Consider the following 57,215-nt stretch of genomic DNA (forward strand, 5'->3'; position numbering starts at 1 on the left):
CCGCGATCAGCGCCACGCAGGTGTGGCTGCCGATGAAGCCTGCGCCGCCTGTCACGAGGATCCTGGGTGCGGGCATGGCGGTGTTCCTTGGGGCGGGCCGGTCGTCGCGTCAGGCGGTGACGCAGCGCTGCAGCTGCTCTTCGAGGCGCTGCAGGATCACGTTGCGGTCGAGCTCGGCCTCGGCGAAGCGCCGGCCGATCGACCCCATCAGCTCGCGCGTGGCGGGCGACATGGAAAGCTGCTCGATGGCGTCGGCCAGCGCGGCGGCGTCGCCGGGCTCGACCACCACGCCGCGGCCCCACACCGCCTCGCTGAGCGCGGTGCCGGCATGCGCGGTCACGATCACCGCGCGGCCGCTCGCCAGCATGCCGCCCAGCTTCGAAGGCATGACCAGGTCGGCGGCATCGGCGCGCTGGGGCAGCACATGGATGTCGGCCATGCCCAGCAGCTCGTTGAAGCGCTCGGTGGGCTGCAGGTCGAGGAAGTGCACGTTGACCAGCCGCACGCAGGCGTTCATCAGCGATGGGCGGCTCGGCCCGTTGCCGCAGAACACGAAGTGGATGTTGTGCGAGCACACCAGCAGCCGCGCCGCCTCGGCCAGCAGCTCGATGCCCTGCTTGCTGCCGAGGCTGCCGGCATAGAGCACCACCACCGCGTCGGCCGGAATGCCAAGTTCGGCCCGGTAGCCCTGCGCGGAAGCACCCGAGACCAGCGCCGGCCGCTCGAGGGGCCGGATGGCCTCCACGTCGACCCAGTTCGGGAACAGCACCAGCCGCGATTCGTCCACGCCCTTTTCCAGCGCCTTGGCGCGCATCGCGGTCGAAATGGTCGAGACCCGGTCGAACCTGCGCATCAGCCAGCGCTCGGCGGCCAGCGCGAAGCGCCGCACCCGCTCGCCGCGCAGCCAGCCCAGGCCGAAGGCGGCGTCCACCTCGTAGTCCTGGATGTGCAGCCACGAGCTTGCGCGCATCAGCTTGGCCAGGCACAGCGCGGCCGGCGCGCAGGACAGGGGCGGCTCGACCACGAACACCACGTCAGGACGCCAGAACAGCTGCGCCAGCAGCAGCGGAACGCTCGACAGCGTGAACGACAGCAGGTGCCCGATGCGCCCCAGCGCGCGCGGCTGCGAGGGCACCCAGGTGGGCGCGCGCCATACCTTCACGCCGTTCCAGTCGGACCTGCGGTACATCCAGGCCGAGTACCCCTCGAACACCGACCACTGCGGAAAGAAGGGCGGCGAGGCGATCACCCGCACCTCGTGCCCGCGCGCCTGCAGCCACTCGGCCATCTCGCCCGAGTACTTGCCGATGCCGGCCAGCTCGGGCGCGAAGTTCATCGAATACAGGAGGATCTTCACGATGCCTGCCTCCGCGCCAGCAGGCGCGCGATGGGAAAGAAGCCGAAGTGCAGGCGCATGCGCGTCTCGTACAGCGCGAAGTCGCTCAGGCAGGCGATGAAGAAAACGTAGTGCGGCTTGCCGGGAAAGAGCGAGGCCACCACCACGTACGACGCCAGCCGCAGCGCCACCTCCAGCAGCGCCCACTGGCCCAGCGAGCCCATCGAGGTCTTCAGCGACAGCACCATCTCGTGGTGGATCGTGTAGGTGCGCAGGAGGAAGTAGGGCGCGATGCAGAGGAAGATGGTGCGCGCCTCGTTGCCCAGCTTGAGCAGCGGCGCGGCCACCGAGATGAGCGCGGCCAGCCCGACGAAGAGCCCGCAGCCCAGCAGGAAGGAGTGCCGCGCGAGCCGCAGCTTCGCGGCCGTGAAGTTGCCGGCCTCGGTCTCCAGCATCGCGGGCGTTTTTGTGACCAGGAAGGCCTGCACGAACTGCGAGGGCGCCTCGGCCAGCAGGAAGGCGAGCTTGAAGGCGCCCACGTAGCTCAGCGGCATGAAAGAGGCCACGATCAGCAGGTCCGACTTGCGCAGAAGGAACATGAGCAGCGAATACACCGTCGCCCCGGCCTGCGAGGCCAGCCCGAGCGCCGCGCGCCCCACCGGCGGCGCCTCGCCGTTGGCCGGCAGGCCCACGGCCAGGCACACCACGACCACCGCGATCAGGTTGATGAGCAGCAGGTGCGCCACGCCCAGGTCGAAATGCACCGCGGCGCAGACGCCCACGCCCGCGACCAGGACGGTCGAGCGGATTCCGGCCTCCAGGTTCAGCAGCCCCGAGTGCCCGAGGCCGCGGCTGAAGGAAAGCCGCAGGCTGTTGAATGCGAACACCGCCAGCGTGACCACCAGGATGGCGAAGGGCGCGTCGCCCACCGGCAGGCGCTGCACCGTGAGGATCACCGTCGCGAGCACGGTAGCCAGCGGCAGGCCGATGGACAGCGTGCGCACCACGTCGCCGCGCGTCACGCCCGGCGGCGCCGAGGCCGCGTTGCGCGAGAACAGCAGCGAGCTGCCCAGCGTGGCCACCACCAGCGCCACCTCCAGGACCGACTGGTAGACCGAGTACTCGCCGAAGCGCGCGGGCGGAACGCTCGCAGCCATCAGGAAGATGGCCAGGAAGCCCGACAGGTACACGTAGAGCCGCGAAGCGAGCGCGCCCAGGCCCGACAGCCATGCCATGCGCGCCCCGGGCAGCGGTAGTGGCAGGCTGAAGTGCTTCATGGCGTCGGCTCGCTGGTGCTCATTTGCCGGCCGGCACGCGGTGCACGCGGCGCGTGTCGAACAGCCGGCGCGCGAAGGCGCCCGCGCGAAAGGCGTTGTTCTTCGCGCGACGGGCGATCTGCAGCCCATAGGTCACGGCCGCCACGGTGAGCATGTGGCCGCGCAGGGCGTAGGGCATGGCCATCTTGGCGCTGCCCTGGAAGTGCAGCGCCACCACGCGCGTGAGCTCGCCCGAGGTGCTGGTCAGCCAGGCCTTGCCCTCGCGGTAGGCGATGCGCTTGGCGCCGCCCAGCACCTTGAACTCCCCGCGATGCAGGTTGTGCATGCCGTTGATGTTGTGGTCGACGACCGTGCCCTCGAGCACCCGGTTGATGGGCTCGTCGTTGCCGGTGGCGTGCGCCCAGAGGTAGAGCAGCGTCATGTCCGACACGCCGCCGCGCACGCCCCGCGCGGCGAAGCGCGCCGAGATCTCGCGCAGCTTCCGGCGCCCCGAGGGCGTGGCATAGGTGTCGAGCACGCAGGCCACGAAGCGGCGCAGTCCGCTCGATGTCCAGTAGCTCACGTGCGGCGAGATCTGGCAGGGGTTCCAGCCGTCGGCCGACTGCATGCTGGAACCCGAGAAATCGGCCCTGCCCACCAGCCGCCTGATGTGCTGCCCCGCGCCCTGGAAAAGCAGCACGTCGCTGTCGATCAGCACGAAATCGCGCACTTCGGGGTTGGATTCCAGAAAGCGCGCAAGCAGGAAGTAACGCCGGAAGCAGATCTTCTCGAACTCCGGCGTGTTGCTCGACAGGTGCACGTAGGAGCGGCAGAAGCGCTCGTAGGCCGGACCCGCGTCGGTGTCCGAGAGCACGAGCAGCGGCTCGCCGGCCAGCTCCGCCGATTCGCGGCACAGCGCGAGGGTCTTGTTCTGGCGGTCTTCCACGACGATGAAGGGCAGGGGCGGGTTCATGGTGATCGGGTTGGGTTGAGGCAGGTGTGACAGCGTTTCTCTGATTCAGGGCTTGCTCGCCGCCGTGACGCTCTTGATGAGCGCGACGTGCGCGGGAACGAAGCGGCCGGCTGCGTCGATGGGCATGTCCAGCGTGAAGAGACCGCGCGCGGCTGATGCGTCGGCGATCCAGGCACGAAGCTGCGCGGTCGTGAATCGCGCCGGCGCGTCGCGGCCCCACGAGGCGGTCAGCGGCGTCAGCACGTGCAGGACGAGTTCCGAGGGCGGGCCGCTCAGGTGCGGCGGCGGCTGCATGTATTCGCCGGCCATCAGGTTCTGGCAGGGGGCCGACTTCGCGCTGAAGCGCTCCGCGCCTTCGCCCGCGTTGAAGGCCAGCCAGCGGTTGGTGGCGCCCGCGCGCGCGGCGCTGCACAGCATGTCCCAGCCGGCGGGCGTGATGCCCTTGGTGTTGTAGGTGCCGTCGAACCACCAGCCGCTGGCCAGCGCGCCATAGCGCTGCGACCAGTCGCGGATCACGCTGGACCACGCCGCTATGAAACGGGCCGGCGGCGGCTCCTGCTCCGACACGTCGCCCAGGCAATCCATGAGCGCGCGGTCGGCCTGCGGCGCACGGAACGGCAGGTACAGGATCAGCGCGATGCCCCGGCTGCGCAGGGCCCGGCCGATCTCCAGCGGCAGGTCGCGCGGCGGGCGGTTTGCGGCGCTGGCCGGGCAGAGCACCTCCAGCGCCGCATTGGGCGCGATGTACTGGCCGCTGTTCTGCCCCAGCGTCAGGATCAGGTGCGAGACGCGCATCTCCGCCAGCGTGGCAGCGAAGGCTTCCACGTCGAAGCGCCTGATCTCGCCGATCGATTGCTTGTCGGGCAGGTAATGAACCATCACGCCGAAGCCCGGCGTCGGCGCCGATGCGGGCTGGGCATGGGCCGCCAGCGGCAGCGCCACCGCCAGCAGCAGCTTCGCGATGAATCGCACGACGTGCGGCAGGCATGCAGTCATGGCACGGCCCCCGCGAGCGAAAGCGTGCCGCGCTTGAGCATCAGGTAACGCCTCGCGACGTTGGCGGGTGCGCAGGTGCCGGCGTGCACCCACGCCGGGCGGGCGTGCTCGTGGTGCGCCAGGTACTGCGCGATCTGCTCCGGATCGTCGCCGTCGCTGCCCGCGAAGAAGGCGTAGTCCGCGAACAGCTCGCGGTGCACCGGAATGTCCGACAGCAGCAGCGGCACTCCCAGCGTCGCCGCCTCCGCCGCCGAGAGGTTGAAACCCTCGAAGGTCGAGAGCGAGATGAAGGCGGTGGCGCCCTGGTACAGCCGCAGCAACTCGTCGCGTGGCACCAGGCCGCGGTGCCGAACGCACTCGCGCACCTCGGGCGGCATCGCCGACACCATGCGCTGCACTTCCGCCGCACCGTTGCCGGTGATGTCGAGGTAGTCGACCAGCCCGGCCGCCTTCATGCGCTCGAAGAGCGCGAGGATGCCGGCGAAGTTCTTGTGCGGGTAGTAGTGGTAGGCCGCGATCAGATAGCGCGCGCCGGGCGCCGCGACGGCGGCCGGGGCGACTCGCGGCGCGTCCACCGGGTTGAAGATGACGCTGGAACGCGCGCCGCGGCCGAAGTGGCGCTCGAAGTCGCGCTGGCTGCTGCGGCTGATGAAGACCACGTCGGCCGCGCTGCGCGCCGCGCGCCAGAGATTCCAGTCGAGGAAGAGCCGCTTGAGGCGCCCGAAATACTGCGGATAGGCCTTGTACTGCAGGTCGTGCACGATCACCACCGAGTCGCGATGTCGCCCCAGCAGCGTGAGCGGCAGGTAGTAGTTGGGGAACATCGAGAACAGCTGCTCGCCGGTGATCAGCGTGCGCAGCCGGTGGAAGTTGTAGAGCAGTGTGTCGAGCACGAAGCGGCTGATCTTCAGACGCTGCGCCAGAGCGAAGAGGCGCGGGTGCCGTTCGCTCACCGGCACAACGCGGTCGTCGGGCGAAAGCCGCATGTGGCGCAGCAGCACCTGCGACACGTTGAGCACGCCGCCGGCCGCCTTGTTGAGGCGCACGGTGTCGTAGTAGAGGTAGGCGGCCATGGGTGCTTCTTTCTTTTCTTTCTTCTTCCTTCATGCGCTCGGCAGGCGGCGCCGCACCACGCGCGTCATCGCGCGGCGGGTGCGGGAGCTCAGAGAGCCCGCGATGAATGCGGCGATCACGCCCGAGGCAGCGAACGGCCCCCAGCCGAGGATCGGGCCGCGCATGAACGGCACGTAGGCGGCCAGCAGCACCAGCGCCGCCAGGTAGGAACCCGACACCGGCCGCCCGGCCTGGACGGCGCGGTCCACCGCCCGGAAGGCGGCCGATACCGCGAAACCGAATAGCGCCGGCCCTGCCAGACCGAAGTCGAAATACGCCGTGGTGAAGGGCGGCAGCGAGAGATTGGCCTGCGAGAAGTTGCCGAGGATGGCCGACCAGCCCAGCGGGTCGAAGTCGGGAAACATCTTCAGGCTGCGCGGCAGGAAGAACGAGAAGGCCGACAGCAGGTAGCGGCCCCAGCCCAGGTCCGGAATTGGCGCGCGCTCCAGGATGCCCGCGACGACGAACATCGCGTCGAAGTCCTGGCTGAAGGGAAAGGTCCGCAGCTCCTCGCCCCAGATGCTGCCGCGCGAGATCAGGTTCAGCACCGGCCCCAGCCCCGCGATGGAGCCGAAGATCAGGCCCGCGAGCAGCCAGCGCCGGCTGCGCGCCAGCGCATGGACGAGCAGCGGCAGCAATCCGATCAGCAGGACTTGCCGGGCCGTGTTCACCGGGTTGGCCGCGATCGCCGCCAGCCCGAAGGCGATGCCCGCCACGCCCCACGACCACAGCGTGCGGCGGCGCAACGCCTGGATGGCCAGCGCCACGAAGCACATCAGCACCACCAGCTTGGGCAGCGTGGAATAGAAGATGAAGTCGATGGCGAGGTTGTTGTCCTCGCTGCCCAGGCCCGCGACCCCACGCGCCACGAAGTTGAGCTCCGGCTTCACCAGCAGCGCGGCGAAGGCGAACACCGCGCAGCCCAGCAGCAGCAACTGGGCGTTGGCGAGCTCGGCCATGCGGCCGTCGCGCCGCGCCATCGCGTCGGCGGGCGCATCGCGCTCCCCCAGCCGCGCGGCCTCCACGCCCGCCATGTAGAGCAGCAAGAGCATCAGCGCCTGCGTGTGCGAATCGGCGCGCATCACGCCCGCGTCCCAGAAGTCGATGTCGTGCGATATCTGCATCGCCGGCGCGATAGAGAAGTAGGTCAGGATGGCCGCGTAATGGATCAGCAGGAACACGCTGCCGCCGGCCGATCCCAGCATCGCGATCTGCACCAGCGACAGCACGAACACCGCCGCGTAGCCCCAAACCGGATCGACCAGGCCGCACAGCGCGGCGCAGACGATGCCGGACCAGAAGGCGAGGGGGCGCATGGCGGGCCTGCTGTGGGATGGGCAGTCGGCGGTTCAGGCGTGGGCCTTGGCCAAGGGCTGCGCCTGGTCCTGGCCTTGACCTGCTGCATCGATCTCTTCGACCGGCCGGATCGCCTTCTGGTAGTCGGCGTAGGTGCGGCGAAGCCCCTCGGCCAGCGGTACGGTCGCGTGCCAGCCGAGGCTGTTGGCACGCGAGACGTCCAGCAGCTTGCGCGGCGCGCCATCGGGCTGCGCGAGGTCGTAGCGGATGGTGCCGGTATAGCCCACCACGTCGCGGATCAGCTCGGTGAGCTCGGCGATGGATACGTCCTCGCCGGTGCCGAGGTTGATGTGGCCGCGCATCGCGTCGGTCTGCCGGTCGTATTCGGCGCGCGAAAGGTTCATCACCGCGAGGCAGCCCTCGACCATGTCGTCGACGTACAGGAACTCGCGACGGGCGCGGCCGCTGCCCCAGATCAGCACGCTGGGCGAATTGCCGATCTTCGCCAGGTGGAAGCGCTGGATCAGCGCGGGTACCACGTGGCTGTTCTCGATGTGGTAGTTGTCGCCCGGGCCGTACAGGTTGGTCGGCATTACGCTGCGGTAGTCGATGCCGTGCGTGGCGCCGTATTGGCGGTTGTAGCTCTCGCACAGCTTGAGCCCGGCGATCTTGGCGATGGCGTAAGGCTCGTTGGTGGGCTCGAGCTTTCCGTTGAGCAGGTATTCCTCGCGGATCGGCTGCTCGGCCATGCGCGGATAGATGCAGCTGGAGCCCAGGAACAGAAGCCGCTTCACGCCAGAGACGAAGGCCTGGTGCGTCACGTTGGTGGCGATGGCCAGGTTCTCGTAGATGAACTGGGCCGGATACGTCATGTTGGCGTGGATGCCGCCGACCCGGGCGGCCGCCAGGTAGACCTCGTCGATGTGTTCCGTGGCGAAGAAGCGGGCCACGGCTGCCTGGTCGAGGAGATCGAGTTCGGAATGGGTTCGCGTCACCACGTCGTGGCCCAGTTCGCGAAGGCGCCGTGCCGTCGCCTGACCCACCATGCCGCGATGACCTGCTACGAAGATTCGCATATGAGCTTTCGTTGAAGTGGTTGAATGGAAAGAGCGGAACCGCCGATGGGTAGTGGCTGTGTCGCTGCGGCCGCTATCGCGACCCGCGCGCCCCCGTCACCACCCCGAAGGTCTTCAGCAGGATCACGAAGTCCCGCCACAGCGACAGGTGCGCGACGTACTCCGCGTCCATCGCGGCACGGCGGCGGTAGCTGATCTCGTTGCGCCCGCTGATCTGCCACAGGCCGGTGATGCCAGGGCGCACGGCGCAGTAGTGGTCCCAGTAGTCGCCGTACAGGTCCTTCTGCGCGAACATGCAGGGGCGGGGGCCGACCATGCTCATGTCGCCCTTGAGCACGTTCCAGAACTGCGGGAACTCGTCGATGCTGTACTTGCGCAGGAAGGCGCCGAAGCGGGTGATGCGCGGGTCGTTCTGCAGCTTCTGGTAGACGGCCCATTCGCGCCGCGCGGCCTCGTTCTGGCGCAGGTGGCGCGCCAGCACCGCGTCGGCGTCGGCCACCATCGAGCGGAACTTGTAGAACTTGAAGACGCGCCCGCCCTTGCCGTAGCGCGGCTGCATGTAGATGGCCGGGCCTCCGGAGGTGTAGAGCACGCCGAGCCAGACGAGCGCATAGGCCCAGCCGAAGAAGAGGAAGAAGGAGCCGGCCATCAGGATGTCGGCCATGCGCTTGGCGCGACGCAGCCAGGGCGCGCCGCCCAGCGGCATGTAGGGCGCCGTGTTGGCGGCCGCGGTGCCGACGCCCGGATTGCCGGGCCCGTGCCCGGTGGAGGAGGTGGATCTGAGCGTGTTCATGATTCGGCGTGCTCCGGTTCGATGCGCCTGGGCATCACGGTGTCGGCCGTGTCCAGCTGGTAGGCGGGATCGCGCCGGGGCGCGGGAGCGGCGGCGGTGGTCGTCGGGGCATAGCCGTAGTAGCCGTAGCTGTAGCTGCGGTTGCGGCGCTGCGTGGTGTCGACCGCGTTGAACACCACCCCGTGGAAGGCCGCGCCCACGTGGGCCAGCCGCTTGCTGCTTTCGAGCAGCTCGCCCATCTCGCTGTTGTCCGCGCGCGCCACCAGCAGCACGGTGCCCATGCTCGGCGCCATGGCGGCGGTCTCGGAGGCCAGCAGGGCCGGGGGGGCGTCGATCACCACCACGTCGTAGCGTGCCGACAGCAGCGCCAGCGCATGCGCGAAGGTGTCGCTGGTCATCAGGCCGGCCGGGTCCGGGTGCGGGGTGCCGGCGGACATCACATCCAGGTAGGGCAGCACCTGGTGGTGGATGGCCTGCTCCAGAGGCACCTCGCCGTTGATGACGTCGGCCAGGCCGTCGCGGCGCTGCAGGCCGAAGTCTTCGGTCAGGGTGCCGCGGCGCAGGTCGCCGTCGATCAGCAGTACGCGCTTGCCCGACACCGCCAGCAGCGTGGCGAAGTTCGACGACACGAAGGTCTTGCCCGCGCCGGCCGTGGCGCTGGAAATCAGGATGCGGTTGTTGGGCGCGCCCACCATCACGAACTTGAGCGCCGTGCGCAGCCTGCGCAGGCCTTCGAGCGCCGGGTCTTCCACGTGCAGCGCCGCCAGCACCTTGACGCCGGGCTTGCCCTTGCGCACCGCGCGGTCGAGCACGCGCTGCTGCGTGCTCAGCGGGATGCTGCTGTACACGTTCAACCCGGTGATGGCCTCGATGTGGTCCGGACTCTCGATGGAGCGCTTCAGGTTCTTGCGCGCCAGCGCCGCCGCGCCACCGGCGAAGAGGCCAGCGGCCAGCGCCAGCGCGACCACGATGACCGGCTTGGGCCGCACCGGCTTCTCGGCCACCAGCGCCTGGTCGAGCACGCGCACGTTGGCCACCTTGCCTTCCTTGGCCAGCCGCATCTGCAGCGAGCTGTTGAGCAGCGTCGCGTAGAGCTCGGTGTTGACCTTGATGTCGCGCTGCATGCGCACCGCGTTCTGCTGCAGCATGGGCATGCGGCGGATGCGGCCGTCCACCGAACCCAGCTCCTTCTTGAGCGAGGCGATCTGCGCGTCGAGCGTCTGCACCATCGGGTGCTGGGCGGTGAAGCGGCCCACCAGGTCCAGGCGCTTCTGCTTGGCGTCGAAGAGCTTGGCCTGCAGGTCGACGTTCTGCGTCAGCGCGTTGCGGGCCTCGTCGTCCAGGCTGATGGTGCCGTTCTGGTTGCGGTACTGGTTGTAGGCGTCCTCGGACTGCTCCAGCTGCTGCTTGAACTTGGGCAGCTCGGTGCCCAGGAAGGCCAGGGCGCGCTCGGCCTGCACCGTCTTCTGCTCGATGTTCTGGCGCACGTACAGGCCCGCGATCTCGTTGAGCACGCCGGCGAGCTGGTTGCGGTTCTCGGCCTGCAGGCTGATGTCCATCACGCCCGACTGCTTGCCTTTCTCGACCACGCGCAGGTCGCGCTGCAGGCCCAGGAGCGTGAGCTGCTTCGAGTAGCGCACCAGCTCGAAGGCCCCGCCGGGGCGGGCCTCGAAGGAGCCCACCAGCAGGTGCAGGTTGCCACCGGGCACGGTGGCGTCCAGCGGCGTGCCGGCGGTGCCGTGCAGCGGCGACTCGAGCTCGGGGCTGGTCAGGGTGTAGTTGCCCTCGGTGCCCGCGACCAGCGTGAACTTCTTGCCCTCCAGGGCGGGCGGCACGTCCATCTGCGCGACGGCGATCTGCTCGGTGCCCGAGACATAGTTGCCCCAGCCGAACACGCCCGGCGTGGAAAGCCGGCTCGAATGCCGCGCCAGGAACTCACCCACCACGGGTATGTAGAGCGGCTTCGCGCCGATGTACAGGCGGGTGTTCTCCATCGCCTGGCCCAGCACCATGCGCGAGCGCAGGATCTCGGTCTCGCCCGCGGTCGGCGTCTTCACGCTGATGCCGCCGCCTCCGTTGGCATCGCCCGGAAAGTTGCCGCCCGAGCGGTCGGGGTCTTCCACCTGGATCAGGATGTTGGCCTCGTACACCCGGGTGCCGAAGAGCGCGTAGCCCACGCCCGCCAGCAGCGCCAGCGCCGTGATGCCGGCGATCAGCCAGCGGTTGTCCACGAGGATGTCGAAGTACTCGTGGAAGCGGGACTCGCGGGGCCAGGCCGTGGTTTCGAGCACCGTCACTGGGGTGCCCGCGGGCGCGGGAAGCGACGGTTGCCAGTGCGCGTTCATGGGGTTCACCTTTTGCGTTGGCGCTGTTGCTGTCCGGACGGGCGAGGCGCCTAGCGGCGGGCCGTGTCGCGGGCGAGGTTGACGACCTGGGCGGCCGGCAGGATCAGGCTGAACACGCGGCTCCAACTCACCAGCGGCACGCGGTCGACGTACACCACGTCGCGCGGCTGCAGCTCGAAGCGGTCGGCCAGCGCGAGCGCCACCGGGTTCTTCGCGTTGAGGTTGAAGACCTGCTGCACGTCCAGGTTGTCGGGCGAGTTGCGCACCACGTAGATCTGGCCGGGGTCGGAGGTCGCGAGGTCGGGCCCGCCTGCATCGCCGAGCGCCTCGTTCAGGCTCAGCCGGCCGTTGTTGCGCATCTGCAGCGCCGACGGCGCGCGCACCTCGCCCATCACGTAGACGCGGCTGTCCTCGCGGGTGCCGACGTTCACGATGTCGCCGTTGCGCAGCGGAATGCTGTTGGGGTCGGCGCCCATCGCCTGGAGCATCGGCAGGTTGATGACCGTCGAGACTCCGCCGCGCGTGAGCGTGACGTTCGCGCGGTCGCCGGCCTGGGTGAAGCTGCCGGCGCGGCTGATGGCCTCCGACAGCGTCATCGGCACGTCGGTGAAGATCTGCAGCCCTGGCGTGCGCACCTCGCCCTGCACGTAGGCGCGCTGGCTGCGGAAGGACTGGATGCGCACCGTCACCTGGGGGTCCTTGATGAAGGACTTGATGCGCTGCGCGATCAGCTCCGACGCACCGCTCTCGGTCAGGCCCTGCACCTTGGTGCGCCCGATGTACGGAAAGAAGATCTCGCCCTTGGCGTCGACGATGAAGCCGGGCGCCACGGTCACCCCCGTCGGGTCCGACTGCTGCGCGATCACCGCGCCGGCGTTCGGCAGCAGCTCGGGGTGGTCGTACACGATGATGCCCACCACGTCGCCCGGCCCGATGGTGTAGACCGGTGCCGCGGTGAACAGGCGCTTGATGTTCTCGGGCACGCCCTTGGGCCGCTGCGCGATCTGCGTGCGGATCAGGTCGGGCGTGATCGGGATGATCTGTCCGGTGCTGCCCGAGGCCGTGCTGTCGCCGTTGGCGCGGGTGAAGCCCAGCGGTGCCACCGAGCCGAATCCCGGAGCGCAGCCCGCGAGCATCACCAGCCAGATCGAGACCAGCATGGCCAGCCCGAACCATCGCAGCCGTGCCTGCGCTGGCGTCCGGGCCAGGACTGCGGACGGTTGCGTTCCGCGTGCTTGTGTCGCTGGATCGTGGCGTTGCATGGTGATCTCCTTGACGGCTGGTTGTGGCGGGTGGTGCAAGGCGTGAATGAATGGTTCGGCGTGGAGCTCTGTCAGAGCGCGGCCCAGGTGGTCATGGCCGGTTCGGGGCTGGCGGGTGCCCGGCTGCTGCCCTGGCTGCGGCGCTCGGTGCCGCCGGCCAGGCAGCGCTCGGCGACCCAGTCGCCCACGCTGCGCAGGAAGAGCTGCTGGCCTCTCGCGGTGCACACGGTGTGATCGACCTCGCCGAGGAACTCGTACTGCAGCCCCTGCGCGAAGGGCTTGCGGGCGAAGGCGCCGAGCTGGTCGCGGCCGCGGTCGCACACGTGCAGCGAGCCCGAATACAGCAGCTGCATCGCCACGTTGCGCTCGGCAAGGCGCTGCAGCGCGGCGCCGAACCAGATCGCGTTGGCCTCGGGCGCGCGCCTTTCAGCGAAGAAGCCCGGCAGGGGCGTGGTCGAGTGGCTGCGCAGAAAGTGCCGCTGCAGCCAGCGCCTGGCCTTGCCCGGAAAGGACGGGTGCGCGGGCGCGGCCAGCGCGCGGCGCAGGTTGCGCTCCAGCCGCGCGCGCAGCTCGGGAAAGGCGAATCCGTCGAAGAGCGACAGCCCCACCACGCGCCGGTCGGCCAGAGCGGCCGACATGGCGTGCTCCACGCCCGAGCACATGCCCACGATCACGAACTGGTTCACGCCCAGCGTGCGCTGCGCGGCGTCCATGGCCGCCTTCAGGCTGTGCACCGCGCGCACATGCAGGTCGGGCGAGGTGGCCAGCGCGTCGCTGTCGCCGATGCCGCCCAGGTCGAAGCGCAGGCTGCCCACGCCGCGCGCGGCCAGCAGGTGCGCCAGCTTCACGTTGATGCGGCGCGGCCCCACCCGATGGTTGGCGCCCATGTTGAACATGAGGCAGGCGGTGCCGCCGCGCGCCGGCCGCGCAGGCAGCGTGAGCATGCCCATCAGCGCGTCGCCGGGCCCGAACTGCAGCGGGGCCTGGGCGATGGCGCCCGGAAGCGTCGTGGTCGGGTCATTCATGAAGAGCACCCTGCAGGCGGTTGAGCGCATCGGCCGGGACCATCGCGCTGTTGGGATAGGGGTCGGAAGTCCAGTCGAGCTGGTGGCTGAAGTACGCGAGGCGCACCGGCATGTGGCGCGACTGCTGGTCGGCCGCCCACTGGGCGGTGCGCTCGTCGTCGGGGCCGGCGAGCACCAGCGTGTCGTGCAGCGCGGTGAGCGGCAGCGACTCGGGCACCAGCGCCGCCAGCTGCGCGCGCAGCGCGGGCGAGAGCAGGGTGCCCAGCGCCTCCTCGGGCATCGCTTCGGGCTCCTGCAGCAGGCTTCGGCGCCATGCCAGGTCGGGAATGCAGAAGGTGGTGTCGATGGCGGCCACGTGCTGCTCGCGCAGCAGCCGTGCATAGCTGCGCCCGTCGATCACCGGCTCCCACAGCACCAGCCGCACGGGGTCGCAGCGCCCGCCGCGCGCCGCCAGCACCGCCACGGTGGCACCGAGCCGCGCGCCGATCCACACGATGGAAGCGCCGGGCGCGCGACGCCGCAGCTCTTCGTGCGCCGAGCAGAGGTCGCGGCGCCAGCCGTCGAGCTCGCCCTCGACTTCCTCGCCCGGAGAATCGCCAGAGCCGTAGAAGTCGAAGCGCAGCGTGGCAATGCCCGAGCGCGAGAGCCGCTCGGCCAGCACCTTGAAGAAGCGGTGGGTGCGCAGGCCCTCCTGCCCGAAGGGCGGGCACAGCAGCACGGCGGTGTTGCCGCCGGCGCTGTCTTCCTCGGCGGGATGGAACAGGCCGAAGAGCTGCCGCGAGGCCGGCCCGAACATGATCGGCTTCAGGTGGCTCATGCGTGCGCCTCCAGCAGGCGGCCCGAGTGGCTGGCATTGCCGGCGCGCGCCTCGGTCTGCCGCCATTCGGCGATGGAACCCACGCAGTCCATCCGCTCGGGCGCCGGGCCCAGCAGCAGCCAGAGGATGCGGCCCGCCACCGCAAGCTCCACGCTGCGGCAGTCGGGCTCCAGGCCCACTTCGAAACTCTGCGACGACACCAGCAGCCCCACGCCGATGGCCTTCAGGCAGGCTTCCTTGCGGGTCCAGCAGGTCAGGAAGGCGCGGTCGCGCTCGTGCACGGGCAGGGCGGCCAGCGCTTCCTGCTCGCGGCGGGTGAAATGCTCGGCCGCGAGCACCGCCGCGTCGGGCACCGGGCGCAGCAGCTCGATGTCGGCGCCCAGCGGGCCGCGCCCGCCGATGGCGATCAGCGCCAGCCCCTGGCTGTGGCTCAGCGAGAACTGCGTGCGCGCATGGCCGGTGAGCGACGGCTTGCCGAAGGAGCCCTTCGACAGGTGCAGCTCGGCGTGCTGCAGGCCGGTGTACTCGCTCAGCGCCTGGCGCAGCGCGAGGTGCGAGGCCACGTAGCGCTGGCGGTCCAGCGGCGAGCGGAAGCTCTCGGCGCGCTCGCGTTCCTCGTCGGAGAGAACCTGCTCCGACGGAAGGCCCGCGAACCTGTCCAGGTCGACGTACAGGCACAGCGGCACGTCGATGGAAAGCGGCTGGGGGGAATGGCCGGCCATGCTCATCACCCCTTGCGCAGCCAGCCGCCGAGGGCGCCGAGCAGTCCGCCGCGCTGCTGCTGATGCTGCTGCGCGTGCGCGGCCGTGCCGGCGGCGAGCTCGGCGAGGTCCGACGGCACGCCCCCGGCCGCGACGCGCGGCGAGGAGGCGATCTGCCCGAGGTTCTCGAACAGGTAGCGGCGCGGCTCCACGCGGTGGCCCAGCGTCAGGGCCGCCTGCTGCACGGCGCGCAGCACCAGAAGCGAGTCGCCGCCGAGGTCGAAGAAGTTGTCGCCGGCGCGGATGTCGGCCACGTCGATGCCGATCACCTCGGCCCAGATGCGGGCGAGCTGCGCCTGCTCGGGCTCGAGCTGGCTCTGCTTCGCCCTGGCCGCGCCGCCGTTGCCGTCGACGGCGCCGTCGACGGTACCGTTAGCGGCGGCGGCCTTGCCCGGATCGGCCGCCGCCATCTTGCGCAGGTAGGCGGCGCTGGTCGACATCTCGGGGTCGGAGATCCGCTCCAGCGTGGCGCCCGGCTCCTCGGCCACGCGGCGCAGCACTTCGAGGTAGCGCTCGCGCAGCTGGGCGCCGGTCTCGCGCAGGTAGACGTCGGCGTTGTAGATCAGCGCGCCTTCCAGGCCGTGCGGCTTGTCCATCAGCCACACGCCGATGTCGTCGGTGGCGCCGTGCTGCATCACGTGCACCTGGCGGGTCTGCAGGCTGCCGACCGAGCGGGCGCGCTCGCGGGCGTCCTGGAACGAGAACATCGACTGGTAGGGCCCGGAGGTCTTGATCTGCCCCGCGTAGCCCGGCTCGGCCATCAGGCGCTCGAAGGGCACCTGCTGGTTGTTCATCATCGACAGCAGCTCCTGCTTCACGTAGCGCATGAAGGCCGGCAGCGCGAGCGAGCGGTCGATGGTGAGCGATACCGGCAGCACGTTGTTGAAGAAGCCCATCACGTCTTCGGTCTCGGCCTGCTGGCGCCCACGCACCGGGTTGGCGATGACGATGGCGTCGTTGCCGGTCACCTGGGCCATGGTCAGCGCGTACACGCCGAAGGTCAGCATGCTCAGCGTCACGTCCATGTCGCGCGCGATCTCGCGCAGCCGCTGCGTGCTCTGCAGGTCGATGTGGATCCAGTGCGCGCCGCCCTGGCCGCTCTTGCCGGCGCGCCGGGGCATGTCGGTCACCGGCGGACGCACGGCCTTGGCGCCTTCGAGGCGGCCGCGCCAGAAGGCGAGCTGCTCCTCGCAGGCAGGCCCGGCCAGCCACTTCTCCAGCCACTCGGCGTAGTCCCCCTGGGTGGTGGAGAGCGCGGGCAGGTTGTGCGGTCGGCCGCGCTCGGCCGCGTCGTACAGGGCCGAAAGCTCGCGCTGCATCAGGTCGAAGGACCAGCCGTCCCAGATCAGATGGTGCGGAACGAAAAGGAAGACGTGCTCGTTGTCGTCGAGCTGGAACAGCGTCGCATGCATCATCGGCGCGCTGCGGATGTCGATGGGCCGGTCCGCCAGCTCCTGCATGCGCTCGGCCAGTTCGGCCTCGCGCTGGTCGGCGGGCAGGCCGCGCAGGTCCACCAGCGGCAGCGTGAATTCCGCTGACTCCGAAATCACCTGCACCGGCCTGCCGCTTCCCGCGTCGATGCCGATGTGGGTGCGCAGCGAGGGCTGGCGGCGGATGATCTCGCGCCACACGTTCTCGAAGCGTGCCGCGTCGAGCTGCCCGGTGAGCCGCTGCGCAGAGGGCGCGTTGTAGACCGAACGGCCGGGGTGCAGCTGCTCCATGAAGCGGATGCGCTCCTGCGCCATGGTCAGCGGCGCGGTGGTGCGCCCGATGCTGCGGCCGATGGGCGCCTGCAGCCCCACGCCCGCGCCCTGCAGCGCCTGGATGGACGCCGCCAGCTTCCCGGCCGTGGGGGACTCGAACAGGGTGCGCAACGGCACCGTCACCTGGAACTCGCGGCTCAGCAGCGTGGTGAGCCGCGCGGCCAGCAGCGAATGGCCGCCCATGGTGAAGAAGTCGTCGTGCATGTCCAGCCCGGGCAGGCTCAGCACCTTCTCCATCAGCGCGAGCACCTTGCGCTCGTGCTCGTTGCACGGGCCGGCGCCGCGGCGCACCTCGTCTCGCGGCACCGCCTGCGGAGCCGGCAGCGAGACGCGGTCGATCTTCCCGTTGGCCAGCTTGGGCAGCACATCCATCGTCACCACGTGCTGCGGCAGCATGAAGGCCGGCAGGTGCTTGCGCAGGTGCACCATCAGCGTCTCGAGGTCGAAGCCCGCACCCTGCTTTAGCGCGAGGTAGGCCACCAGCCGCACGTCACCGGGGTTGTCCTCGCGGGCGATCACCACCGCGCGCGAGACGCCCTCGACCTCGCAGCAGCGCACCTCGATCTCGCCGGGCTCGATGCGGTAGCCGCGCACCTTCACCTGGAAGTCGAGCCGGCCGAGGTGGTCGAGCAGGCCGTCGTTGCGCCAGCGGCCGCGGTCGCCGGAGCGGTACACCTTCTTAGGCGTGCCGAAGATGCGCACCGTGACGAAGCGCTCGGCGGTCAGCTCGGGGCGGTCGAGGTAGCCCAGCGACACGCCTTCGCCCGCGATGCAGATCTCGCCCGGCACGCCGATGGGGCAGGGCTGCAGGTCGGCGTCGAGGATCCAGATCTCGGTGTTGTCCACCGGCCTGCCGATGGAGACGCCGCGCGAGGCGATCTCCTCGGGGCGCACATGCCAGGCGGTGGAATACACGGTGGTCTCGGTCGGCCCGTAGCCGTTCCACAGTCCTTCCATGCGTTCGCACAGCGCCAGCGCCATGCTCGGGCGCAGTGCCTCGCCGCCAGTCCAGCCACGAAAGCCCGGCGCACCGCCGGCCCACTGGGCATCCAGCAGCAGCTGCCACATGCCGGGCGTGGCCTGCAGCAGGGTGATCTGCTCCTCGTCGAGCGTGCGCGACAGGCGCGTGCCGTCCATCGCGACCTCGCGCTTGACCATCACCAGCTCGGCGCCCGCCGCCAGCGGCAGCAGCAGGTCGGGCACGGCCATGTCGAAGGACAGGGTGGTGACCGCCGCGATGCGGTCGTGCGGCCCGACGCTGGATTCGCGCTGCATCCACTGCAGCAGGTGCGCCACGCCGCGGTGATGGGCGATGACGCCCTTGGGCAGCCCGGTCGAGCCCGAGGTGTAGATGATGTACGAGGCGTCTTCGGGGCCGGGGTCGTCCGCGCTCGGCGGCAGCGGCTCGCCGGAGAGCTGGCGCCAGTTGTCGCGGTCGATCTCGAAGATGCGCGCGCCCGCGTCGGCACGCCAGTCGCGCGGCGCGACCGCGATGTCCGACGAGGTCAGCATCAGGCTGAGGCTGGCGTCGGTGGCGTAGTGGTCGAGCCGGGCCTGCGGGAAGGCGGTGTCCAGCGGCACGTAGGAGGCGCCCGCCTTGAGCACGCCCAGCATCGCGACCACCATTTCCAGGCTGCGCTCCAGGCACAGGCCCACGCGCTGGCCGCGGCCCACGCCACGTGCGCGCAGGGCGCGTGCGAGGCGGTTGGACAGCGCGTCGAGCTCGCCGTAGCTGCAGCTCCTGGCGCCGTCGCGCACCGCGGGGCTGTCGGGCTGCATCGGCACGCGCGCCAGGAAGCCCGCATGCGCCAGCGGCGCGCCGACCAGCGGAACGCGCGCCGGCTGCAGTGCGATGAGCTCGCGCGCGGCCTCGGCCGACAGCACCTCCAGCCGGCCGACGGTCTCGTCGGGCCTGTGCGAGGCCGACTGCAGCACGCACTCGAACATGTCGAGCCAGCGCTGCACGCTCACCTCGTCGAAGAGGTCGGTGTTGTATTGGGCCTCGACCATCAGGCCGCCTTCGTGCGGGCGCAGGTTGGCGAAGAGCTCGAAGTTCTCGTAGCGGCGGGCGATGGTGTCCTGCACCACGTCCAGCGTGGTGAACGCCTGCGCGCTGCTGGCCACGTCGGGGTCGACGTTGAAGGCCACGCTCACCAGCGGCAGCCGGCTCGGATCGCGCTCCAGCGAGAGCTGGCCCAGCAGCGCGCCATAGGTGAGCGCCTGGTGGTCGAAGGCGTCGAGCACGGCGGTGCTGCACTCGTCCATCAGCGCGTCGAAGCGCATGCCGGCGTGCGCGGCGATGCGCAGCGGCAGCAGGTTCACGCAATGGCCGACCAGGCCCGGCATGTCGTGCGCGAGCTGACCCGAGGCCGGGATGCCCACCACGATGTCGTCCTGCCCCGTGAGGCGGTGCAGCGTCGCCACGAAACCGCTGAGCAGGCCGGTGAAGAGGCTGATGCCGGCCTTGGTGCTGGCCGAGCGCACGGCGGCGACCAGCCGCCTGTCGAGCAGCCGCTCGGCGCGGCGCGAGTTGAAGGTGCGCGCGGCCGGACGCGGGCGGTCCATCGGAAGGTCGAGCACCGGCAGCGGGCTGCCGGGGAAGCGGCCGAGCCAGTAGTCGATGTGCGCCTGCATGTCGGGGTGCGCGGCGGCGGCGGCTTCCTCGGCGGCGAAGTCGGAGAAGAGCGGCGCGGCCTTCAGCTTCAGTCCGGTGCCGGTTTCCTCGGCGTAGAGATGGCCCAGCTGCTCGGTGATGACGGCCCACGACCAGCCGTCGCACACCACGTGGTGCGCCGACATCACCAGCTCGTGATCGGTCTCGCCGAGCCGGTAGAGCGCGGCGCGGAAGAGCGGACCGTGCTCCAGCGAGAAGGGCGTGCACACGGCCTCGTCGTGCGCATCGCTCAATGCCAGCGCGCGGGCCTCGGGCTCCAGTCCGGCCAGGTCGTGCTCGGTCATCGGGCTGCCGCCCGCGTGGCTCACCAGCATGCAGGTGCCGTCGGGCGAGATCGTGGAGCGCAGGGCCTGGTGGCGTTCCAGCAGCCGGGCCATGGAGCGCGAGAGCGCCGGGCGGTCGAGCTCGCCGCGCAGGCGCAGCACCACCGATTCGTTGTAGGCCATGGAGGCCTCGGAACCCAGCGTCGCGCCGAGCCAGACTTCGCGCTGCGATTCCGTGGTCGGAATGATGCACTCGACGGCACCACCGCTCGCGGCGGGCTTGAGGACGGCGTTCATGCTGCGACCTTTCCGTTGACGTGTTGCTGGCTGGCGGCGGCCGCGTCGGGCACGTACCAGAACGGCTGGCCGTCGATGTCGCGGGCCAGCACGGAGCCTTCCTCGGCCGGCTTGTGCCGGTCGAAGGCGGCGACGGGGACGGCGCGGCGCGGCAGGAAGCCGGATTCCTGCATCTCGGCGACCGATTCCTTGAAGGCGCGCTGGATGAAGGCGATGTCCTCGGCGCTGTGCGCGCTGGTGAGGAAGCACGGGAAGTTGTCCAGGATGTGGACCCCGCGGCTGCGCATCATGGCGAACAGCAGGTCCTGCAGCGGGTGGTCTTCGAGCCAGCTCACGCGCCACAGCGACGCGAAGTGCCGAATCTCCACCGGCGCGCCCACCTCCTTGCACCAGCCCGTGAGCTCCGCGGCCATGGCGGCGGTGCTCGTGTTGAGCCCCGACTGCAGCGCGGGCCCCGCTTCCTTCAGGTGCACGAGCGATGCCTTCGCCGCCGCGAGCGCGAGCGGATGGCGCACGAAAGTGCCCGCGAAGTAGGTCACGCCCACGCCGGGAATGGAGTCGTCGCCGTACTGCCAGGCGCCGCCGTCGAGCGCGTCCATGAACTCGCGCTTGCCGGCGATCACGCCCACCGGAAAGCCTCCGCCGATCACCTTGCCGTAAGTGGCCAGGTCGGCGCGCACGCCGAAGAACTCCTGCGCGCCGCCCAGCGCGGTGCGGAAACCCGTGATGACTTCGTCGAAGATCAGGCAGCAGCCGTTCTTCGCGGTGATCTCGCGCAGCTCGTGCAGGAACTCGCGCGGCTGGAAGTCGGGCCGGCGGCTCTGCACCGGCTCGGCCAGCACCGCGGCGAGGTCGCCCGCGTTCTCGCGGATGAACTCCAGCGCCTCGGGCGTGCCGTAGTCGAGCACGCGGATGTCGCCGAACATGCCGCTCATCACGCCCGGCGCGGCCGAGAGCCCCTTGCCGCCCTTGCCGGCGCGCACCAGCACCTCGTCGAAGGTGCCGTGGTAGGAGCCGGTGAAAACCACCACCGTGCTGCGGCCGGTGACGGTGCGCGCGATGCGCAGCGCCGCCATCACGGCCTCGGAGCCGGTGTTGCACAGGCCCGCGCGATCGTTGCCGGTGAGCTCGCACACCAGCGCCGTCACCTCGGCGGCCAGCGGATGCTGCGGGCCGATCTCGTAGCCCGCGTCGAGCTGGCGGCGCACCGCGTCGAGCACGAAGTCGGGCTGCCAGCCGAACATGTTCATGCCGAAGCCGTTGAGCGCGTCGACGTATTCGTTGCCGTCGAGGTCCCACATCTTCGAGCCCTTGGAGCGCTCGATGACGATCTGGTAGGTGATCTCCTTCGTGATCGGCCGGAAGCCGTTGACCACGCGCGGATCGGCCATGTGCGCCCGGTTGGCCTCGGTGAATTCCTTGCTCTTGCGCGTGCGCTCCACGTAGCGGCGGATGAAGGCCGCCAGCCGCGCCTTCTGCCGGCCGCTGGGCTCGGCGGTGCGCTGGGTGTGGATGCGGGCGATGGCGCCGAAGGCCTTGCTCACGTCGTAGCGCACGGGTTGGGCGGGTTCTTCGGTGGTTGCGACGGGGGCGGCCGGCGTTGCCGGTGCCGCAGCCACGGGTGTCGCCTGTGTCGCCTGCGCCGGCATCACCGGTTGCAGCGTCACCAGCGGCGCAGCGGGAACCGCGCCCGACAGCAGCGCGAGCTGCTGCCGCATCAATTCCATCTGTTGCGAAATCAGCTGCGGCAACTGGGTCTCGCCCATGGCGACGCTGCCTTGCATCGGCATGTAGACCGGCATCGGCACGGGCTGCGGCTGCGGCTGCGGCATTGCCCGCGGTACGGAGACCGCGCTTTCGACTGGCGCGGCCACCGGGGCAACCGCTGCAGCAACCGGCGCGGGCGCCGCTTCGGGCGGCAGGCTTTCGCGCAGGAAGGCGGAAAGCGCGTCGAAGCTGCGGTAGTTCTCCATCAGCTGGCGGAAGCTGACGGCGACCTTGAAGTGCTTCTTGATCTGCGTGGCTGCCTGCGTCAGCGTGAGCGAGTCCAGGCCCAGTTCGCTGAAGGGCGCCTGTCCCTCGGCCTGCGCCATGTCTAGGCCGGAGATGTCCTCGAACAGGGCGCGCAGGCGCGTGTCGATGGGCGACGCGTTTGGTGGAGGAAGAGGCGAGGGCGTAGCAGCGGTCACGATCGGCTCCAGGGCAATGGGTGGGACGACGACGGCGGCGGCGACGGGCGCAGCCGCGACAGATGGGGTCACGGAAGAAGAGGCGGCTGGGGCGATGTCGACCCAGCAGCGCTTGCGCTCGAAAGGCGTGGTGGGCAGGCGCACGCGCTGCGCGCCGGCACGGGCGGTCAGGCGCGAGAGTTCGACCTCGGCGCCGCAGGTCCACAGGCGCGCGAGCGCGAGGCGCAGGGTGCGGGCCTCGCCGGCATCGCCGCCGGGCTCCATGTGCAGCAACGGCACGACGCTGCCCGCGCCGGCGCCGTGCTGGCGAACCAGCGTGGCGAGCGTGTTGCGCGGGCCGGCCTCCACGAAAAGCGGGTTCTGCACCTGCGCCATCGCGCTGCGCACCGCCGGCGAGAAGCGCACGGTGCCGCGCAGGTGGCGGGCCCAGTAGACCGGGCTGGTGGCATCGGCGTCCCCGAGCGGCTGGCCTGTAAGGGTCGAGAAGATCGGAATCTGCGGCGCGCGCAGCGCCACCTTGGCCACCAGCGCCTCGAAGGGCGCGACGGCCGGGTCCATCATGGCCGAGTGGAAGGCGTGCGAGGTCTGCAGCGCGCGGCTGGGAATGCCGTCGGCTTCCAGCGCGGCCTGCAGCGCGGCAATGTCCTCGAAGGGGCCGGCGGTGACGCAGGCGGTGGGGCCGTTCTCGGCGGCGAGTGAAAGATTCGGGCCGAGGCGGCCGGCGAGATCGGCCGCGCCCATGCGCACCGACAGCATCGCACCCGCGGGCTGCGCCTGCATGAGCGCGCCGCGGCGGGCGACCAGCCGCGCGGCGTCCTCGAGCCGCATCACGCCGGCGATCACGGCCGCGACGAACTCGCCGACGCTGTGGCCGATCAGTGCATGCGGCCGTGCGCCCAGTGCCAGGAGCCGGCGGGCCAGCGCGTATTCGAGCGTGAAGATCGCCGGCTGCGTGGCGGCGGTAGGTGCCAGCGCCTGCGGGTCGTCGCAGAACATGCGCTCGCGCAGGTCGAAATCGGTCGCGCCGGCGAAGGCGGCCATGCAGTCGTCGAAGGCCGCGGCGAACACCGGGTCGTTCGCATGGAGGTTGCGGCCCATGCCGGCGTACTGCGCGCCCTGTCCGGGAAACATCAGCACGAGCTGCTGCGCGCGCTGGGCGGCGCGGCCGCTGGTGCCGCCCGGCGCGGCGGCATCGCGCAGCGCTGCCACCGCTTCGGCAGTGCTGCCGGCCACGACCGCGCGGCGAAAGGCGTGGGCCTTGCGGCCTACCGCGAGGGTGTGGGCCACGTCGGCGAGCGACAGCTCGGGCCGGGCTTCGAGATGCGCGGCAAGCTGGCCGGCGGCCACGCCGAGCGCGGCCTCGGAGCGTGCCGAGAGCAGCAGCACCTGGTCGCCCACGGCCGGTGGCGAGGCCGGGCGCGGCGGCGCTTCCTCGACGATGACGTGCGCGTTGGTGCCGCCCACGCCGAAGGAACTGACGCCCGCGCGGCGCGGCTGCCCGTCGCGCGGCCATGCCTGCAGGCTCGCGGTGACGTGGAAGGGCGTGCGCGCGAAGTCGATCGCCGGGTTCGGCGCGCTGAAATGCACCGTCGGCGGAATCTGCTCGTGGTGCAGCGCCAGCGCCGTCTTGATGAGGCCCGCCGCGCCCGCCGCCGTGACCATGTGGCCCACGTTGCTCTTGAGTGAACCGAGCGTGCAGAAGCCCAGTGCGTCGGTGTGCTCGGCATAGGCGCAAGCCAGCGCCTCGACTTCCACCGGGTCGCCCATCGGCGTGGCGGTGCCGTGCGCTTCCACGTAGGAGATGCTGCGCGCGTCCACGTCGGCGGCCGCCAGCGCGGCGCGGATGACGGCCGCCTGCCCGTCGACGCTGGGCGCGGTGAAGCTGGCCTTGGCGCCGCCGTCGTTGTTCACGCAGGCGCTGCGCAGCACGGCGTAGATGGTGTCGCCGTCGGCCTGCGCGTCGGCCAGGCGCTTGAGCAGCACCACGGCCGCGCCGTCGCTGAAGACGGTGCCCCGGGCCTGCGCGTCGAAGCTGCGCGTGTGGCCGTCGGGCGAGAGCATCGAGCCCTCGTTGTAGAGATAGCCGCTGTGCGGCGGGCAGGTGACCGATGCGCCGCCGGCCAGCGCCATGTAGCACTGGCCGGTGCGCAGCGCGTGGAAGGCATGGGCCACCGCCACCAGCGAGGTCGAGCAGGCGGTGTGCACGCTGACGGCCGGCCCCGTGAGGTTGAGCCGGTTCGCCACCCGCGTGGTGATGTAGTCCTTCTCGTTGGCCAGCATCACCTGGAACTCGCCCACCGGCTCCACCAGGTCGGGCCGGGTGCTCACGTGGCGCTGGAAGTAGGTGGCGTTGTACATGCCGGCGTACACGCCCACCGGGCCCGGCGCCGCGTCGGGCACGTAGCCGGCGCGCTCCAGCGCCTCCCAGCAGATCTCGAGGAACACGCGCTGCTGCGGGTCCATGAGCTGCGCTTCCTTCGGGCCGATGCCGAAGAAGGCGGCGTCGAAGTCCTCGATGCCGTCGATCACGCCGCGGGCGCGCACGTAGGCCGGGTCGCTGCGCAGCGCTTCGGAGATGCCGGCGTCGAGCGAGGCGTCGTCGAAGAAGCTGATCGTGTCGCGGCCGGCGACGAGGTTGTCCCAGAACTGCTCCACGTCGGCCGCGCCGGGAAAGCGCCCGGCGGTGGCGATCAGCGCGACGGCGTCTTCAAGATGGGTGGCCGCTGCGTCCGGTCGATCCTTGAAACCGGGCGCAGCGGCCGTGGCGGGCTGTTCGTCCGCCGGCTGCATCCGCGCACCCATCGCTTTTGGCGTGGGATTGCGGAAGAAAAGATTGGCCGACAGCGGCACCACCGAGTCCTGCCGCAGGTCGGCCAGCACCTGCAGCACGAGCAGCGAATCGCCGCCGAGGTCGAAGAAGTTGTCGTTGCGTCCGACCTTCGCGATGCGCAGCGCGCGCGCGAAGGCATCGCACACGCGCTGCTCGACGGCGTCGCGCGCTTCCTCGAAAGGCTGGGCAAGCTCGGGGCGTTCGCCGGCCGGATCGGGCAGCGCCTTGCGGTCGAGCTTGCCGTTGGGGGTGACGGGCAACCGGGCGAGCCACACCTGCGCCGAGGGCACCATCGCCGCCGGCAGGCGCTCGGTGAGGTGGGCGCGCAGGGCGTCCCACGAAAGCTGCTCTTGCGCAGAGCGCGAAACCAGGTAGGCGACAAGGCGCAGCTGCCCGTTTCCGTCGGGCCGGGCGATCACGGCGCACGACTGGATGGCCGGGTGCGCGAGGATCGCTGCCTCGACTTCGCCGGTCTCGATGCGGTGGCCGTGGATCTTCACCTGGCCGTCGCGGCGGCCGATGAATTCGATGGTGCCGTCGGGCAGCCAGCGCGCGAGGTCGCCGGTGCGGTAGAGCCGCTCGCCAGGGGCGCCGAAGGGATCGGGCACGAAGCGCTCGGCGCTGAGCGCGGGCTGCAGAAGGTAGCCGCGCGCCAGCCCGTGGCCGCCGATGCAGAGCTCGCCAACGAAGCCGGTCGGCAGCAGCGCCATCGATGGGCTCAGCACGCGCAGCACGGTGTCCTTGATCGGACGGCCGAGCGGAATGGAGCGCAGGCCCTCGGGCAGGGGCGCGGCGATGCGGTGCGTGGCTGCGAAGGTGGTGCACTCGGTGGGGCCGTAGCCGTTGCTCAGCGCGAGCTGCGGCAGTGCGGCGAGCGCGCGCCGCACGTGCGGCACCGAGAGCGCCTCGCCGCCGGTGAACAGGTGGCGCAGGCCGGCGAGGTGCGCCGGGTCGTCGTCGATCACCGCATTGAAGAGCGCGGCCGTGAGCCAGGCCGTGTGCACGCCGTGGCGCTCGATGGTGCGGGCCAGGCCCGCGCCGGTGGGCACGCGCTCGTCATGGATGACGCAGCAGCCGCCATTGAGCAGCGGTCCCCATATCTCGAGCGTGGCCGCGTCGAAGCCCAGCGGTGCCGCGTGCAGCATCGCGAGGCCCGGGGCGAGGTCGACGTAGTCCACGCCCACCACCAGCCGCAGGATCGAGCGATGGCAGATCTCGATGCCCTTGGGCGTGCCCGTGGAGCCCGAGGTGTACATGACATAGGCCACCGACTCGGCATCGATGGCCGGTGGATTCCATGAACTCCGGTTTTGCTTGTCTTGCTGCTCGTCGACCAGAAAAACGCCGTGATGAGGGGGGACGAGGTGGCGGTGCTCCCGCGTGGCGAGCACGCGGTTCGCACCGGCCTCGGCAAGCATGTAGGCGATGCGCTCGGCCGGGTAGTCCGTGGGCACGGGCACGTAGGCGCCGCCGGCCTTGAGGATGGCGAGCTGGGCGACGATGGCCGGCATCGAGCGGTCGAGCAGCATGCCCACGCTGTCGCCTGCCTGGACGCCGAGGCTTTGCAGATGCAGGGCGAGGTCGCTGGAGCTGCGGTCGAGTTCGCCGTAGCTCATGCGTGCGTCGCCCTGGGCGATGGCGATGGCGTCGGGGGATGTCGCCGCCTGGCGGGCGAACATCGCGGGCACGGTCAGGGCCGGGTCCACGGGTGTGAGGGCGGTGTTCCAGCCTTCGAGCTGATCGGCTCGGTCGGCTTGAGGCTGGGTGCGGATGTCGCTCAGGGCTGCGTCCGGGCGCTCGATCAGGTCATGGGCTGTGTCGGCGAGGGCTGCGAGCAGCTGGTCGATCGCCGCCGGGTCCATCAGGCTCGCGGCCGCGTCCATGTGAAGTGAGACGGTGGTTGCGTCGAGGCGCAGGCGCACGGGGGCGTCGGCGTCTTCCGTTGGGAACGAGCGGCGGATGCCGTCCAGTTCGGCGAGCCAGGCGCCTGCAGCCCTGGCTGCGTCGACCTCGACGGCGACGGGTCCATGCACGGCCCGCGGGCTTCCGAGCCAGCGCGACTGCAGCAGCAGCCATGCGGCCACGAAGGGCGTGTCGGGCAGCTGGCCGCTGGCGGCGAGCCAGCGTGTCCAGTCGCGCGCGAGGATTGGGGAGAGCGTCGCCGATCCAGCGTGGCGGCCGGTGAGGCCGTTCGAATTGGATCGCGGCACGAACAGGTCTTCCAGAGAGAGCTCCGGAGCACCTTGCATCGCCTGCGAAACAGTTTGAATTTCCACGTAAATATCCCAAAAGAAATACGGCGAAAGCAATCAGGCGAATGGAAAATCCATTCGCCTAATTGAAAGAGCAGGAGATGGTCCGCGCTTTTTTCGTGTCTTCATCCTAGGGTGTTTGCAACTGCCGATGTGGGGACTTAAGGCTTAAGTTACAACTGGATGAAGTTATTTCTAAAACGTACTACCCGAATCGTCCCGGACGGGGTAACTGATGCGCCGTTCGCGGTGAAAAGGGTGCCGGACGACGCTCTCCGGGCATCGGGGAAGCCCGGCAGAAGCAAGGTACTCAAGGGGAGATTCAGGGGGAATCAGGGGCGGAGGCGCCGCGGCGGGCGCATCAGGGGTGGTCCGGACGATGCCTCCCGGCGGGCCGGCGAACCATGCGGAAACCGCACCGGAAAATTCGTCGAAAAATGAAACATCCTCCCGGTGCCGACTGTTTTTAATTGGCAGAGGCTGTAACCGTATAAAAGATATTCAAACAAAACCTGAAAATTGAAAAAGGCATTGGAAATTGGGTGAGGCCGGAGAATCCAGCTTGCAGGGAGTGCAATGAATTTCGCGACATCCCATTACCCGGTGTAGTTCCACGGCACCGGAACCGCTTTCCCAAATTGGCTTTTCAGGCAATTCGCCACCGTTGCCACGACCCGCTGTCGAATGAGCGGCCCGCAGCGAAAAAGCCCCGAAGCCACCGGAACGGCTCGCGACTGCTGTTAGCCTTCGCGCATTCTTCGAGCGCGGTTCCGGGGCACCCGGCAGCGCGCAATCCAGGTTGTGCAGGAAGGAATCCGGTGGTGGTTGTGACAGGAAGGAACTGGCGCGCGGGCGCTGTGCTCGCGGCGGCATTGGTGGTGGCGGCATGCTCCACGTCTCCCAAGGCGCCAGTGGCGGGGCCGGGCGAATACGTCGTCCAGCCGGGCGACACGCTCTATCGCATCGCGTCGAGGGCAGGGCGCTCGCCCGGCGACATCGCGCGCTGGAACAATCTCCAGGACCCCGACAAGCTCGAAGCGGGCCAGGTGCTGCGCGTGGTTCCTCCGGGCGGCGCCGGCTCGTCGGAGCCGCCGCCGAGCCGCGAACGGCCCGAGCGCCCCGAGCGTCCTGAACGCGCGGAGCGCCCCCGGCCGCCGCGAGCCTCGGCACCGGAACCGGTCGCGCCGCCCGCATCCCGCCGCAGCGACTGGACCTGGCCCTCGCAGGGCCCGGTGATCGCGGGCTTCAACGGCACCAGCAGCAAGGGCGTGGACATCGGCGGCAGCCTCGGCGACCCGGTGGCGTCCATCGGAGCGGGCAAGGTGGCGGTGACCGAAACGCTGCGCGGCTACGGCAGCGTGGTGATGGTCGACCACGGCGGTTCATATATGTCGATCTACACCAACCTGCGCGCCGTGCAGGTCAAGCAGGGCCAGCAGGTGAAGCAGGGCCAGAAGCTCGCCGAGATCGGCAGCTCCGACGGCACGCGCGCGCGCCTGCACTTCGAGATCCGCTACCGCGGCAACGCTGTCGATCCGCGCCAGTACCTGCCGGCGAAGTGAGCTGAAGTGAGTCGTCCGGCCGGAGGCGGTGAGCGATCTCTGGCGAACGGCATCCCCCGAATTGGCGATATCGCGATGCCTGCGAAGTGATCAGACTCCCGCTGATTCTTGAAAAGGGGCGGCGATGGAACTCGTGCACTGGATGTTCGTCATTCTCGGCATCGCGCTGGCTCTGACCATGCAGTGGCTGCTCCTTGCCCCCTTCAGCCTCGAGTGGCGGCCGCTGCGCGAGCAGATCGCCGAGCAGGTCACCCAGTCGGCCGCGCTGCTGCAGGAGTGCTCGGCCGGGGCCGACTCCCAGGCCTGATCTGATCCGTCCGCCCCGCGCGGTGTCGTCACCGCGGACGGTCGTGCGCGCCCTCTAAGATGCTCGCTGTTCGGGACCGACCCGGACGATGCAGACGCGACAGGCAAAGGGAGGGCTACGACGCATGATTTCTTTGCTACACACCGCGGACTGGCAGATCGGCCGCGTGTTTTCCCAGTTCGAGCCCGACGACGCCTCGGCGCTCTTCGAGGCGCGCTTCAAGGCCGTCGAGCGGCTCGCCGCCATCGCCAGCGAACGCAAGGTCGACGCCGTGCTGGTCGCGGGCGATGTGTTCGACCTGCAGACCGTCTCGGACAAGACCATCCGCCGCATGTTCAACGCCATGCAAGGCTTTGCCGGACCGTGGCTGCTGATTCCGGGCAACCACGATTCGGCGCTGAGCGAATCCGTCTGGAGCCGCGCGCAGCGGCTGGGCGCCATCGCGCCGAACGTCGTCTGCTGCCTGGAACCCAGGCCGCACACCGTGGCCGGCAAGTTCACGCTGCTGCCCGCGCCGCTCACGCAGCGCCACACCTATGGCGACCTCACCGAATGGTTCGCCGCCGCCGAGCCGGAGGATGAAAGCCTCCCCCGCATCGGCCTCGCGCACGGCAGCGTGCAGGGCATCCTCTCGGAAGACATCGACTCGACCAACCCCATCGCCGCCGGCCGCGCCGCGCAGGCCGGGCTCGACTACCTCGCGCTCGGCGACTGGCATGGCACGCGGCAGATCGACGAGCGCACCTGGTACGCCGGCACGCCCGAAACCGACCGATTCAGGGCCAACGACTCCGGCCAGGCGCTGCTGGTCGGCATCGCCGGTGCCGGCGCGCCGCCCGTGGTCGAAACCATCCGCACCGGCCAGTTCGACTGGCAGCAATGGGAACCCCGGCTCGCCGTGCCCTCCGACATCGACGAGCTGGTGCGCAAGCTCGAGCAGATCGGCAGCGGCGACGTGCTGCAACTGCGCGCCCAGGGCAGCTGCGACCTTGCCGGCCACAACCGGCTGAACGCAGCCCTCGATGCCGCGCGCGCCCGCGCCCGTGCGCTGGTTTGGGAAGGTGAAGCGCTGCGGCTGGAGCCGACCGAAGACGACATACAGGCACTGCACGCCGACGGCTTCGTCGGCGAGGCGCTGCAGGCGCTGCGCGAGCAGCAGGGCGGCACCGATGCCGAGCTGGCGCGCGACGCGCTGCTCACGCTCGCGCGCATCCTCGGTACGCAGCCGGGAGCGGCCGCATGAAGCTGCAGCGCCTTCGCATCGAGAACTTCAAGCTCTTCCGCGCGCCGCTCGAAATCGACGGGCTGACGGACGGGCTCAATCTTTTCGCCGCGCCCAACGAATCGGGCAAATCGACCGTCGCCGAGGCCATCCGCGCCGCTTTCTTCGAGCGGCACCGCTCCAGCGCTGTCGAGCATCTGCGGCCCTGGGGCGAAAGCTCGGCGACGCCGATGGTCGAAGTCGATTTCGAGCTCGACAGCAAGCGCTACCGGCTCACCAAGGCCTTCCTGGGCAAGAAGCGCTGCGAACTGGTGATCGACGGCAGAGCCATGGACGGCGCCGTCGCCGAAGACCACCTCGCGGCCCTGCTGGGCTTCCGCTTTCCGGGCAAGGGCGCCAGCACGCCCGAGCACATGGGCATTCCGGGGCTGCTGTGGATCAAGCAGGGCACCTCGCACGACATCGCCAGCGCGGTGGGCTTTGCCAGCGACCATCTGCGCAACGCGCTCGGCGAATCGCTGGGCGAACTGGCCTCCAGCAACGGCGATGCGGTGCTGAAGGCGGTGGAGGCCGAGCGCAACGAACTGCTGACGCCCGCCGCCGGAACACCGCGTGGCGCTTACGCCGACGCGCTCAAGCTGCGCGCGGAACTCGAAGCCGAACTCGAGCGGCTGCATGCCGACATCGAGTCTTACCAGTCGGGCGTCGACCGCCTCTCCAATCTGCGCCGCGACCACCAGCGCGACGAAGCCGCGCGGCCGTGGGCGGCATTGCGGGAGCAACTCGTCGTCGCGCAGCAGCGGCTCGACGAAGCCCGGGGCCTGGACGAGAAGAAGACCGCCCAGGAAGCCGCGCTCAGGCAGATCGCCGCGCAGGTGAATTCATGGCGCACCCAGTTGCAGGCGATGGAGCGCGAGGAAGGCTCTCTCGCCCAGCGGGAGGCGAACCTGCGGAAGACGCAGGAAGTCCTGGCCAAGGCGCTCGGCGAACTGCAGGCATGGGAGCCGCGCCATGCGTCCGCCACGAAGGCCGATGCCGAAGCTCGCGAGAACCTGCGCCTGGCGCGACAAGCTGCCTCACGCATCGCACAGGAGAAAACCATCGAAAGCCTGGCCGAGCAGCTCGCCGCGCTCTCGCAAAGCCACGAGAAGGCAAAGGCCGAACAGGAGAAAGTCACCCGCCTGCAGGCCGAGGCGCAGGCGCTCGCGGTGCCCGAAGGCGAGCTCAAGCGGCTGCGGCAGTGCGCGGACGTGCTTCGCACTGCTCAGGCCAGGCTCGACGCGGTGGCGACGGCCCTGGAGTTCGAACTGCAGCCCGGCGCCAAGGTCCGCGTCGCAGGAACTGAGCTGACGGGCTCGCAGCGCCAGACCGTCATCGCCCGCACCGACATCGAGATCGAAGGCGTGGGCCGCATCAGCGTGCTGCCGGGCGGCGCGGACCTCGAAAGCATCGCCATCGAGCGCGACCGCGCGCGGGACCAGCTTGCGGCGCTGCTTCAGGGCCTGCGCGCCGAAAGCTTGGCGGCGGTCGAAGAGCGTGCGCGGCAGCAGGTTCTACGCAAGGGCGAGGCCGGTGCCGCCGAAGCCGTGCTCGCAGCGCTGGCCCCCAAGGGACTCGGCGCGCTCGCCGCCGACGTTGCGACGCGCGAAGCCCGCCTCGCGGAAGCCCGGCAGGTGCTGCAGGCCATGCCGTCAGCGCCGGCTGCAGGCATGGCCGTGCCATCGGCTGAGTCAGAAGAAGCCGCTGCGCGCGCCGCATTGGAGGCAGCCTCCGCCGCCCTCAACGACGCGAAGGTCGCGGCTGGCAATGCCCGCGAACAGGTGAAGGCTGCTGAAGACGAACTCGCCGCAGTCAAGGCCACCCTCAACGACCCCGCACGCGCCGGCAGAAAGACCGAAGCCGGCGGCGCACTGACCGACGCGCTGGCGCAGCAGTCAGCCATGCAGGACAAGCTCTCAGAACTGGCCCAGCGCCTGCAGACCGTCAACCTGCCCGTGCTCGCGCAGGACGTGGAGCGGCTGGAGCGCAGCGCAAGGCAGGCCGAGGCCGCGCACAGCCAGCGCGCCAACGAGATCACCCGGCTCGAAGTCGAGCTGGAAACCAAGGGCGCCCTCGGCCAGGAAGAAGCCGCCTCGGAAAAGCAGCGAGAACTCGAACACGCCACGCGCCGCTGCGCCGAACTCGAACGCCGGGCGAGGGCGCTCGACCATCTGCTCAAGCTGCTGCGCGAGAAGCGCTCCGCACTGGCGCGGCGCCTGCGCGCGCCGTTGCAGAAGCATCTCGACCACTACCTGCAGATTCTTTTCCCTGGCGCACAGATCGAGGTCGGCGATGATCTCTCGCCCGGCCGCATCACGCGCCAGGGCCTGCGCGGCGCGCAGAGCGGCGAGTTCGAGGAACTCAGCGTGGGCGCGCGCGAGCAAATGGGCGTGGTCGCACGGCTAGCCTACGCGGACCTGCTGAAGGAAGCGAACAAGCCGACGCTGCTCATCCTCGACGACGCGCTGGTCAACACCGACGAGGAGCGCCTGCGGCAGATGAAGCGGGTGCTGTACGACGCGGCGCAGCGGCACCAGATTCTGATCTTCAGCTGCCACCCCGAGGCATGGCGTGACTTGGGCGTGGTGGCGCGAAGCATTCCCTGAGGCTGCTTTCCAGTTTTGGCGGCTCGACGTGCGGGCGCAAGCCCGGCCGGTTTCCAGTGGTTGCCCGGTAGTCCAACTCGTCGAGCCGCCGCCCCGTTTGGGCGTGGCTATACTGCGCCGGTCGCGTCAAAAAAAGCGTGATCGGGATTGGCCTCCCACTGAAACCGCTGCGACGCAAGCCGCAGTTTCCCCGCAGGGTCTGCGGCTTCGTCATTTGAGCTTCCGGTTTTGGCGGCTCGATGGGCGGGCGCGAGCCCGGCCGGTTTCACGCAAGTGGTTTCCCGGTAGGCCAACCCGTCGAGCTGCCGCCCCGATTGGCCTCGGTGCGTCGGTTTCAGAAACACGAAACCCTTGGAGGCCTCTCATGGCTGCATCCGCTCGCGCATCCGCGCGCGTCTCTTCCCCTTCCGAATCTTCCGCTTCACAGAGCGCCGAGCTGCTCGCGCTGCAGCTGTGCGACGACATCGGTGGCCTTCAATCGATGCAGCGCGCGTACGCGTGCCTCGAAAAGCTCATCGTCCAGCAGGGGGTGAGCGATACGCAGGAGGTCTATCCGAGCCGCGCCGAACTCGCGGCGCTGGTGGGCGTGGTCAACGAGGAACTGCAACGTCGGATCGACGCGGCGGATGCCACCGCGCAATCGCTGCGCGCCGGCCTTGGAAAAGGCGGCACGCAGTGAACATGCTCGCCGGCTACTTGCCCGCCGGTACGAAGAAAAGATATTCGCCGCGCCCCAACTCGGGCGTGATCGTGTAGCCCGCGCAGAGGTCTTCCGTGCACTGGATGACGATCACGCGCGGCCAGATCGTCGCGGCCGTGGGGTAGCCCGGCAGGTACTGCGGCACGTGCCACACGCCGAGGGCGCCGACCGGCAGCGCGTTCTCGGTGCCGCGCGCGTTCTGCAGGCCGCTGCCCATGTTCATCCGCTCGACGCGCAGCGGCTGCTGCACGGCCGCTGCCGCCGCCGTGGTGGCAGCGCAGCAGGCCGCCAGCCAGAGCAGGAATACGGTCCTGGTCATTTGGCGCTCCGTGCGGTCATTGCGCGGCGGGGGCCGGGCGCGGTGCGGTTGCGATGTCGTCGGAGCGCTGGTCCAGCATGCGCGACGCGGCCCGGATGGAGGCGACTTCGCCCGGGTCGATCGGCGTCACCGTGGCGCTGACGACGGGCATCGTGACCACGCCCGTGTCTTCGGAGGCTGCCGCGGCCTGCTGCTGCGGGGCAGGCGAGGCTTGCGCGATGTGCTCGGTGTGCGCGGGAGGCGGCGGCAGCGGAGCCGGGGCGGCCGGCGAAGTGGCAGCCACGGGCTGCGGAGCCACCGGGGCAGGGGCCGCTGCAGCCACCGCGCGAGGCGGCGAGGCGGCAGCGCCGCTGGCCGATGCCTGCGGTCCGTAGGCCGTCACGCGCTCTTCCGCCGTCATCGACTGCGGGCACTTGGTGCCGGTCATCTCCAGCGCGGCCATCGCGGCCGGGTCCATGCAGTCCATGGCCAGCGACGCTGCCTTCATGCCCTTGTTCCAGAGCTCGCGGCTCATCTTCAGGCGCTTGCAGTGCTCGTCCGTCCAGGTGGTGCCGAAGCTCAGGCCCACGCCAGGGCCGTTCGCGCTGGCGCTGCTGCTGCCCATGCAGGTGTCATTGCTCGTCGTCAGGTTGGGTCCGTTGACCGACGGCACGTTCTTGATCGTGTAGCTGCCGCGGTAGTCGACGGTGTTCGTCGTCGCGCCGGTGTTGTTGACGTTCTGGTTGCTGGTCATCGTCGACTGGGTGGTCACGCTCGCCGGGCTCGAAAACGTCACCGACTGGCTGTTGCCCTGGGCCGAGGTCGTGGCCGAACTCGACGATCCGTTGTTCGCACCCGTGTTGGTGTTGGTCTGTTGGGCGATAGCCACCACGGAGAAGGTCAGCAGTGAAAGAAAAAGCAGCTTCTTCATTTTTTCGACTCCTTTGAGGACCGGGGAGAGGGCGTTTCCTGCCGCTCTCCCCATTTCCAGGTTCAGCAACCGGTTTGCGCAAGGCAAGGTTCAGGGAGCCGATGCTGTCGAGCTCGCGCCCGCCGTGCCGCCGGTGCCGCCACCGTTGGTGAAGCCGCCGGCGTTGCCCCATGCGAAGTTGGTGACGCCGAAGGAGCCGCCGGTGGAGCCTGCCGTGGCCGAGGTGCTCGTGCCGTTGATGGGCCCGTTGATCGCACCGGACGAGGCGTTGTAGCCGGAGGTCGTGGTCGAGGTACGGGTCACCAGGGCGATGCCGCCGCCGGGGCCGGCGGCCGTCGCCGCCGTGTTGTTGGTGGTGGAAGAGGCTGCGCCGCCAGCGCTGCCGCTGACGTGCGTGGCGCCGCCCGCGGAGTAGTTGGCGTTGCCCGCCGAGGTCGCGTTGGCCGAAGCGTTGGCGCCGCCGGTGGCCAGGCCGTTGCCGGTCGTCACCGCCATGCTGGTCACGCGGCCGGTGGTGGTTGCCGAGCCGCCCGCCGTCGCGCCGCCGATGGCGAAGCCCGGAACCGCGAACGCGCCGCCCGAGGCGTTGGCATTGGCCGCCGAACTCGACGTGGCCGAGTTGTAGCTCAGTGCGCTGCCCGTGCCGGAGCTGGCGGCGGTCGATCCGGCGGAGCTGGAAGAGCCGGTCGTGGTGGACGTCGCGGCGACCGCGGTGCTGCCGACCGTTGCCGAAGCGACGCTGCCGACAAGGACCACGGCGATGGCGATGAGAGTCTTCTTCATGATGCTTCCTCGAGTGATGTGGAACAAACCCGATCGCCGGACCACCCGGCTATCAGCTGACGGTCTGTAACGCGGTGTGGAGTGGCTTGCGTGACGACCGGAGTGCAGTTTCTGCGCCGGGGAAGCAATGAAAAATGCCCTGTGCTGGGTAATGCGAGGCTATGGCGAAAGGCATGGCTGCGAGCCTTTCCGGCAAGACGGAAAAACGCTTGCGCCACACGATGGCGGCAAGCGGAATCGCGGGATTCGAGGAGGCATCAAGGGCGCTAGAAACCAGATGCAACCGAAGTAATCGAATCTGCGGCGGCGCTTCGGGTATCCCCGTGTCCACGCTTGCAAAAGCCTTGCGCAGCGCTTTACCGCGGCCGCGCCGGACGGCGGCGGCCGGGCCTTCAGACCCTCCGTTCGGCCATCTATCCGTTGTCACGCCGCACCCGGGCGCTTTGTCCTGCTTCCTGGCCCGCGCGGGCGGGGTTTTTGACTCCCCCACAAAAGGGCGCCTTGCTCATGTGCGAAAGCGGGCCGATTTCTACATTCATCCCCATGGCCGAACGCCGAAGCTCAAGCCGGGCAACAGGCGCTCCAGGCCGGTCACTACAACCAGGGGATACGCATGGAACTGCTCGCACTGCTGCCGACGACCTTCATGAACCTGCTGCGCGAAGACGCCGGCATGTCGTTCATGGAGTTCGCGCTCATCGGCGCGCTGGTGATGGTCGTGTGCCTGCTCCTGCTGCTCGCCATCCGGCGCACTGCCTGAACCCGTGGAGACCGACATGCAGGAACTCGACGCCGTTCTCGAACTGCTGGCGATGCTGGCCACCGACCTTCGCATGCTCGTGCTGCTGGCGCTGCTGGCCACGGCCGCCGTGAGCGACTGGCGCTCCTACCGCATCCCCAACTGGCTGACCTTCGGCGGCGCGCTCTTCGCGCTGGTCTACGGAACGCTGGCCGCGCGCACCCCCGCCGTGGGGGCCGCAAGCGCATTCGGCGGGCTGGGCGTGGGCTTCGCGGCGATGGTGCCGTTCTACGTGATCGGAGTGATGGGCGCCGGCGACGTGAAGCTGATGGCCATGGCCGGCGCCTTCATCGGGCCTGAGCAGGCGCTGATGGCGGTGCTTTTCACCTTCATTGCCGGCGGCGTGGCGGCCATGGTCTTCGCGATCCACCAGCGCCGCGTGGTGCGCATGCTGACCAACGTCAAGGACGCGGCACAGGGCGTGATGCTGTCGGGCATGGTCGGCATTCGTCCCTCGGGACGCATCGGCGCCAGCCAGTCCATCGGAAGGCTGCCCTACGGCATCTGCATCGCGGCGGGCACGGTCGTCGAAGTGCTCGCGCACCAGCTGGGCTACGTCTAGCCCCTTCACTTTCCCTTTCATCTCATCTCATCTGCGACGGAGGTTCACATGAAGAACATCAAGGCGATCGGGCTGATCCTTCTGGCCCTGCTGACGGGGCTGGCGGCCGCCGTCTATGCGGCGGGGTGGATCTCGAAACAGGGCGGCATCGCGTCCAACAAGGTCGTGGTGGCGGCGGTAGACATCGAGCTGGGCAGCCGCGTCAACCCGCAGATGCTCACGACGATCGACTGGCCCAGCGGCTCGGTGCCGAACGGCGCGTTCAGCGACATCAAGGCGCTGGACGAGCGCGTGGTGAAGGTCGGCGTGCTGCGCGGCGAAGCGGTCATCGAAGGAAAGCTGGCGCCGGTGGGCACGCAGGGCGGGCTCTCGGCGGTGATCGCCAGCGGCAAGCGGGCGATGACGGTGCGCGTCAACGACGTGGTGGGCGTGGCGGGCTTCGCGCTGCCGGGCAACTACGTGGACGTGATGGTCAACGCCCAGCAGGACAAGGGCCGCGGCGAAGAAGCACTGCAGATCAGCAAGACCGTGCTCGAGAAGGTGCTGGTGCTGGCGGTGGCGCAGGAAGCCAACCGCGACGACACCAAGCCGAAGGTGGTGAGCGCCGTCACCCTCGAACTCTCGCTCGAGGACTCCGAGAAGCTCGACCTGGCCCGCAGCGTAGGCACCCTGTCCTTGGTGCTTCGCAACCAGATGGACAAGACCACGGTGGCCACCGACGGCATCACCAAGGGCCAGCTCTTCGGCGCCAAGGAACTCGTGCAGGTCGCGGCGACCGCGCCTGCTCCGGCACCGGCCCGCCCGCGCGCCCATCGCCCGGGCCCCGCCGCGACGCCGGCTTCCCAGTGCGTGGAAATCATCCAGCACGCGGGCAGCTCGCTGACCTGTTTCTGAACCGGTTCGACATTCGACAGGAGGAACACCAAGTGCGCCATATCCCCACAACACTCGTCAGCCTGCTGGCGGCCTTCGCGACAGTGGCGGCTCCCGCCATGGGCGCCGAGGTCGCGGCAACCGCCTCGGCCGCGGGCGCCATGCCCGCCGCAGCCACCGCCACCACCCAAGCCGCGGCGGCAGGCAGCAGCAGTGCCTCTGCCGCTGCCAACGGCAGCCGCCGATGCACCGCCATCATTCCCGACGACCAGCCGACCCAGGCCGTGCTGGGCAAGTCGGTGGTCATACCGCTGAAGGCGCGCGTGGTGCGCATCGTGGTCAGCGGCCAGCCGCCGAGCCGCGCACCTGTACCGGCGGCCGCCGCGGCTGCAGTGCCCGCCGGCATGCAGCCCGTCGCGGCACCCGCGGCCAACGCGAACACCAGCGACGGCGTCGCGGACGTCGACGTGACGCTGCTGAGCCCGACCGACCTGTTCTTCCGGGGCCGCCAGGCGGGCTCGATGAACGTGGTGCTGCAAAGCGCCGATGGCACCTGCTACATCAAGGACGTCATCGTCACCATCGACCCGATGGCCCTGCAGTCCAAGCTGGCCGAACTGATGCCCGAGGAGCGCCGCATCCAGGTGCGCAGCGCCGAAAAATCCATCGTGCTCACCGGCGAGATCAGCGACGCCCTCAAGCTCGACGACGTGATGAGCCTGGCCTCGGCCTACGGCGCCGACGGCAAGAAGGTGGTGAACCTGCTTCGCGTGGCGACGCCGCAGCAGGTGATGCTCGAAGTGAAGATCGCCGAGGTCAGCAAGACGCTGCTCGACCGGCTGGGCGCCGGCCTCAACATTTCGCGCACGAGCAGCAGCGGGTTGAACACCTCCTCGCTGGTCTCGAATTTCCTCAGCGGCGGCGGCGGCCTCGTGCAGGCGCTGCGCATCGGCCGCGGCACGCTGACCGTCGACGGCCAGAAGGACGACGGGCTGGTGCGCATCCTCGCGGAGCCGAACATCATGGCCATCAGCGGCCAGCAGGCCAGCTTCCTGTCAGGCGGCAAGATCTTCATTCCGGTTTCACAGAGCGCAGCCGGTGGTAGCGGAACGAACATCACGCTGGAAGAAAAAGAATTCGGCATCGGGGTCAAGTTCACGCCCACAGTGCTCAACGGCAACCGGGTCAACCTGAAGATGGTGTCCGAGGTGTCGGACCTGTCGCAGACAGGCTCTCCGTTCACCACCGTCGGCGGCGTCACCGCCGTGCTGCCATCGCTGACGGTGCGGCGCGCCGACACCACCGTGCAGCTCAACGACGGGCAGAGCTTCGTCATCGCAGGCCTCATCAAGGCGAACGTGACGGAGTCGATCAAGCGCTTTCCGGGGCTGGGCGAGGTGCCGGTGATGGGCGCGCTCTTCCGCAGCACCGAGTTCCAGAACGAGCAGACCGAGCTGATGTTCGTCATCACGCCTCGCCTGGTGCGTCCGCTGGCCGAATCGCCGCGGGTGCCGACGGACAACCACGTCGTTCCCAGCCGCGCCGAGGTCTATCTCAACGGAGCTCTGGAGAGTTCCACCCCGGCCCCGGACGCACCGGCCAGCGAAACCAACAAGTGAGGAGCAACGCCATGTTCATCATCAGAACGACCACCGTCGCGCTCGTCTGCCTCCTCGGCGCCAGCTGCTCGCACGTCACGCCCAACTACGACGCGCGCTTCGGCGACGCGGTGCGCGACGCGAAAAGGAAGATGACGATCAACCCCGACGCCGGGAAGACGAACGACCCCGCCGCCGGCATGGATGGCCGCGCCGCGCGCGAGGCAATGAACCAGTACCACGAGTCTTACAAGACGCCGCCGCCGGCGGTCAACGTCATCAACATCGGCGGCCAGATCGGTGGTACGTCGAAGTGAAACGCACGCCGGGCTTGCACATGCACAGATTCACCTCACTCGAGTCTTTTTGGAAAGGAGCGCGCCACGAATTGCAATGAATCTTCTTCCTCCAACGATCTTTCTCGAAACTGATTTCCAACCGTTCAACCTCGAAAGGAACGAACCATGAAGAACTTTCTCAAGGCCATTGGCCAATCGACCCAAGGCTTCCTGCGCGAAGAAGAGGGCGCTCAGGTCGTCGAATACGCGCTGATCATCGCGGTCGTTTCGATCGCGCTGGTTGTTGCGCTGAAGGCACTTACCACCGGTGGGAGCTTCACGACCTTCATCAATCGCGTCACGGTCTGCCTGACCGGATCGGCACCCTGCGTGTGATTGGTCTACGTGGGGGAGGCGGTCCTCTGGCCCGCTTCGTTCCACTATTTCCGGATTCACGTGAATCTTCCTTCAACGAACCGAGGTCACCATCATGTTCAAGACATTGCTGAAAGACGAAAGCGGTGCTCAGGTCGTGGAGTACGCACTGATCATTGCCGTGGTCTCCATTGCTCTGGTCGTCGCGCTGCAGGCACTCACCGCCAACAACGGCGGCTTCACGAGCTTCATCGATCGTGTCGGCAAGTGCCTGACTCTGACGACTTGCAGCTGACGCCTTTCTGCGGAGGAGAGCAGGTCGTCGGGTTCGGCCCTGCTTTCCGATGCAGATCCAAGAAAGACCCATCATGCAAGCCAACAGCTCCAAGCGCCGCCAGTGCGGCGCGATGATCATCACTGCGGCGCTGATTCTGTTGTTCCTCCTTGGATTCATGGGCATCGCCCTGGACTTCGGGCATCTGTTCGTGGTCAAGACCGAGCTGCAGACAGCTGTAGACAGCTGCGCCCTGTCCGCTGCGCGCGAGCTCGACGGACAGGGCACGGCGATCACCCGTGCAACGAGCGCAGGCCAGACCGCCGGCAATGCCAACCGCGTGAACATGCAATCGAGCACCTGGAGCGGCCAGGGTCAGATCGTCGCGGCCGACATCACTTTCCGCGATGCGTCCTACGCCGTCACCACGACGCCCGCGCTGGCGCGGTATGCCCAGTGCACGCACACGCAGCCGAACATCAACATCTGGCTCATGAAGGCGATGGGGGCCTTCTCGGGCGATACCGCCGGCAACCCGGCGACTCGCAGCGTCGCGGCGAGCGCGGTTGCCACCCGTGCCAGCGCGCAGAGCGCGTGTCCCATTCCCGTAGCGGCGAAGCCCAAGACCGGTGGCGTAGCGCCGAACTATGGCTTCGTGGTCGGCGAGTGGGTGACGCTCATCATGGCGCAGAACGCCGCCGCCGGCGGGCAAATCGGCTGGGCCAATCTCGACGGCAGCAACAGTGCTTCGGAAACCGAAGCCGAGCTCAACGGCCGATGCGGCGCCAAGGTCGGCGACACGATCGGCACTCCTGGCGTGCAGACCTCGGTGGCCGACGTGTGGAACCAGCGCTTCGGCATCTACAAGAACACCAGCGACCCGAGCACGGCGCGGCCCGACTACACCGGCTACGCCTATACCTCGCTCAACTGGCCCGCGCAGTTCAACGCCTACAACGGCCCATCCCCGGGCTCAGGGACTGGTCAGAACTACCTGACTAAGCGCGCCGCCTTCGCGTCGTGCGCCGATACCGGCACGAAGGTGAAGGGCGCGAACAGCTGCGAATCGATCACCGGGCTGTCGCTCAACAGCTTCCAGAAGCTGGCCAACCCCGGCAATATCGCCGGCGGCCACATGCAGTACGGCCTCGACCGCCGCTTCGTGACGGTACCGGTCATCGATGGCGGCAACCACGTGATCGACTACCTCTGCATGCTGATGCTGCAGCCGCTGAGCATTCCGATGACCGACGTGCAGCTGGAATTCCTCGGCAACGCCGGCGCCGCCGGCAGCCCCTGCACCACCAGCGGGCTGGCGGGCGGATCGGCCGGGCCGCTGGTTCCGGTCCTGGTGAGATAGGAAGAGGAGGCACGCCATGAAGCCGTCTCGTCGTGCACAGCAGGGCGTAGCGCTTGTCGAACTCGCGCTGATCATCCCGCTGCTGCTGTTGCTGACCTTCATCACCACAGAGTTCGGCCGCGCGATGTACGAATACAACGCGGTGGTCAAGTCGACGCGCGACGCGGTGCGCTACATGTCGGTGCAGACGCCGGGCACGAAGATCACCGAGGCGCGCAACCTGGTGGTCTACGGCAACACAGCAGGCACTGGCTCGCCGCTGGCGCGCGGACTGAGCCTGTCGAACGTGCCGGCCGGCACCTGCTGCACCTGGCAGTCGGCCGGCGCGGCGCCGATCATCACCACGGTGACGATCCGGGTCAGCGGCTACACCTTTCATTCGATGTTCCCTTCGGTGATGGGCGTCGTCTTCGCGGATGCGAACGGCAACATCGCCTTCAGCGACATCACCGCCAGCATGAGGGCGCCATCATGAGAAGAAGCACCTCCCGCCGCAACCGCGGGGCCACGACGGTCGAGTTCGCCCTGGGCCTGATCATCTTCCTCATGTTCACGCTGGGCATCGTGGACTTCGCTCGCATGCTTTTCACCTGGAACGCCGCCCAGGAGGCCACGCGCGCCGGCGCCCGCTACGCGGTGGTGTGCGACGACACGGCCCAGCAGGCCCTGGTGCTTGCGCGCATGACGGCGCTGCTGCCGCAGATCAGCACCGTGTCGGTGGCGTGGTCGCCCTCGGGCTGCACGGCCGCGACCTGCGAAGGTGTGACGGTGAGCATCACCGGGCTCAACTACCAGTGGATCTCGCCCATCGCATACGCGACCGCGCCGCTGATTCAGATGCCGGGCTTTTCCACCTACCTGCCGCGCGAGGTCATGCGCAAGGACCCGAACAGCGCCTCGATCTGTTCCTAGCCATCCAGCAATCCAACGCAACGGACACGACTATGAAGATCTCCATCATTTCCCCCAACGCCAACCACCTGCAGGACATGCGCAAGGTGCTGGAGGCGCGCTCGCACATCGTGTCGCTTTTCGAGGGCGGCAAGAGCCGGATGCAGTGGGTCGTCGAGAAGGCGGCTCCCGAGTTGCTGCTGGTCGACGGCATGTGCTGCGACCCGCAGGAGCTCAGCCTGGTGGAAAAGCTCACGCTGCAGCACCCGGCGATCTCGGTGGTGCTGCTGTGCGCGATGCAGACGCCCGAGTTCCTGATCCACGCGATGCGCGCGGGCGTGCGTGAGGTGCTGCCGTCGCCGGCCGACACCGCCGCGCTGGAGGCAGCCGTGGAGCGCATCGCGCAGAAGATGGCCGGCACGCAGGCGCGCGCGCCGGGTCAGGTGGTGGCCTTCATGCCCTGCAAGGGCGGCAGCGGGGCGACCTTCCTGGCCACCAACATCGCGCACCAACTCTCGAAGGACCGATCGGTTCTGCTGGTGGACCTGAACCTGCAGTTCGGCGACGCGCTGTCGTATGTGAGCGACCTGCGGCCCACCTCGACGATGGCGGACGTGGCCCGCGACATCGGCCGGCTCGACGCCTCGCTGCTCGCGGCGAGCGTGGCGAAGGTGTCGCCGACTTTCAGCATCCTTCCGGCGCCGGAGGACATCTCGCGCGCGATGGACGTGAAGGCCGAGCACGTCGACGCGATCCTGCACGTCGCGCAGGGCATGTACGACTTCGTACTGTTCGACCTGGGCCCGCGCATCGACACGCTCGCAATCCGCGTGCTGGACCGCGCCGACCGCATCTTTCCGGTGCTGCAGCCCAGCTTGCCGCACATCCGCAACGTGACGCGGCTGATGCATGTCTTCAAGTCGCTGGGCTACCAGCCCGGCAAGGTCGAGCTGCTGGTGAACCGCAGCGCCGGCGGCGGGGAGATCGGCCTGTCGGACATGCGGCGCTCGCTGGTGGGCGCGACGCTCACGGTGGTGCCCGACGGCGGCAAGGACGTGGATGCATCCATCAACCGCGGCGTGCCGCTGGCGGAGATGGCACGAGGCAGCGCACTCGCAAGAAAGCTGGCGGACATCGCGCACACGCTCAGCCCCCGGCAGGAGGCGGAGCCCGGCTTCATCGGGCGGCTCTTCCGCCGCGCTTGATCGGCGCCTGATCGGAGCCCGGCAGCCAGTCATTTCAATCAACAGCAAGGCAGGTCCCCATGTCATTCAGAGAACAGCTCAGTGCCGTCGAAACCGATGCAGGTGCCACCGCGCGGCCGGTGGGGCACTCCGCCGAACAGGCGGTGTCGCCCTTTGCCTCGGATGCCTACAAGTTGCTGAAGGAGCGCATGCACCTGAAGCTGCTGGAGCGCTTCGACCTCGCGGCGCTCGAGACCCTGAAGCCCGACGTGCTGCGCCAGGAAATCTCGACCATGACCACGCGGCTGCTGCAGGAGGAGCCCGAGGCGCTCAACGACATCGAGCGGCGCACGCTGATCCGCGACATCCAGCACGAGATGCTGGGCTTCGGGCCGATCGAGCTGCTGATGGCCGACCCGTCGGTCTCGGACATCCTGGTCAACTCGCACGAGAAGATCTACGTGGAGCGCCGGGGCCGGCTGGAGCTGACCAACGTGAGCTTCACCGACGAGAAGCACCTGCTGCGCATCATCGACAAGATCGTCTCGCTGGTGGGGCGGCGCATCGACGAGTCGAGCCCGATGGTCGATGCGCGGCTGCCCGACGGCTCGCGGGTGAACGCGGTGATCGCGCCGGTGGCGCTGGACGGGCCGATGATGTCGATCCGGCGTTTCGCGAAGATTCCGCTGCGCATGGAGAACCTGGTGGACGAGCTCAAGACGCTGACGCCGCAGATGGCGAAGATGCTCGAGGGGCTGGCGCAGGCCAAGGTCAACATGCTGATCTCGGGCGGCACGGGCGCCGGCAAGACCACGCTGCTGAACATCCTCTCGGGCTTCATTCCACCGAGCGAACGCATCATCACCATCGAGGACGCGGCCGAGCTCCAGTTGCAGCAGCCGCACGTGGCGCGCATGGAGACGCGGCCGATGAACATCGAGGGCAAGGGCGAGATCACGCAGCGCGCGCTGGTGCGCAACGCACTGCGCATGCGGCCCGACCGCATCGTGATCGGCGAGGTGCGCGGCGCCGAGGCGGTAGACATGCTGCAGGCCATGAACACCGGCCACGAGGGCTCGCTCACCACCATCCACGCCAACACGCCGCGCGACGCGCTGGCGCGGCTGGAGAACATGATCGGCATGGCCAACCTGAACCTGCCGCACCGCACGGTGCGCCAGCAGATCGCATCGGCCATCACCGTGATCGTGCAGGTGCTGCGGCTGGTGGACGGGCGGCGCAAGGTCACGAGCATCCAGGAGATCACCGGCATGGAAGGCGAGGTGGTCACGATGCAGGAGATCTTCAGCTTCCACCAGACCGGCATGGGGCCCGACGGCCAGGTGCGCGGGCACTTCCATGCGACGGGCGTCAGGCCGAAGTTCGCGGAGCGGCTGCATGCCTACGGCGTGGAACTGCCGGACACGATGTTCGACCCGAGCAAGCACTACGAATGACCTGACCAGGCAAGGAACAGGAGGCCATCATGCTCAACAACCTGGGGGGCAACACCCTCATCACCGTCACCGTGCTGGTGTTCGTGACCGTGCTGCTCATGCTCGAGGGGCTCTACATGCTGTGGCGCTCCTACAAGGGGCCCGAGGCACGCAAGATCGAGAAGAGGCTGCAGGCGTTCTCGGCCGCGGTCGACCGCACGCCGCAGGCCCACCTGGCCAAGGAGCGCATGCTCAGCGAGGTGCCGTGGATGCAGCGCCTGCTGCTCACGCTGCCGCGGGCGCACCGGCTGGACCGCTTCATCCTGCAGGCCGGGCTGGACTGGACGGTTTCCAGCTTCCTGCTGATTTCCTGCGTGCTGGGTGTGCTCGGCTTCTTCGCCGCGATGGTGATGGTGCACCAGTCGCTCCTGGTGGCGCTGGTGGCGGGAGGCTGCCTGGCGGTACTGCCGCTGCTCTACCTGCAGCGCCAGCGCAGCCGCCGGCTGACACGCATGGAAAAGCAGCTGCCCGAGGCGCTGGACCTGGTGACGCGTGCGTTGCGTGCCGGGCATTCTTTCGCCAGCGGCGTGCAGATGATCGGAGACGAAATGGCGGATCCGATCGCCAGCGAGTTCCGCATGGTCGCCGACGAGGTGAACTTCGGCGTCTCGCTGCAGCAGGCCCTGACCAACCTCAGCGAGCGTGTGCCGCTGACCGACCTGCGCTACTTCGTGGTGTCGGTGCTGATCCAGCGCGATTCGGGCGGCAACCTGACGGAAGTGCTGGGCAACCTCAGCCGGCTGATCCGCGAACGGCTCAAGCTGCTCGCGCGGGTGCGGGTGCTGTCCTCGGAAGGACGGCTGTCGGCCTGGATCCTCGGGCTGATGCCGTTCGCACTCGCCGCGCTCATGAACGTGTTCAACCCCGAATTCATGTCGCCGCTGTGGACCGACCCGATCGGGCAGATGGTGATCAAGTACATGCTGGTGGTGATGCTTGTGGGCGTCGTGCTGCTGCGCAAGATAGTGAAGATCCGCGTCTGAAGGAGAAGAGCCATGACCATGCTGTTTCCCATCCTCGTCTTCGTGGCCGTGTCGCTGGCGATCATCGGAATGGCCGTATGGCTGTCGCCGACGCGCACCGAGCAGCGCCTGCAGGCAGTGGCGATGCCAGCGGGCAAGTCGGCCTGGACCGAGAAGGCCGTCAAGATCGTCGGGCCGTTCGCGCAGCTTTCATCACCGACCAGCGATGCCGAGCTGTCGCCGCTGCGCGTGCGCTTCCTGAACGCGGGCATCCGCCATCCGGACGCCTACCTCGTGTATTTCGGCACGAAGACGCTGCTGCCGCTGGGCCTTGCCGCGCTGGCGTACGTCGGACTGAGGGCGACGGGGGCCGCCGAAGACAGCACGGTGATGCTGCTGTGGCTCGCGGTGGCGGCGCTGGCCGGCTGCTACCTGCCCAACCTGGTGCTGCGTCTGATGATCCGCTCGCGCCGCCGGGAGATTTTCGAGAATTTTCCGGATGCCGCCGATCTGATGCTGGTGTGCGTCGAAGCCGGCCTCGGGCTGGATGCCGGGCTGGTCAAGGTCACGGAGGAAATCCAGGTCAAGAGCGCGGCGCTGGCGCAGGAACTGCACTGGACCAACCTGGAGATGCGCGCCGGCGCCACGCGCGAGAAGTCGCTGCGCAACCTGGCGCTGCGCACGGGCGTGGAGGAGATCGGGACCTTCGCGACCATGTTGACGCAGGCGGACCGCTTCGGCACCAGCATCGGTGAATCGCTGCGGGTGTTCTCCGAGGACCTGCGCCACAAGCGCCATGTGCGCGCCGAGGAACTGGCGGCGAAGGTGCCCACCAAGATGCTGCTGCCGCTGGTGCTGTGCATCTTCCCGTGCATCTCGCTGGTGATCCTGACGCCGGCGGCGATCCGCATCATCCGGATGATCATGCCGATGCTCAACGGGACCTGAGCGCTTTCGGCCTTCCGATCAAAAAAGCCCTGCGCGCCGGAGACGGCGCGCAGGGCTTCGAGCTTTTTTCTCTTCTTCAGTGCGGGGCGGCGTCGAGCTGGTGCTTGACCGCGTAGATGTAGAGCTCGAGGCGGTTGCTCACGCCAAGCTTCTGGTAGATGGAGGTGAGGTGGTTGCGCAGCGTGTGCTCGGTGACGAAGAGCTTCGCGGCCAGGGCCTTGTTCGAGGCGCCGCTGCCGCTCACGACGGTGTGGATGATCTCGCGCTCCTTGTGCGTCAGGCTGGCCTGCCTGGCGGCTTCGGGATCGGCCTTGGGCTGCTGCTTCTTCACCGAGGTCAGCTCGTAGAAGACGCGGCCGATAGACTGGGCGTCGATGCAGAGCTCGCCGTTGTGTACGCGCTCGATGGCGTCGATCACCTGTTGCGCCGGCGCGTCCTTGCGCATCACGCCGCGTGCGCCTTGCAGGACCGCCAGGTCGAGCGTGCGCTGTTCGCGTTCTCCCGTGAGCACCATGACGCGCGAGACGTCGTTCGACACCAGCCTCGGCAGGATGTCGAGGGCGCTGTGGCCGTCGAGGTCCAGGTCGAGCACGATGACGTCGGGCGCGAGGCTTTCCGACGTGGCCACCGCGTCCTCGCAGCAGCAGGCGGTGCCGACCACCTTCATGCGCGGATGCTCCCCGTCGATCAGCCTGGACAGGCCCCACAGCATGGTCTGGTGGTCGTCCACGAGCAGGACGCCGATGGGATGGGGGGCAACTGGTTGCATGGTGGGCTCCTTGATTCGGCTCTGGTTTGTCTCTTGGCAGGTGCAGCGGCTTGCTGCCGGGATTCGTCGTTGTTGCTCAGATCGGGATTTCCACCAGCACGGCGGTGCCGCCGCTGTCGCACTGGCGGACCTGCGCGCGCCCGCCGAGGGCGGCTGCGCGTTCGGTGATGGAATGGGGCCTGAAGCGGGTGAAGCTCTCCTCGCCGTCGGCCTCGTTCTCGATGCGCACGTGCAGCCGGCCGTTGCGGCAGGCCAGGCGCACGCTGCCGTGGCGCGCCTGGGTGTGCTTGCAGATGTTGTTGAGGCCTTCGCCGACCATCTGCAGCACCTCCGCGGTCATCCGGTCGTCCAGGTGCAGCGGGCCGTCCACGTCGACGGCGATGTCGATGCCGTAGAGGCCCTTGATCCGCGCGGCCTGGCGGTGCAACTGCGGCAGCACGAGGCCACCCGGGCTGCTGTTGCTGCCTTGCCTGACTTCGCCGGCATAGCGGCGCAGGTCGGCGATGACGCCGTCGGCCACGCTCGCGAGCTTTTCCAGGTCCTCGCTCAGCGGGTTGTCGGCGGTGGCCTTCTTGCGCAGGGCGCACAGGCCCATGCGCAGACCGATGTAGGGCTGCACGGCCGTGTCGTGCAGGTTGAGCGCGAACTTCAGACGCTCCGCGGTGGCTGCCTCGGAGGCCATGCGGTCCAGCACCTCGATGGTTTCGATGATCGGGAAGATCTGCTCCATGAGGTGCGTGAGGAAGAGGGCGTCGGACTTGTTGAAGAGCCCGTCGCGCGAGGACACGAAGACGCGGCCTTCGCCCAGCCGCATGGGCAGCGGAGCGCTGATGAAGGCCCGGGCCTCCAGCATTGCGGTGATGGCCTCGCAGCGCCGGGCGCCTTCTTCGTCCTCGACGCGCCAGCCATCTGCGGCACCAGCCTCGAAGACGTGGCTCTGGGCATACAGCCGGTTCAACGGCCAGGGCAGGCGGTTGCTGAGCACGGTGTGGTCGGCCGGCAGGGCCATGAGCGGGGATTCGGCGATGCGGCCGATGGTCTCGACGCTGACGTGCTCGCAGGCGTCGTTCTTGCGCAGTGTGCGCAAGACCCAGTTGCCGGTGGCGGTGTCGCGAGTCAGCAGGATGCAGTGGCTGGCCCGGAAGAAGGCCAGCGTGCGTTCCATGGTGCGGGCGATGGTGCGGCCGGCGCCGAAGCGCGGGTTGGAGAGCTGGCTGACGTCGCCCAGCAGGGCCAGGCGGCGCTGCAGGCCGAGCTTGGAGCCGCCCCAGTGCACGATCATGTGGCCGAGCGCCAGCAGGAAGGTGCTGCGCATCAGCAACTGGGGCGCGTCGTTGCCGGTGCTGGTGGTGAGGCCGCAGGCGGCGAAGGAGGCGACCGACGCCACCGTGACGCGGGCGCCTTCCTCGAAGCCCCAGCGGAAGGCGGAGGTGAGGATCGCGAAGAAATAGAAGAGGAAGAAGAGGCTCTGTACGCCGTCGGTCACGAAGATGATGAGCGTGAACCAGAGTACGTCGGACCAGTGGATGACCTTGCCCTGGAAGTACGGGCGGCCCATCCGCGTGCATGCGTACACCAGCAGGCTGTGCAGCACGTAGCCGCAGAAGGCCAGCCAGACGGCGCCGTCGACATGGTTCCGATGGTCCCCGGCATCAACCACCACCGCCAGCAGCGCCGAGACCGAGAGCACCAGCCGCATCCGCGAGACCATGAGCGCATCCGCGGCGACGCTGATGCCGGCGTCGGGGGTGGCAGTGGTGTGGGCCAGCATGGAAGACGATTTCCGGCAGGAGGTACATCACGCGATGCGGGCCGCAAGGCGGCTGCTGCTGGCGAAGCGGCACGGTGTCATTTTGGAATTCACTCCTCGTACCTGAAAGGGATGTATGTGAAGGTTTCACATTACTACTTTGGTAGTCGAAAACAATGGGATCCGAGGTCTATCGCCAGTTTGTGACTCTTGTTGCATTCAGTTGCGTTCGTCTCTGGCCGGGGCGTTTCGAGGTGGCGGCAGAGGAGGGCGAGCGGGCCGGCTGCCAGGAAGCGCGCTATTTGCGGGTACCTGTTCAGTGCGAAAGGCGCGACCGGGTTCCTGGTTTCAGGCCCGGCGCTCGACCAGCGCGGTACGGCCCAGCGGCGTGACCCGCAGCACGACCGCCTGCCTGAATTTCTGCGGGCTCTGCCTGGTCCGGCAGGGCGGGGGCAGGGTTGCTTCCACCATGCCCGCAGCGTTCAGCACCGCCACCGAATTGATCTCCGTCGGATCGTCGATGCGCAGCGGGAAGACCGAATTCCCGATCTTGCGCAGGTAGTCCAAGGGCATCACGGGCCATTTCTGGTCCTCGAGCGCGATGGCTGCGGCGCCGGCTTTCAGGCTGGCGATTTCCGCATGCCCTTCCTCCGTGATGTCGAACACCACGGCGCTCTCGTACTGCTGGTATCCGAAGTGATCGAGATGGAATTCGGCTTCGACCAGCCCGGTGGCCATCAGGACCGAGGCGTGCCTGATGTCGGGTTCAGCCGTGAGCGTGACCGGAAACTTCTCGTGCAGAAGCCGGAGGAGGAGATTGAGCGGCATACATGCTCCCGTCTGCACCGTCGTTGGTGCACATCGAGCAATGGGAAGGACCTGCGGACGGATGCCCGCATCGCAGCGCCGATCCTGGATGCCGCCTCTGGACGTGTAACAGCGTTACCGCGGGCGGAATGCCGGGGTAACACGATGTTGGGTCGTGAAGGGGGCGGCAGGACTTCGACACTTTAAATGTGATTTTTTCACTTTAGTTATTTCGTTGTACTCCTGCCGCTCGACCTTGTCGAGAATTAGTTTTGTGAAGGATTTCTCGTTTTCAGGGCGAGAACGTCACATGCTGAGCAATCAGCACGCCGTCGACCACCCGGTCGCCCACGACCGTGACCTTCCGGCCGTTGCGCAGGTCGGACTTGGTTCCGTTCTCGAAAACGGCCGCATCGGCATCCACCGGCTGGCCGCGCACCCTGAAGTCCGCAGGGGAGCGATACGCGCCGATGGCACCGATCAGCGTGAAGGAGGCCGGTCCGCCCGTACCCGGCACGTTGCGGATGCGCAGCTTCTTCGCCACCAGCACGCCGCCCGACATGAATCCGTCGGCTTCGACCTTCACGCCGTTGCCGAGCGAGCCCACGGGGCCGCCTGTGATCTGCGCGTTGGTCGCATCGACCGGCGTGCCCAGCACCCCGAACGAGCCGCGCGAGACGAAGTCGGTGATGACGCCCGCGAGTTGGACCGCCACGCCGTCGCTCGTCGGAATGGCGTACCAGCCCTGGACTTTCGTGGCCGTGAGCACGCCGCCGACCGGCGCAGTGGTGCCCCGGGCGCGAACGACGACGCCATTGGCGAGCGACGATTCATCCAGCCCCGCGAAGACGGCCGTGCCGTAGTTGACCGTCAGCTGGCCGAGCATGAAGGTCTTGTGCGCCTTGTCGAGGCTCTGCACCGCGCCCGTGGCAAGCGGGTCGGCCACCGTGGGCGAGACCTGGATGCGCGTGGCCCGCAGCGTGCCGGGCGCGCCCGGCAGGCCCCACACCTGGATGATGCTGCCCGCCTTGACGTCGGCCAGGCCGTTCGCGTCGCCCCAGACCGTGGCCGAGTCGATGCTGACGCCGATGCCCATCACGACGAAGGTGCCGGCAGGAACATCGATGTTCGAGACCGCGCCCCGCAACTCGGCCGCGGAGACCACCTGGTTGGCGATGCCGCTCGTGAAGTTGTCGTCGACCTTGCCCGCGACCCGCGCGCTCATGCCGATCTGCAGTCCGGTCGCGTCCTCGATGGTGAAGGTCGCGCTGTCGGTGTCGTAGCGCAGGCCATTGAGGATGATGCTGCCCAGGCCGTCCGCAGCACCGATGCCGGCGGCATCCGCCGTCACGCCGGTGCCGCCCGAGCCCACGCCGGAGCCGTCGGTGTTGCTGTTGCCGGCGGTGCTCGTGCCTGCGCCGGCGTCGCCACCGGTGCTTCCCGTGCCGCCCGTGCCGCCGGAATCTCCTGCGGCACCGGTTCCTGACCCGGTCCCCGAACCCGAACCCGAACCCGTTCCGGTTCCGGTGGAGTCGCCCCCGGTTGCAGTCGCCGCGGGCGCGCTACCGGTGCCGACGTCGAAGCCAGCGATGGAGCCGCCGCTGCCTCCACCGCCTCCGCCCCCGCCGCACGAAAGCAGCAGCGCCAGGAAACCGGCGGACAGGAGTCCGAGCAGGAGCCTTCGAGGCGTCTTCATCGTGCTCATGGCTTGGGCCCTCTTTCTTCCGACGGCGGCGGCGCTGGCGTGCGCTCGGTCCGCTCGTCCTCGTAGTAGGTGTAGATGCCGACACGGATGCGTCCCTTCGCACCGCCGGGGGCCTCGTCGACCGCCCGTGACATTTCCTGCGCCAGTTCGTGATGCAGCGCCGTCCAGCGCTCGCGCACGAGCCGCTGGATCTGCTCGCATTCCGCAAGCGTGAGCCCGCGCGCGTACACCGCGCGTTCCAGCATCCTGGGCTCCTCGCCCAGCGTGTTGGCGACGGCCGCCAGCAGGTGGTCCCGCCCGTTGTCGCCCAGGAAGGCCAGCATCGACTGCAGGTCTTCCACCGGCACGAAGCCGTCCGTCGTGAGCTCGACCACGCCCTTGTCCTCGTCCTCGCTCACCATGTTCAGGCGCACCAGTTCGTCGAGGATGGTGCGGTGATGCACGTTGCCGCGGCTGCTCATGCGCGCGACGGCCTCGAAGGAGGGCGCGTCGTGGCCCGCCGTGATGGGCAGGCGCCGGTAAGTGTCATCTTTAGTAAGCATCTGCAACCACAACGTGAAAGTCTTGGCTGCAGCCGACAGCTCGGTGTGGGGCAGGGGATCAGTGGTTGCCCTGACCTTGGCAGTCACCGCCTTGCGGTTGAGCCCGGTCGTCACCGAAAGCTGGCTCAGGTTCGGGTTGGCCACCCCCTGGTTGCGCCAGCTGCGCTGGGCTTCCTCGATCAGCAGGTCGCGCAGCAGTTCCTCGAGGTGAGGGTGCTTCACCCCCATGGCGAGCGCGAGCCTGACCACCGGCCGGAGAATCCGGGCGCAGGCAGCAAGGGTCCAGTCCAGCCGATGTTCCATGGATTCGAGCGATATTCCCGAAACTGCGGTTCAAAGAGGGTTCGACGGCACAGATCGCCAGTTGCGATCTGCTTTCAATTGTCCTGCGCAAGAGTATGAATGTGAATGCTTTGGACTACTGCCGGCCGATTGGCTGGGTGTAAAGAAGCAACACCCCGGCCGGGCTCCCGCCAGGAGGCTCGGGGAGCGTCGTCGCAGCCGCTCAGGCGCCGGGCGCCGTCACCGCCGCCTGATCGTGCTGCAGCCGTGGCGGCAGCCGGTCGTCGAGCCAGTCCATGCGCCAGGCCAGCAGCGCCACCGCGCCGACGATGCAGGCGGCCGCCAGCGCGCCCGCCAGGCCATGCCGTTCGCGGTACGGATCGGGTGCGATGCGCTTGGCCCCCGGCGGCACGCGCGCCGTCTGCGACAGCATCCCCCCGAGCCGCACGCTCACCTTCATGCGGCCGTTGATGGCCCACCCGCTCGCGTCGAGGATCGGCCCCAGGCTGCGCTGGCGCAGCTTCAGCCAGGCGATCAGCATGCTGGGCCCCGAGATCGCGATCACGATGCCGGCCAGCGCCACCGGAATCCACTGCCCCAGGTCGATGAACTTGCCGAAGATGCCGACCAGCACCGCACTGATGCTGCCCAGCGCCACCCCGATCGCCGCCACTGTACCCACGTCGATGCGGCTGCCCGCCGTTGGCACGCCGGGCTTGGCAGGGGCCTTCGAAGCGGCGTCCGCGCCCGCCGCCTGATCCGCCGTGGCCACCCGGCCGGCCAGCGACTGCAGCGCGCCCTGCGACCCGGCTTCGCTCGCCGCAGCCCGCTTGGCCACCTGTTCCTCGATCATGCGGACGAACTTCTTGTACGGCGCGAAGAAGGCCTGCGCGACGCTGGTCGGGTTCTCGATCAGCTTGGTGATGGTGGCGTCCCAGTCGCGGCCCTGGCGGTCGTAGAACACGCCGTTGCGCCCCACGAAGAGAAAGTCGACGTCGCCCGCGGTGAAGGCGGCGACGATGCTCATCTTCTGCCCCTGGCGAGTGCAGTCGCAGTACGCGAGGCAGGTCTTCGCCAGTCCCGCCAGCGTCGCGTGCCGGGCGGTGTCCTGCACCTGCACGGTGAGCTCGCAGCTGCGCCCGTCGAGGTACAGCGTGCCTGCCTGGAAGATGGCGCCTTCGCGCCGATAGAAGGCCTTGAACGACACGAAGTTGTGCAGCAGCACCAGCAGGTCGCGCTGCAGGCGCAGCAGCTTCTCCAGGTCGATCAGCAGCCGGTTGTGAAGCTCCGCCGCCTCGTCCTCGGCGATGAGCGAGAACAAGGCCTCCTGCGTCTGGAGCAGCGCGTCGATGCGCTCCCGCGACAGCGCGGCCAGCGCATTGGCCGGCCGCGCCGCGATCCATGCCTCGCACGGCGCAAGCCGGCTGCGAAGCGATTGCCATTGCTCTTCTTCCAGCGCATCGCGCTCGCCCAGCAGCGGTGCCACCGCGTCGCGCGCGAACGCGGCCATCGCATCGGCCCAGGCCGGGTTCAGGCTCGTGCCGCGCAACGGCAGCGAGCGGCTGGGCGTGACCGGCGCGAGCGGCAGCTCGGCGATGGGCTGCGCGCCCACGTCCAGCGTGTGGCCCGAGAGCGCGTCATAGGCCTGCGGCGAAGGATTGAGCGCCGCCACCGCCTGCACGTCATAGGCCGCGACCCGGCAGCGAGCGAAGAAGTCGTCGATCTTGGCCGCGACCGCGCGCAGGGCCTCGGTGGCGGCAAGCGTGCGATCGCCCAGCGGCAGCAGCACCTCGTCGCTGCTGTCGCCGTGCGCGTACCAGTCGCGCATGGCTTTCGCTTCGGCCATGAAGGCTTGGGCGCGCGCCCGGTCGAGGCCGGGTTTCTTCTCGTGGCGATCGGGCGTGCTGCCGTGGGTGCGCATCGCTTCCTGGATGGTCGAGCGCAGCGCGTCGTCGGAGGCGGTGTCGGGCGTGACCACGCCGTCGCCGTTGAAACGCATTGCCGCCAGCCATTCGCTGCGGTCCGAAATGTCGGCGAGCGTGAGCGTGTTCGAGTCCTTCTTGCCGAGCAGGTCGAGGATGCGCCGGCCTTCCCTGGCAAGGTCGGCGCCTGCCGCACTGTTGTCGTCGAGATCGTCCAGCGACAGCGTTCCGCCGCCCGCGAGCAGCGCATCGGCGCTGCGCAGCCGCTCGCAGGCCCACTGGCATGCCGCGATCACTTCGGGCGGGCGCACGCGGCCATCGCCGTCGCTGTCGATCAGATCGAGCGTGCGCGCATCGAAGTCGATGCCGCGCGTGGGGCAGGCGAGCGCGACCCACAGTTTCTGGTCGAGCTCGGCGATGTGCGCAATGTCCGCGCCGCTGCGAAACACCACCTGGTCGAGACCGCCGGCACGGATGAAAAGCCATCGGTGCGGTGTCGATGCCGCGGAGGGCGCACTGTTGCCGGGTACGCCGGCGGGGACTGGGGGCGTGCTGATGTCTGTCGTCACTGGGCTGGGGTTCCTGCAGCGGTAGCGGTGGTGTGTTCTTCGTCTTCGAGACGAGCCTAGATCGCACGCCACACGCACCTTGAGGACAGACGGCGCGCAGCCATGTCGGCCTATGCCGACATCGGCCTTCTCATTTCGCGCAGCCCCGGCCTATGGCAAATGTCCTGCACCCGCCGTCGTTCGCGGATGGCGGCGCGCCAGCCGCTCGCGCCCAAAACTCGGCGCATGCACAGAGCCCGAGGAGCCATCCATGTCGAACAAGCCGAACCCCGCCAGGCAATCCCCGCGTGAGGAACCCGAACTCGCGAACGAAGAGTCCGTTCCCAGCGACGGCCGCGACGTCGAGGGCGAGCAGCTGATGAAGGAAGTGACCAACAGGAAGCTGCACGACAAGGGCGAAGCCGAACACAAGACGCCCGAGAAGGCCGAGAAGGCTAAGAAGGCCGACAGGTCCGCCGATGAGCACGGCACCGACCGCGACTCTCGCTGACCCGGCGGACGCCATGAGCCCCCGGCTTGCCACCGGCTCGACACGGTGGCAGCGTTGGCGTCGATGGGTGCTGCCGCTGGTCGGCGTCGCAGTGCTGGGCCTGCTGCTGTCCCACATCCACAAGATCGACTGGGCCGGTGCCTGGCACGCGCTGCACCGGTATTCGCCGTGGCTGCTGCTCGCGGTGCTCGGGCTCGCCACGGCCAGCCATGCGCTCTACGGCTGCTTCGACCTGATCGGCAGGCGCCATCTGCGGCACCGGTTGCCGGCCTGGCGTACATGGGCCATCGCGGTCACGAGCTATGCGTTCAACCTCAATCTCGGCTCGCTGGTCGGAGGCGTGGGGATGCGTGCGCGCCTCTATGCCCGCGCCGGGCTCGACGATGCCATCGTGGCGCAGATCGTCGGCCTGAGCCTCGCGACCAACTGGCTGGGGTATGGGCTGCTGGCAGGGGGCCTGTTCGCGGCCGGCGTCATCGAGCCGCCGCGGCAGGCGCACCTCGGGCAGGGCGCGCTGCAGGCGCTGGGCGTGGCGATGATCATGCTGGCGCTGGGCTACGTGGTGGCATGCGCGGTCTCGCGCAAGCGCGAATGGGTGGTCAGGGGCAGGCACATCCGTCTGCCGGGGGCGCGCATCGCGTCGATGCAGCTGGCGCTGTCTGCCGCCAACTGGGCGCTGATGGGCGCAGCCATGTACCTGCTGCTGGGGCAGACGGTGCCTTACGCCACCACGCTGGGCGTGCTGCTCGCGGCGTCCATCGTCGGCGTGCTCACGCCCATACCGGCCGGCCTGGGCGTGCTGGAAGCGGTGTATCTCGCCTTGCTTTCTGGCACGGTGAAGCAGGGCGCGCTGATGGGAGCCGTGCTGGCGTACCGGGCGCTGTACTACCTGGTGCCGCTGGCCGGCGGGCTGGCGCTCTACCTGCTGCTCGAACGCTGGGCTCCGGCCAGCGATGGGCAAGAGGGGGCCGCATCCGCGCTGGAAACGCCAGTCGCCTCCGTGTGAGGCCGGGA

The 57,215-nt window shown here is 68.8% G+C and carries 46 protein-coding genes (1 of these 46 cut by a window edge); 21 read left to right on the forward strand and 25 right to left on the reverse strand.

What is annotated here, in order from left to right; all coding sequences use genetic code 11:
• The 16 genes from galE to ABL838_RS15185 all read right to left on the reverse strand — a co-directional run.
• Positions 1-76: the start of a UDP-glucose 4-epimerase GalE gene (galE, locus tag ABL838_RS15110; RefSeq protein ID WP_418125794.1), read on the reverse strand. Its footprint begins 1,037 nt before the window's first position; 76 of the gene's 1,113 nt are visible here — the first part of the coding sequence; it begins with the start codon at positions 74-76; its stop codon lies off the left edge, out of view.
• Positions 77-109: 33 nt separating this feature from the next.
• Positions 110-1,357: a glycosyltransferase WbuB gene (locus tag ABL838_RS15115; protein ID WP_184637990.1), complete on the reverse strand. Its 1,248-nt coding sequence runs from the start codon at positions 1,355-1,357 to the stop codon at positions 110-112.
• Positions 1,354-2,613, reverse strand: coding sequence for a polysaccharide biosynthesis protein (locus tag ABL838_RS15120; protein WP_369662369.1), 1,260 nt, complete (start codon positions 2,611-2,613; stop codon positions 1,354-1,356). Before ABL838_RS15120 ends, ABL838_RS15115 begins: the two co-directional genes overlap by 4 nt.
• Before the next feature lie 19 nt (positions 2,614-2,632).
• A complete protein-coding gene (locus ABL838_RS15125) occupies positions 2,633-3,565 on the reverse strand; it encodes a hypothetical protein (protein WP_418125795.1) in 933 nt (310 codons plus the stop codon).
• 45 nt (positions 3,566-3,610) lie between these two features.
• Positions 3,611-4,561 (reverse strand): hypothetical protein, encoded by a 951-nt coding sequence (locus ABL838_RS15130; RefSeq protein WP_418125796.1) that lies wholly within the window; start codon positions 4,559-4,561, stop codon positions 3,611-3,613.
• Positions 4,558-5,634, reverse strand: coding sequence for a glycosyltransferase (locus tag ABL838_RS15135; RefSeq protein ID WP_418125797.1), 1,077 nt, complete (start codon positions 5,632-5,634; stop codon positions 4,558-4,560). Before ABL838_RS15135 ends, ABL838_RS15130 begins: the two co-directional genes overlap by 4 nt.
• A 30-nt stretch (positions 5,635-5,664) precedes the next feature.
• Positions 5,665-6,990 carry a hypothetical protein gene (locus ABL838_RS15140; protein ID WP_126019686.1) on the reverse strand — a complete coding sequence of 442 codons (1,326 nt, stop codon included), beginning with the start codon at positions 6,988-6,990 and terminating at the stop codon, positions 5,665-5,667.
• A gap of 33 nt (positions 6,991-7,023) precedes the next feature.
• Complete coding sequence (locus ABL838_RS15145) at positions 7,024-8,046, reverse strand: GDP-L-fucose synthase family protein (RefSeq protein WP_418125798.1); 1,023 nt, start codon at positions 8,044-8,046, stop codon at positions 7,024-7,026.
• A 73-nt stretch (positions 8,047-8,119) separates the two neighbouring features.
• A complete protein-coding gene (locus ABL838_RS15150) occupies positions 8,120-8,839 on the reverse strand; it encodes a sugar transferase (protein WP_126019695.1) in 720 nt (239 codons plus the stop codon).
• Entirely contained in the window at positions 8,836-11,184 is a 2,349-nt protein-coding gene (locus ABL838_RS15155) for a polysaccharide biosynthesis tyrosine autokinase (RefSeq protein WP_184637975.1), read from the reverse strand. The genes ABL838_RS15150 and ABL838_RS15155 overlap by 4 nt, the downstream gene beginning before the upstream one ends.
• 50 nt (positions 11,185-11,234) lie before the next feature.
• The gene (locus ABL838_RS15160; protein WP_418120405.1) at positions 11,235-12,446 is read right to left on the reverse strand and encodes a polysaccharide biosynthesis/export family protein; all 1,212 of its coding nucleotides are present in this window, start codon (positions 12,444-12,446) and stop codon (positions 11,235-11,237) included.
• Positions 12,447-12,517: 71 nt separating this feature from the next.
• Positions 12,518-13,471 carry a hypothetical protein gene (locus ABL838_RS15165; RefSeq protein WP_184637971.1) on the reverse strand — a complete coding sequence of 318 codons (954 nt, stop codon included), beginning with the start codon at positions 13,469-13,471 and terminating at the stop codon, positions 12,518-12,520.
• Positions 13,464-14,288, reverse strand: a complete 825-nt coding sequence (locus tag ABL838_RS15170; RefSeq protein ID WP_418125799.1) for a serine aminopeptidase domain-containing protein — start codon at positions 14,286-14,288, stop codon at positions 13,464-13,466. Before ABL838_RS15170 ends, ABL838_RS15165 begins: the two co-directional genes overlap by 8 nt.
• A complete protein-coding gene (locus ABL838_RS15175) occupies positions 14,285-15,010 on the reverse strand; it encodes a 4'-phosphopantetheinyl transferase family protein (RefSeq protein WP_418125800.1) in 726 nt (241 codons plus the stop codon). Before ABL838_RS15175 ends, ABL838_RS15170 begins: the two co-directional genes overlap by 4 nt.
• Before the next feature lie 5 nt (positions 15,011-15,015).
• On the reverse strand, positions 15,016-20,046 hold the full coding sequence (locus ABL838_RS15180; protein WP_418125801.1) for an amino acid adenylation domain-containing protein: 5,031 nt from the start codon (positions 20,044-20,046) through the stop codon (positions 15,016-15,018).
• The gene (locus tag ABL838_RS15185; RefSeq protein WP_418125802.1) at positions 20,043-27,275 is read right to left on the reverse strand and encodes an amino acid adenylation domain-containing protein; all 7,233 of its coding nucleotides are present in this window, start codon (positions 27,273-27,275) and stop codon (positions 20,043-20,045) included. Before ABL838_RS15185 ends, ABL838_RS15180 begins: the two co-directional genes overlap by 4 nt.
• 863 nt (positions 27,276-28,138) lie before the next feature.
• On the opposite strand from ABL838_RS15185, the gene ABL838_RS15190 reads away from it, so the two are divergent.
• The 5 genes from ABL838_RS15190 (at position 28,139) to ABL838_RS15210 (ending at position 33,732) form a co-directional block, all read left to right on the forward strand.
• Entirely contained in the window at positions 28,139-28,879 is a 741-nt protein-coding gene (locus ABL838_RS15190) for a peptidoglycan DD-metalloendopeptidase family protein (RefSeq protein WP_418125803.1), read from the forward strand.
• Between the two features lie 124 nt (positions 28,880-29,003).
• The gene (locus ABL838_RS15195; protein WP_126019712.1) at positions 29,004-29,186 is read left to right on the forward strand and encodes a hypothetical protein; all 183 of its coding nucleotides are present in this window, start codon (positions 29,004-29,006) and stop codon (positions 29,184-29,186) included.
• Between the two features lie 124 nt (positions 29,187-29,310).
• Complete coding sequence (locus ABL838_RS15200) at positions 29,311-30,429, forward strand: metallophosphoesterase family protein (protein WP_126019714.1); 1,119 nt, start codon at positions 29,311-29,313, stop codon at positions 30,427-30,429.
• Positions 30,426-33,053 carry an AAA family ATPase gene (locus tag ABL838_RS15205; protein ID WP_418125804.1) on the forward strand — a complete coding sequence of 876 codons (2,628 nt, stop codon included), beginning with the start codon at positions 30,426-30,428 and terminating at the stop codon, positions 33,051-33,053. The genes ABL838_RS15200 and ABL838_RS15205 overlap by 4 nt, the downstream gene beginning before the upstream one ends.
• 364 nt (positions 33,054-33,417) lie before the next feature.
• Positions 33,418-33,732 (forward strand): hypothetical protein, encoded by a 315-nt coding sequence (locus tag ABL838_RS15210; protein ID WP_418125805.1) that lies wholly within the window; start codon positions 33,418-33,420, stop codon positions 33,730-33,732.
• 13 nt (positions 33,733-33,745) lie between these two features.
• Here the strand turns inward: ABL838_RS15210 and ABL838_RS15215 are convergent, their stop codons facing one another.
• From ABL838_RS15215 to ABL838_RS15225, 3 genes are all read right to left on the reverse strand, one after another.
• Positions 33,746-34,072 (reverse strand): hypothetical protein, encoded by a 327-nt coding sequence (locus ABL838_RS15215; RefSeq protein WP_369662355.1) that lies wholly within the window; start codon positions 34,070-34,072, stop codon positions 33,746-33,748.
• 16 nt (positions 34,073-34,088) lie between these two features.
• Entirely contained in the window at positions 34,089-34,982 is an 894-nt protein-coding gene (locus ABL838_RS15220) for a hypothetical protein (RefSeq protein WP_418125806.1), read from the reverse strand.
• A gap of 90 nt (positions 34,983-35,072) precedes the next feature.
• On the reverse strand, positions 35,073-35,765 hold the full coding sequence (locus ABL838_RS15225; protein ID WP_184637956.1) for a hypothetical protein: 693 nt from the start codon (positions 35,763-35,765) through the stop codon (positions 35,073-35,075).
• A gap of 613 nt (positions 35,766-36,378) precedes the next feature.
• On the opposite strand from ABL838_RS15225, the gene ABL838_RS15230 reads away from it, so the two are divergent.
• The 14 genes from ABL838_RS15230 (at position 36,379) to ABL838_RS15295 (ending at position 47,365) form a co-directional block, all read left to right on the forward strand.
• Positions 36,379-36,525 (forward strand): hypothetical protein, encoded by a 147-nt coding sequence (locus tag ABL838_RS15230; RefSeq protein ID WP_165909544.1) that lies wholly within the window; start codon positions 36,379-36,381, stop codon positions 36,523-36,525.
• Positions 36,526-36,541: 16 nt separating this feature from the next.
• Positions 36,542-37,126 carry an A24 family peptidase gene (locus ABL838_RS15235; RefSeq protein WP_184637954.1) on the forward strand — a complete coding sequence of 195 codons (585 nt, stop codon included), beginning with the start codon at positions 36,542-36,544 and terminating at the stop codon, positions 37,124-37,126.
• Between the two features lie 48 nt (positions 37,127-37,174).
• On the forward strand, positions 37,175-38,020 hold the full coding sequence (gene cpaB, locus ABL838_RS15240) for a Flp pilus assembly protein CpaB (protein WP_126019729.1): 846 nt from the start codon (positions 37,175-37,177) through the stop codon (positions 38,018-38,020).
• A gap of 98 nt (positions 38,021-38,118) precedes the next feature.
• The gene (locus ABL838_RS15245; protein ID WP_418125867.1) at positions 38,119-39,618 is read left to right on the forward strand and encodes a type II and III secretion system protein family protein; all 1,500 of its coding nucleotides are present in this window, start codon (positions 38,119-38,121) and stop codon (positions 39,616-39,618) included.
• A gap of 11 nt (positions 39,619-39,629) precedes the next feature.
• Positions 39,630-39,914 carry a hypothetical protein gene (locus ABL838_RS15250; RefSeq protein WP_418125807.1) on the forward strand — a complete coding sequence of 95 codons (285 nt, stop codon included), beginning with the start codon at positions 39,630-39,632 and terminating at the stop codon, positions 39,912-39,914.
• 147 nt (positions 39,915-40,061) lie between these two features.
• Complete coding sequence (locus ABL838_RS15255) at positions 40,062-40,271, forward strand: Flp family type IVb pilin (protein WP_418125808.1); 210 nt, start codon at positions 40,062-40,064, stop codon at positions 40,269-40,271.
• Between the two features lie 94 nt (positions 40,272-40,365).
• Positions 40,366-40,545: a Flp family type IVb pilin gene (locus ABL838_RS15260; RefSeq protein WP_418125809.1), complete on the forward strand. Its 180-nt coding sequence runs from the start codon at positions 40,366-40,368 to the stop codon at positions 40,543-40,545.
• A 73-nt stretch (positions 40,546-40,618) separates the two neighbouring features.
• Complete coding sequence (locus ABL838_RS15265) at positions 40,619-41,884, forward strand: pilus assembly protein TadG-related protein (RefSeq protein ID WP_418125810.1); 1,266 nt, start codon at positions 40,619-40,621, stop codon at positions 41,882-41,884.
• A 16-nt stretch (positions 41,885-41,900) separates the two neighbouring features.
• Complete coding sequence (locus ABL838_RS15270; RefSeq protein ID WP_126019737.1) at positions 41,901-42,359, forward strand: TadE/TadG family type IV pilus assembly protein; 459 nt, start codon at positions 41,901-41,903, stop codon at positions 42,357-42,359.
• The gene (locus ABL838_RS15275; RefSeq protein WP_418125811.1) at positions 42,356-42,796 is read left to right on the forward strand and encodes a TadE/TadG family type IV pilus assembly protein; all 441 of its coding nucleotides are present in this window, start codon (positions 42,356-42,358) and stop codon (positions 42,794-42,796) included. Before ABL838_RS15270 ends, ABL838_RS15275 begins: the two co-directional genes overlap by 4 nt.
• A gap of 32 nt (positions 42,797-42,828) precedes the next feature.
• Positions 42,829-43,980: an AAA family ATPase gene (locus ABL838_RS15280; protein ID WP_418125812.1), complete on the forward strand. Its 1,152-nt coding sequence runs from the start codon at positions 42,829-42,831 to the stop codon at positions 43,978-43,980.
• Positions 43,981-44,039: 59 nt separating this feature from the next.
• On the forward strand, positions 44,040-45,416 hold the full coding sequence (locus tag ABL838_RS15285; RefSeq protein ID WP_126019745.1) for a CpaF family protein: 1,377 nt from the start codon (positions 44,040-44,042) through the stop codon (positions 45,414-45,416).
• Positions 45,417-45,445: 29 nt separating this feature from the next.
• Positions 45,446-46,438 carry a type II secretion system F family protein gene (locus tag ABL838_RS15290; protein ID WP_418125813.1) on the forward strand — a complete coding sequence of 331 codons (993 nt, stop codon included), beginning with the start codon at positions 45,446-45,448 and terminating at the stop codon, positions 46,436-46,438.
• A gap of 12 nt (positions 46,439-46,450) precedes the next feature.
• On the forward strand, positions 46,451-47,365 hold the full coding sequence (locus ABL838_RS15295; protein WP_126019750.1) for a type II secretion system F family protein: 915 nt from the start codon (positions 46,451-46,453) through the stop codon (positions 47,363-47,365).
• 76 nt (positions 47,366-47,441) lie between these two features.
• Here the strand turns inward: ABL838_RS15295 and ABL838_RS15300 are convergent, their stop codons facing one another.
• The 6 genes from ABL838_RS15300 to ABL838_RS15325 form a co-directional block, all read right to left on the reverse strand.
• Positions 47,442-48,134, reverse strand: a complete 693-nt coding sequence (locus ABL838_RS15300) for a response regulator (RefSeq protein WP_418125815.1) — start codon at positions 48,132-48,134, stop codon at positions 47,442-47,444.
• Positions 48,135-48,210: 76 nt separating this feature from the next.
• Positions 48,211-49,905: a sensor histidine kinase gene (locus ABL838_RS15305; RefSeq protein ID WP_418125816.1), complete on the reverse strand. Its 1,695-nt coding sequence runs from the start codon at positions 49,903-49,905 to the stop codon at positions 48,211-48,213.
• A gap of 327 nt (positions 49,906-50,232) precedes the next feature.
• Complete coding sequence (locus tag ABL838_RS15310) at positions 50,233-50,712, reverse strand: hypothetical protein (RefSeq protein ID WP_184637939.1); 480 nt, start codon at positions 50,710-50,712, stop codon at positions 50,233-50,235.
• 271 nt (positions 50,713-50,983) lie between these two features.
• Positions 50,984-52,396, reverse strand: a complete 1,413-nt coding sequence (locus tag ABL838_RS15315) for a DUF5666 domain-containing protein (RefSeq protein ID WP_418125817.1) — start codon at positions 52,394-52,396, stop codon at positions 50,984-50,986.
• Entirely contained in the window at positions 52,393-53,241 is an 849-nt protein-coding gene (locus tag ABL838_RS15320; protein WP_418125818.1) for a DUF6502 family protein, read from the reverse strand. Before ABL838_RS15320 ends, ABL838_RS15315 begins: the two co-directional genes overlap by 4 nt.
• A gap of 202 nt (positions 53,242-53,443) precedes the next feature.
• Complete coding sequence (locus ABL838_RS15325) at positions 53,444-55,711, reverse strand: hypothetical protein (protein ID WP_418125819.1); 2,268 nt, start codon at positions 55,709-55,711, stop codon at positions 53,444-53,446.
• A 250-nt stretch (positions 55,712-55,961) separates the two neighbouring features.
• Between ABL838_RS15325 and ABL838_RS15330 the strand changes: the two genes are divergently transcribed.
• Together ABL838_RS15330 and ABL838_RS15335 are read left to right on the forward strand one after the other, a co-directional pair.
• Positions 55,962-56,201 carry a hypothetical protein gene (locus tag ABL838_RS15330; RefSeq protein ID WP_418125820.1) on the forward strand — a complete coding sequence of 80 codons (240 nt, stop codon included), beginning with the start codon at positions 55,962-55,964 and terminating at the stop codon, positions 56,199-56,201.
• Positions 56,202-56,214: 13 nt separating this feature from the next.
• Positions 56,215-57,207, forward strand: coding sequence for a lysylphosphatidylglycerol synthase domain-containing protein (locus ABL838_RS15335; protein WP_418125821.1), 993 nt, complete (start codon positions 56,215-56,217; stop codon positions 57,205-57,207).
• The last annotated feature ends 8 nt before the right edge of the window (positions 57,208-57,215 follow it).

This window comes from Variovorax sp. 160MFSha2.1 (genome assembly GCF_048305075.1).
In the GTDB taxonomy this organism is placed as follows: domain Bacteria; phylum Pseudomonadota; class Gammaproteobacteria; order Burkholderiales; family Burkholderiaceae_C; genus Variovorax; species Variovorax guangxiensis.

What these genes read in the sequence shown, in the direction of transcription:
- ABL838_RS15235 (WP_184637954.1), top strand. Translation starts at nt 36,542, where the DNA reads ATGCAGGAACTCGACGCCGTTCTCGAACTGCTGGCGATGCTGGCCACC.
- ABL838_RS15335 (WP_418125821.1), top strand. Translation starts at nt 56,215, where the DNA reads ATGAGCCCCCGGCTTGCCACCGGCTCGACACGGTGGCAGCGTTGGCGT.
- ABL838_RS15260 (WP_418125809.1), top strand. Translation starts at nt 40,366, where the DNA reads ATGTTCAAGACATTGCTGAAAGACGAAAGCGGTGCTCAGGTCGTGGAG.
- ABL838_RS15300 (WP_418125815.1), bottom strand. Translation starts at nt 48,134, where the DNA reads ATGCAACCAGTTGCCCCCCATCCCATCGGCGTCCTGCTCGTGGACGAC.
- ABL838_RS15315 (WP_418125817.1), bottom strand. Translation starts at nt 52,396, where the DNA reads ATGAGCACGATGAAGACGCCTCGAAGGCTCCTGCTCGGACTCCTGTCC.
- ABL838_RS15140 (WP_126019686.1), bottom strand. Translation starts at nt 6,990, where the DNA reads ATGCGCCCCCTCGCCTTCTGGTCCGGCATCGTCTGCGCCGCGCTGTGC.
- ABL838_RS15215 (WP_369662355.1), bottom strand. Translation starts at nt 34,072, where the DNA reads ATGACCAGGACCGTATTCCTGCTCTGGCTGGCGGCCTGCTGCGCTGCC.
- ABL838_RS15220 (WP_418125806.1), bottom strand. Translation starts at nt 34,982, where the DNA reads ATGAAGAAGCTGCTTTTTCTTTCACTGCTGACCTTCTCCGTGGTGGCT.
- ABL838_RS15305 (WP_418125816.1), bottom strand. Translation starts at nt 49,905, where the DNA reads ATGCTGGCCCACACCACTGCCACCCCCGACGCCGGCATCAGCGTCGCC.
- ABL838_RS15270 (WP_126019737.1), top strand. Translation starts at nt 41,901, where the DNA reads ATGAAGCCGTCTCGTCGTGCACAGCAGGGCGTAGCGCTTGTCGAACTC.
- ABL838_RS15330 (WP_418125820.1), top strand. Translation starts at nt 55,962, where the DNA reads ATGTCGAACAAGCCGAACCCCGCCAGGCAATCCCCGCGTGAGGAACCC.
- ABL838_RS15200 (WP_126019714.1), top strand. Translation starts at nt 29,311, where the DNA reads ATGATTTCTTTGCTACACACCGCGGACTGGCAGATCGGCCGCGTGTTT.
- ABL838_RS15145 (WP_418125798.1), bottom strand. Translation starts at nt 8,046, where the DNA reads ATGCGAATCTTCGTAGCAGGTCATCGCGGCATGGTGGGTCAGGCGACG.
- ABL838_RS15320 (WP_418125818.1), bottom strand. Translation starts at nt 53,241, where the DNA reads ATGGAACATCGGCTGGACTGGACCCTTGCTGCCTGCGCCCGGATTCTC.
- ABL838_RS15120 (WP_369662369.1), bottom strand. Translation starts at nt 2,613, where the DNA reads ATGAAGCACTTCAGCCTGCCACTACCGCTGCCCGGGGCGCGCATGGCA.
- cpaB (WP_126019729.1), top strand. Translation starts at nt 37,175, where the DNA reads ATGAAGAACATCAAGGCGATCGGGCTGATCCTTCTGGCCCTGCTGACG.
- ABL838_RS15310 (WP_184637939.1), bottom strand. Translation starts at nt 50,712, where the DNA reads ATGCCGCTCAATCTCCTCCTCCGGCTTCTGCACGAGAAGTTTCCGGTC.
- ABL838_RS15205 (WP_418125804.1), top strand. Translation starts at nt 30,426, where the DNA reads ATGAAGCTGCAGCGCCTTCGCATCGAGAACTTCAAGCTCTTCCGCGCG.
- ABL838_RS15255 (WP_418125808.1), top strand. Translation starts at nt 40,062, where the DNA reads ATGAAGAACTTTCTCAAGGCCATTGGCCAATCGACCCAAGGCTTCCTG.
- ABL838_RS15175 (WP_418125800.1), bottom strand. Translation starts at nt 15,010, where the DNA reads ATGGCCGGCCATTCCCCCCAGCCGCTTTCCATCGACGTGCCGCTGTGC.
- ABL838_RS15135 (WP_418125797.1), bottom strand. Translation starts at nt 5,634, where the DNA reads ATGGCCGCCTACCTCTACTACGACACCGTGCGCCTCAACAAGGCGGCC.
- ABL838_RS15245 (WP_418125867.1), top strand. Translation starts at nt 38,119, where the DNA reads ATGGGCGCCGAGGTCGCGGCAACCGCCTCGGCCGCGGGCGCCATGCCC.
- ABL838_RS15125 (WP_418125795.1), bottom strand. Translation starts at nt 3,565, where the DNA reads ATGAACCCGCCCCTGCCCTTCATCGTCGTGGAAGACCGCCAGAACAAG.
- ABL838_RS15160 (WP_418120405.1), bottom strand. Translation starts at nt 12,446, where the DNA reads ATGCAACGCCACGATCCAGCGACACAAGCACGCGGAACGCAACCGTCC.
- ABL838_RS15150 (WP_126019695.1), bottom strand. Translation starts at nt 8,839, where the DNA reads ATGAACACGCTCAGATCCACCTCCTCCACCGGGCACGGGCCCGGCAAT.
- ABL838_RS15250 (WP_418125807.1), top strand. Translation starts at nt 39,630, where the DNA reads ATGTTCATCATCAGAACGACCACCGTCGCGCTCGTCTGCCTCCTCGGC.
- ABL838_RS15225 (WP_184637956.1), bottom strand. Translation starts at nt 35,765, where the DNA reads ATGAAGAAGACTCTCATCGCCATCGCCGTGGTCCTTGTCGGCAGCGTC.
- ABL838_RS15210 (WP_418125805.1), top strand. Translation starts at nt 33,418, where the DNA reads ATGGCTGCATCCGCTCGCGCATCCGCGCGCGTCTCTTCCCCTTCCGAA.
- ABL838_RS15165 (WP_184637971.1), bottom strand. Translation starts at nt 13,471, where the DNA reads ATGAATGACCCGACCACGACGCTTCCGGGCGCCATCGCCCAGGCCCCG.
- ABL838_RS15265 (WP_418125810.1), top strand. Translation starts at nt 40,619, where the DNA reads ATGCAAGCCAACAGCTCCAAGCGCCGCCAGTGCGGCGCGATGATCATC.
- ABL838_RS15155 (WP_184637975.1), bottom strand. Translation starts at nt 11,184, where the DNA reads ATGAACGCGCACTGGCAACCGTCGCTTCCCGCGCCCGCGGGCACCCCA.
- ABL838_RS15180 (WP_418125801.1), bottom strand. Translation starts at nt 20,046, where the DNA reads ATGAACGCCGTCCTCAAGCCCGCCGCGAGCGGTGGTGCCGTCGAGTGC.
- ABL838_RS15295 (WP_126019750.1), top strand. Translation starts at nt 46,451, where the DNA reads ATGACCATGCTGTTTCCCATCCTCGTCTTCGTGGCCGTGTCGCTGGCG.
- ABL838_RS15170 (WP_418125799.1), bottom strand. Translation starts at nt 14,288, where the DNA reads ATGAGCCACCTGAAGCCGATCATGTTCGGGCCGGCCTCGCGGCAGCTC.
- ABL838_RS15275 (WP_418125811.1), top strand. Translation starts at nt 42,356, where the DNA reads ATGAGAAGAAGCACCTCCCGCCGCAACCGCGGGGCCACGACGGTCGAG.
- ABL838_RS15130 (WP_418125796.1), bottom strand. Translation starts at nt 4,561, where the DNA reads ATGACTGCATGCCTGCCGCACGTCGTGCGATTCATCGCGAAGCTGCTG.
- ABL838_RS15195 (WP_126019712.1), top strand. Translation starts at nt 29,004, where the DNA reads ATGGAACTCGTGCACTGGATGTTCGTCATTCTCGGCATCGCGCTGGCT.
- ABL838_RS15290 (WP_418125813.1), top strand. Translation starts at nt 45,446, where the DNA reads ATGCTCAACAACCTGGGGGGCAACACCCTCATCACCGTCACCGTGCTG.
- ABL838_RS15280 (WP_418125812.1), top strand. Translation starts at nt 42,829, where the DNA reads ATGAAGATCTCCATCATTTCCCCCAACGCCAACCACCTGCAGGACATG.
- ABL838_RS15230 (WP_165909544.1), top strand. Translation starts at nt 36,379, where the DNA reads ATGGAACTGCTCGCACTGCTGCCGACGACCTTCATGAACCTGCTGCGC.
- ABL838_RS15285 (WP_126019745.1), top strand. Translation starts at nt 44,040, where the DNA reads ATGTCATTCAGAGAACAGCTCAGTGCCGTCGAAACCGATGCAGGTGCC.